Raw genomic sequence first — 54,203 nt, 5'->3', positions numbered from 1 at the left:
GTTGGGCGCGCGGCCGGCGCGCGCATAGCTCGGGATCACCACCATGCGCGGCAGGTGTGGCGGCAGTTCGAGCGTCGGCACGCGCTCGTTCAGTGCGCGCGCGAAGCCGGCCAGTTCGTCCGCCGACTCGTGCTTCCAGCGCAGGCTGGCCAGTACGGCGCCCAGCTCGAGCGCCGGAATGCGTCCGTCCAGCATGTCGGCGAACAGGCCGTGCGCCTCGGTTTCGGCGAGGTCACGCGCGTCGTCGCCGCGTCCGATCGCGGACAGCATTTCGGTCAGGCTCTGTGGGCTCAGCATCGCGTACGGTGCTCCATCCGGTTCAGTTTCTTGTCATGCCGCCTGCCGTCGGGCGTCGAGCATGCGTTTCAGTTCGGGTACGCAGGAGCCGCAGGAGGTGCCGCAACGCAGCGTCGCCTGCAGCGTGTCGAGGTCCGCTCCGCCTGCGATCGCTTCGACGATGTCAGGTTCCGCAACATCGAGGCAGTTGCAGACGATGCGGCCGCGGCTCTTCGCCGCGACCGGTGGCGTCGCCAGCGGTGCGAACAGCCAGCGGCGCAGTTCGGCGGTCGGCTGGCGTTCGACCATCACCTCGCGCAGCCAGGCGGCGGCCGCGGTTTCGCCGGTGAGGCGGATGCCGGTCAGCAGCCCGTCCTCGATCAGCGCGCGTTTGGTGATGTCGCGCCGCGCGTCGCGGTAGGCGAGGCAGGCCGGGTGGTCGAGGCCGCACAGGCGGTCGAGTTCGGCCAGCCAGTCTTCGGGGATCGGCTGGTCGTGCGCGATGCGCAGCACCAGCGCCGGGCGGTCGCGTCCGGCCATCGACAGCGAGGCGTAGGCGAAGCGGGCGAGCAGCGGGGCGAGCGCTTCCATCCGCGTCAGCGTGAGCTGCTGTGCTGCGTCGTCACTGGTTTCGGTGCGCAGCAGCAGCGCCTGGAAGGGCAGGTCGGCGCGGCTCATCTGCACCGCGGCGTGCTTCAGTTCGGGCTGTTTCGAATACGGGTCGACGCGACCTGCAGTGAGCGCATTGGCGCCGCTGTTCGACAGCGCGTTGCGACCCCAGTGCATGGCGACGAAGGTGCTGCCCGGTCGCTGGGCGTTGCTCGCGTGCGCACGCAGCACGATTTCGCCTCGGCGGCTCTTGATGCGCACCAGATCGCCGTCCTTCAGGCCGCGCCGTGCGAGGTCGTCGGCGTGCACCTCGACCCGCGGTTCGTCGACGTGGCTGTACAGGCGCGCCACCTGACCGGTGCGGCTCATGCAGTGCCACTGGTCGCGCAGACGGCCGGTGTTCAGGTGCAGCGGGTAGCGGGCATCGATCTTCTCCGCGGTGGTCGCGGCCGACGGCACGACGAAGCGTGCCTTGCCGTTCGCCGTGGCGAAGCGGCGGTCGGTGTAAAGAGTGGCGGTACCGCCTTCGGCGCCGGCCGGGAAGGGCCATTGCTGCGGGCCGAGGCGGTCGAGCACCGCGTAGGACAGGCCGGTGATGTCGAGGTCGCGACCACGCGTGCTTTCGACGTGTTCGGCAAACACCTGTTCGACCGTTTCGTAGGGGAAGAGCGCGTCTGCGTCGCGGCCCAGGCGGGCGCCGAGCGCGCGTGCGAAGTCGCGTGCGATCACCCAGTCGGCGCGCGCTTCGCCGGCCGCCGGCAGTGCGGCGCTGACGTGCGTGATGCGGCGCTCGGAATTGGTGACCGTGCCTTCCTTCTCGCCCCAGGTGGTGGCCGGCAGCAGCAGGTCGGCAAAGGCGGCGCTTTCAGTGCCGCGGTAGGCGTCCTGCACGACGACGAATTCGGCCGCCTGCAGCGCCTCGATGATGCGCGCTTGATCAGGCATCGAATGCGCCGGGTTGGTACAGGCGATCCACACCGCCTTCACCTTGCCGTCGCGCACCGCGTCGAACAGTTCGACCGCGGTCAGCCCGGGCTGCGACGGCACGTCCGGCAGACCCCACAGCGCGGCGACTTCGGCGCGGTGTTCGGCGTTGGCCATGTCGCGGTGGGCCGACAGCAGGTTGGCCATGCCGCCCACTTCGCGACCACCCATCGCGTTGGGCTGGCCGGTCAGCGAGAAGGGGCCGGCACCGGGTTGACCGATCTGACCGGTGGCCAGGTGCAGCGCGATCAGCGCCGTTCCGTTGTGCGTGCCGTGATGCGACTGGTTCAGGCCCTGGCACCACATCGACATCGCCGCTTTCGATTCGCCGAACCACTTGGCGGCGGTGACGATGTCCTCGGCGCGCAGGCCGCACACCTCGGCGGCGACTGCCGGCGTGATGTCGCGCACGTGCTTGCGCAGTTCGGCGAAGCCTTCGGTGTGCGCGGCGATGAACACGTCGTCGGCGTGCCCCTCCCACAGCAGCACGTGCAGCATCGCGTTGTACAGCCAGATGTCGGTGCCCGGCAGCAGCGGCAGGTGCAGGTCGGCGTCGGAGGCGGTGTCGGTGCGACGCGGGTCGACCACGATCATCTTCATCGCCGGATTGGCGCGGCGCGCGTCCTCGATGCGGCGATAGACGATGGGGTGAGCGTAGGCCGGGTTGCCGCCGGCGATCAGCAGGCAGTCGGTGTGGTCGATGTCCTCGTAGCTGCAGGGCGGGGCGTCGGCGCCCAGCGTCTGCTTGTAGGCGGACACCGCCGAGCTCATGCACAGACGTGAATTGGTATCGACGTTGTTGGTACCGATCAGCCCCTTGGCGAGCTTGTTGAAGACGTAGTAGTCCTCGGTCAGCAGCTGGCCGGAAATATAGAAGGCGACGGCGTCCGGACCGTGCTCGTCGATGATGGCGGCGAAGCGGTCAGCGGCGTGCGCCAGCGCGGTGTCCCAGCTCGTGCGGCTGCGCGGCAGGTCGCGCGCGGTGCGCAGTTCGGGGTGGAGCGCGCGCGTGTCCGGGCGGGCGCTCAGGTGCAGCGTGGCGCCCTTGGTGCACAGACGGCCGAAATTGGCCGGGTGGTCCGGGTCGCCCTTCACGCCGGTGATGCGGCTGCCGTCGTGTTCGATGATCACGCCGCACCCGACGCCGCAGTAGCAGCAGGTCGAGCGGGTTTCGTGTTGGCTCTGGGTCATGTTCTTTGTCTCCGCGAGACTTTTAGCAAGGGGTATGCCACGTCGCTCAAGGCCGATTTGCGTGCGAACGGCAGCGCTTCGGGATGCCAGCGCTCCGCGCCGGGGCGCAATGACCTGTGAATGCATGCGACTGGTGCGCGGCCGCAGTCGCGCGCCCTCAGCGCAGCAGCGCGCACAGCAGCAGGATGTTGAACAGCAGCGACACCACCAGCAGAACGCGCAGCAGGCGTACCGACATGCGCTCGACCAGCGGCGCGCGGCGCGGCAGCGCGAGCGGGCGGTGGGCGCCGCGCTCGAGTGCGAGCAGGAATTCCTCGGCGGTTTCGAAGCGCGCTTCCGGGGCCCGGCCGATGGCTTTCAGCAGCACCGCTTCGAGCCACTCGGGCACGTCCGGGCGGTAGCGCGTGGGCGGCACCGGCTCGCCGAAACGCGGGCGCTGGAAGGGTTCGATCTCGCCCCACGGGTAGTGGCGGGTCAGCAGCTGGTAGAGGGTGACGCCGAGCGCGAACAGGTCGCTCGATTCGCTGGCCGTCTGTCCGGAGAAGAGTTCCGGCGCCATATAGCTGGGCGTGCCCGGGTTGTTGATCTCCTTGAAGTCCTCGCCGTCGGACGCCGCCACGCCCAGATCGAGCACGCGCAGCGTGCCCTGGCTGTCCAGGTGCAGGTTGTCCGGCTTGATGTCGCGATGGACGATGCCCAGACGGTGCAGCGTGCCGAGTGCGCGCAGCACGCTGCAGCCCAGCTTGACCACCTGTTCGGTGCTGAAGTGGTGACCGGCATCGAGGCGCGCACGCAGGCTGGCGCCGTCGTGCCAGCTCATCAGGTAGTAGAGGCGGCTGCGCGGGTGTCCGATCACCTGCGGGAACTGCGGCGACACCACGCGGCGCGCCAGCCATTCCTCGTGCACCAGCGCGGCGATGGCATCCGGATCGGCGTCCTCGCGCAGCGTCTTCAGCACGCGCGCTTCGCCGCTGGCCAGGTCCGTGACGCGGTAGAGCAGGGTGACGCGCGACTCGTGCAGCACGGCTTCGACGCGCAGGCCGTCCAGTTCCTCGCCGATGGCCAGCCGGGGTGGCAGCGACAGACCGGCTGCTTCGGCCAGCCGGTCGCGCAGCGCCGCCTGCGGCAGCGCGTCGACCCGCGCGACCAGTGCGGTGCAGTTGTCGCTGGCGCCGCGCGCTTCGGCCTGCAGCACCAGCGTCGATGCCAGCGACTCGGCATCGCCGCCACGCGCCAGCAGGGCGGCAATGCCGTCGTCGTGCAGCGTGTTCCAGACGCCGTCGCTCATCAGCACGAAAATGTCGCCGACCTCCAGTTCGCCGTCGGCGTGATCGACTGCGAGACGGGCGTCGAGACCGACCGCACGATGCAGCACGTTGGACAGTTCCGGGTGGGCCCAGGTGTGGTCCTCGGTCAGCTGCGTCAGGCAGCCGTCGCGATAGAGGTAGATGCGCGAATCGCCGACGTGGGCGAGGTGCCAGCGGGTGCCGCGCAGCACCAGTGCCGACAGCGTGGTGGCCATGCCCGCCGATTCGCGGGTGCGCGCGGCGTGGGCGACCAGCCAGCGGTTCAGTGCGCCGAGCACCTGGTCGATCGCCTGTGCGATGCGCCAGGTGTCCGGTGTCGCGTAGTAGTCGTTGAGCAGACCGCGCACCGTGAACTCGGCCGCTTCGCGTCCCTTGGCGTGGCCGCCGACACCATCGGCCACCGCCAGCAGTACGCCCTTGGCGTCCAGCGTCTCGCCAACCGGCGTCACCGCACCGACGAAGTCCTCGTTGCGCGGGCGCGGCCCGGTGACCGAGCACTGGCCGATGGACACTGCGAGCGTCATGATGCCGCCCGGCTCAGATGCGGGCCGATGTCAGGTGCGCCGCACCCCAGGTGGTACGCCAGCGCGTCTTGACACGGGTCAGGCCGATCAGTGCGGCGACCGCCAGCAGCGCGAACACGACGAAACCGGTCTGGTAGCTGCCGGTGACTTCGCGCGAATAGCCGAGCGAGGACGCGAGGTAGAAGCCGCCGATGCCACCGGCCATGCCGACCAGACCGGTCATTACGCCGATCTCGCGACGGAAGCGCTGCGGCACCAGCTGGAACACTGCGCCGTTGCCCATGCCCAGCGCCAGCATTGCACCAACGAATACAACCACCGCCATCCACGCCTGCGGCAGGCCGAAGCTCACGCCGAACAGGAAGGCAGCGGCGATCACGTACATCATACTCAGCGTGCGGATGCCGCCGATGCGGTCAGCCAGATTGCCGCCGATCGGCCGCACCAGTGAACCGGCGAACACGCAGGCAGCGGTGAAATAGCCGGCCATCTTCGCGTCCAGCCCGAACTGGGTGTTGAAGTAGATGGTGAGCGACGATGCAAGACCGACGAAGCCGCCGAAGGTGACGCTGTAGAAGAACATGAACCACCAGGCATCGCGGTCCTTCAGCACCTTCAGGTATTCGGCCAGCGTCTTCGGCGGCGGGCATTCGGGCGCGTCTTTCGCCACCAGCAGGTAGAAGATGAAGACGGCCACCAGCGGAATCAGCGCCAGGCCGAATACGTTGACCCAGCCGAAGGCCGCGGCCAGACCCGGTGCAAACAGCGCGGCGAGTGCGGTGCCGGAGTTGCCGGCGCCGGCGATGCCCAGCGCCGTGCCCTGGTGTTCCGGCGGGTACCAGCGCGAGGCCAGCGGCAGCGCGACGGCGAAGGCGGCACCGGCGAAGCCGAGGAAGCAGCCGAGCAGCAGCGCCTGTTCATAGCTGTGGATGCCGAACTGCCAGGCGACGAACAGCGCCGCGATGACGATGACCTGACCGATGGCACCCGCCTTCTTCGGCTGCAGGTGATCGACCAGCACACCCATCAGCATGCGCAGCAGCGCGCCGGCCAGTACCGGCACGGCAACCATGAAACCCTTCTGCGCGTGCGTGAGCTGCAGGTCCTGGGCGATCTGCACGCCCAGCGGGCCGAGCAGCACCCACACCATGAAGGCGAGATCGAAGTAGAGAAAGGCGGCGAACAGCGTGGGCGTATGGCCGGCCTTGAGGAATGCTTTCTTGTCCATCGGTGGATGACCTCCCCGTCATCAATCCGGTCTGCGCGCATCCTTGCAGGCAGCCGTACTCGGGATAGTGGTGATTCGGATCGCCGCGACGGCGTTCGCCGTCGCAGGCGTTGCGGGCCGCAGCGGACCTCAGGCCTTGAGCAGGATCTGGCCGTTCTCGACCTTGACCTCGAAGCCGCGGGTGCAGCCGACGTCGGGCGCGACCGCCTCGCCCGATTCCAGCTTGATCTTCCAGCTGTGCAGCGGACAGGTGACCGTGTCGCCGTGGACGATGCCCTGCGACAGCGGGCCACCCTTGTGCGGGCACTTGTCATGTACCGCGAACACGCGGTCGCCGTCGGTGCGGAAGATGGCGATGTCGCCAGATTCGGCCGCGACGACGCGCGAGCCGAGCAGGGGGATGTCTTCGAGCGCGCAGACGTGCGCCCAGGTGGTGGTTTCGGTGCTCATGTGGGGTCCTGTATGGGTATCTGGAGGGGGCTGGGGCCAGGGGCTAGGAGCTAGGGGCCAGGGAACAGGCGCGGCTTTGCCGCGCGAGGTGGGCTTGTCGCTAGCCCCTGACCCCTAGCCCCTCATCCCTTGATCAAGCCTTCATCGCCTGCTTGATGGCGATGGTGCGGAACTCGCGACCGAGTTCGGATTTCGCATCGGCCTCGGCACGTTCCAGCCACGGGTCCTTGTAGTCCTGCAGCGCGAACAGCAGACGTTCGTACAGCGCCTTGCGGTTCTCGGCGTCATCGACCACCTTGCCCTTCACGTAGTCGAGACCGACGCGCTCGATGTAGTGCACCGTGCGTTCGAGGTACCAGCCCTCTTCGCGGTAGAGCTGCAGGAAGGCGCCGGAGTACTCCATCACTTCCTCGTCGCTGCTCACCTTGCAGAAGAACTGTGCGACCTCGGTCTTGATGCCGCCGTTGCCGGCGACATAGATTTCGTAGCCGGATTCGACGCCGATCACGCCGACGTCCTTGATGCCGGCTTCGGCGCAGTTGCGCGGGCAGCCGGACACCGCGAGCTTCACCTTGTGCGGGCTGTACATGCCGAACAGCATCTTTTCCAGCTTGACGCCCAGACCCATGGACAGCTGGGTGCCGAAGCGGCAGTGCTCGGCGCCGACGCAGGTCTTCACCGTGCGCAGGCTCTTGCCGTAGGCGTGGCCGGACACCATGCCGGCTTTGGCGAAATCGGCCCACATGGCCGGCAGGTCGTCCTTCTTCACGCCGAGCAGATCGATGCGCTGGCCGCCGGTCACCTTCACCGTCGGCACCTTGTACTTCTCGGCCGCGTCGGCGATGGCGCGCAGTTCGTTCGGCGTGGTCAGGCCGCCCCACATGCGCGGCACCACCGAGTAGGTGCCGTCCTTCTGGATGTTGGCGTGCGCGCGCTCGTTGATGAAGCGGCTCTGCGCGTCGTCCTTCGCTTCGTGCGGCCAGGTCGAGATCAGGTAGTAGTTCAGCGCCGGGCGGCAGGAGGCGCAGCCGTTCGGCGTCTTCCACTTCAGCTCGCGCATCACGGTCGGGATGTCGATCATGTGGCGGTCGCGGATCGCGGCGCGCACGTCGCCGTGGTTCATGTCGGTGCAGCCGCACATCGGCTTCGAGCTCGAATCGGCCGGCGTGTAGGCGCCACCGACGCAGGAGGCGAGGATCTGTTCGACCAGACCGGTGCAGGAGCCGCAGGAGCTGGAGGCCTTTGTGTGCTTGCGCACGTCGTCCAGCGAGAACAGCCCCTTCTCCTTGATCGCCTTGACGATGGTGCCCTTGCACACGCCGTTGCAGCCGCACACCTCGGCGCTGTCCGGCATCGAGGCGGCCTGGGTCTGGCCCTTGTGGCCGACGTCGCCCAGATGGTTCTGGCCGAACATCAGGTGGTCGCGCACGGCGTGGATGTCCTGGCCGTCCTTGATCAGCTGGAAGTACCAGCTGCCGTCCGCGGTGTCGCCGTACAGACAGGCACCGACCAGGCGCTCGCCTTCGAGCACCAGGCGCTTGTACACGCCGCCCGCCGGGTCGTGCAGCACGATGTCGTCGCAGCCCGGGCCGCCCATGAAATTGCCGGCCGAGAACACGTCGATGCCGGTCACCTTCAGCTTGGTCGAGGTGACGGAGCCCTTGTAGGTGCCGATGCCGTACTGGGCGAGGTGGTTGGCGCACACCTTGGCCTGCTCGAACAGCGGCGCGACCAGGCCGTAGGCGATGCCGCGGTGGTTCACGCATTCGCCGACCGCATAGATCTTCGGGTCGTAGGTCTGCAGCGTGTCGTTGACGACGATGCCGCGATTGCAGTGGATGCCCGCCGATTCGGCCAGCGTGGTGTTGGGACGGATGCCGGCAGCCATCACCACGAGGTCGGCCGGAATCGTCTCGCCGCTCTTGAAGCGCACCGCGGACACCCGGCCGTCGCTGCCTGCGATCAGCGATTCGGTCTGCTTCTCCAGCAGGAAGGCGAGGCCCTTCTTTTCCAGCGAGGCCTGCAGCATGTCAGCCGAGGGCTTGTCGAGCTGGCGTTCCATGATCCACGGCGCCAGATGCACCACGGTTACTTGCATGCCGCGCAGCGCCAGACCGTTGGCGGCTTCCAGGCCGAGCAGACCGGCGCCGATCACCACCGCGTGCTTGCGCGTGGCGGCGGCATCGATCATCGCGTCGGTATCGGCGATGTCACGGTAGGCGATCACGCCCGGCAGGTCCTTGCCCGGCACCGGCAGGATGAAGGGGTTGGAGCCGGTGGCCAGCAGCAGACGGTCGTATTCGGCCTCGGTGCCGTCGTCGGCGAACACCTTGCGCGCCTTGCGGTCGATCTTGACGATCTTCTTGCCGGTGTGCAGCGTGATGCTGTTGTCGCGGTACCAGTCCCAGTCGTTCAGGATGATGTCCTGCACCGTCATTTCACCGGCCAGCACCGGCGACAGCAGGATGCGGTTGTAATTCGGATGCGGCTCCGCACCGAACACGGTGATGTCGTACATCTCCGGTGCGATCTTGAGCAGCTCTTCCAGCGTGCGACAGCCCGCCATCCCGTTGCCGACCATGACCAGACGCTTCTTTTCCATGTCCCCGTTCCTTCTACCGATTGCTGCAATAACAGACCGCACCGGGTGCAGCCGACATTCCTTGCCCGGCTGTGCTGCCGCGGACCGGTATGGGGTTCGCAGGGACGAGCACAGACCTGCGCCTGCAGCATCGCTGGCGCCTGTAGGGCAAAACCTCTCGTGACCGGATCGTGCCGGTCGGCAAATGACGCTCTGGGTCGGTCGTGTCCCGCCATTGGGAGACGAAGCCGATAAAACCGGGCTGCGCGGCGCAGTCGATGCGTCCCGCAGCGTTGATGGCGGCCGCTCCGTCCTGGATGCGGCGCCGATGTGTCGCAGGCTCGCGCCTGCGTTGTGTATTGCGGCCTGCTTCAGTGATCGAGCAACCAGCCAGGGCACGACGCATCGTTGCGCCGTGTGTGCCCGGGCCTTTCTATCGAAGTCCGCCGCGCCGGCCGTGCCGGTGGTCGAACCTTGATGGTGCCGATGTGAACCAAGCCTGGTGTCGGAATGCCCGCACGTGCGGACAGACCTCTCACGGACAGAGATAAAGCAAAACTTTTGCCAGCTTTGTTCCGGCTGCGCCCGTCGCCGGGTGGGATGGTTCAACTCGCTGATTCATATGGCTTGTTGTCCGATCGTCGAGACGGCGTACGGCGGGCGGATGGACGCGGATCTCGTGTGCTCCGCACGGATGTGGTGCAGGCGCTCTTCACGCCGGTGCGCTCCAGTAAGTCGTGGCGAAGCCGTTAAATCACACATGAACGATCAAGGCCCGGAACACTCCAAGCGCCGCACCGAAGCAGGCCGCACGCGGCTCGCCTGGTGCCTGCTCGCATGCTGGCTCGTCGCCAGCAGTGGCGTGCTGCTGGCGCACATGAAGAACAACCCGGTCGGCGTGTGCCTCACCCGCAACTGACCGGGCAAGAACATTCTCTGGAGACCTTCACGATGAACGACCACGCGCTTCACGCCTACTACGTCAGCGCCGACCGGGTCATGCTGGGCACGGCGACCGTCCTGTCTGTCGTGTGCATCGCCTTCGCCGTCATTTCAGGCGGTCTGACCACCGCCCTTCTGGTCGGCGTGCCGGCCTGTCTGGTGCCTTACGCGCTGTTCCGGATGGCGCCGGGCTCGCTGGTGTCGCGCACCGGCTTCGCCAGTACCTTCATGGTGCTGGCCGCGCTGCTGATCCAGCTCACCGGTGGCTTGATCGAGGCGCACTTCAGCATTTTCGTGCTGCTCGCCTTCCTGCTCTATTACCGTGACTGGCGGCCCGTACTGGTGGCCGCCGGCCTGATCGCCGTGCATCACCTCGCCTTCAACTTCATGCAGGCGGCCGGTCTCGGCGTGTTCATCTTCAATGGCGGCGCCAACTTCAACATGGTGCTGGTGCATGCGGCCTTCGTCGTGGCCGAGGCCGGCCTGCTGTGTTACATGGCGCTGGGCCTGGCGCGCGAAGCGCTGCAGGCGGCGCGCGTCGGCGAGGCGGCCGAGCGCATCGGTGCCGGCGATCTCGCGTCGGCGATTCCGACGCAGGCCGGCATGCCGCTGCTCGCGACGATGGAGCAGATGCGCGCACGGCTGTCGCGCACCGTGAGCCTGCTGGTGACCGAATCCGCCAGCGCGCAGCGCGTGGCCGACACGATGGTGGCCAACGCGGAGCAGGTCACCGCATCGACCGGACAGCAGAGCGACGCGACCCAACGCATGGCGGCAGCGGTGCAGCAACTGACGGCGTCCATCCAGCAGATTGCGCAGAACGCCGAGGAGGCGAGTGAGCGCGTCCACCGCGGCGGACAGTCGGCCGATGCAGGGGTGGCCGTGATGCACACGCTGGCCGACGAGATCCGCGATACCGGCGCGTCCATCCATCAGGTCGAGAGCGGCATGCAGCGGATCGGCGCGCAGTTCGAAAGCGTGAAGTCCATCGTTGCGCTGATCAAGGACATTGCCGACCAGACCAATCTGCTGGCGCTGAACGCGGCGATCGAAGCGGCCCGTGCGGGCGAGCAGGGGCGCGGCTTTGCGGTGGTGGCGGACGAAGTGCGCAAGCTTGCCGAACGCACCCGCAACGCGACCGAAGACATCGCCCGCACCGTTGAGGCCATGCAGGCGAGCAAGGACGAGGCGCTGCACAGCGTCGCCAGCACGGTCGCCACCGCGCAGCGCGGCGTTGATCGCGTCGGCGAAGTCAGTCAGTCCATCACCGCGGTGTCGGCGGACATCAAGGCGATGATGGCCATCATCGTCGGCATCTCGGAATCGATGAAGGAACAGTCGCAGGCGGCAACCGAGATCGCCGCCGGGGTCGAGCAGGTCGCCGCGCTCGCCGACAGCACGGCCGCGATGGCGGCCGAAGACCGCGCGACGGCAGCGCAGCTGAATGCGATGGCGCAGTCGCTGGTCGACGCAGGCAGCCAGTTCAGAGTGAGCTGAAGCGGTCGACTTGTTGCCGCACCGCGCTCAGCTGCAGGCGAGCTGCCGGCAGGCGTCGAGGTGGGCGAGCAGCGGCGCGGGTACCGCGCTGCGTCCGTCCAGCATATCGCGTATCAGGCGGGCGTTCGCGTCCGCCTCGATGCCGGGCTCGGGCTGCGTCAGCGCGCTGCCTTCTTCCGCTTCGCACAGCACCGATTCGACGCCATCGACGAAGCCGGTGATCTGCGGTCGCCGCGCCGGGTTGGCGTAGGCCTCGCCTTCGGTGCCGCGCATCAGCATCGAGCGGCCACCGTCCAGACGCAGGAACTGCGTCATCTTCTCCATGTACTCGGGATGCGTGACCGGCACCACGCGCACGCTGCGCCCGGGCATCGGATCGATCATCTTGGTCATTGAGTGACCGGAATTGCGCACGCCCAGCTGCGGGCGCAGCGACAGCAGCGTATCGAGGCCGGGCAGCAGCTTGTCGACGCCGATGCAGGCGATCCGGCGCGTTGCCAGCAGCTCGCCCGCTTGCGCCGGACTGTCCGCCATCGGCAGATCGAGCGCGCGCAGCAGTGCGAACGGGTCGGCGCGGGTGTCGAAATCGAAGCGGCCGTGGATCAGCACCGGAATGCCCTCACGTACCAGCAGCATTGCCAGCAGCGGCATCAGGTTGGGGCGGCGACGGGCGCCGTTGTAGGTCGGCAGCACCACGGTGCGTGCGCCCGCTGGCGCGGCGACGTGGGCGATGCGCGCGTCGATCGCCGCCTTGAAGCCGAGCAGTTCGTCCAGCGACTCGCTCTTGATGCGCATCGCCAGCACGATGGCGCCCAGCTGCAGCGGCGGTACCTTCCCGTCGAGCATGTCGGCGAACAGCGCCTGCGCGTCGTCGCGCGACAGCGAGCGCGAGCCCTTGGCGCCGCGACCGATTTCCTTGATCTGTTTCGTGTAGTCCATGGGTACAGGATTATGCCCGCGCCAGAACCCCGTGCCGGCCTGCGTTATATTCGGATTCGTCAGGCCGGAACACCGGCGCCTGCCGCGGGGTCAGAGCCGCTCTGCGCACAGCGACGCATACATATAAGGAGACGGACATGAAAGTAGGTTTTATCGGACTCGGATTGATGGGCCGCCCGATGGCGGGGCATCTGGCCAAGGGCGGTCACAGCCTTCACCTGTGGGCGCGTCGCCCCGAATCGCTCGAACCCTTCCGCGACAGCGGCGCGACCTTCCACTCGACCATCGCCGACGTCGCGCGCGAAGCCGATGTGGTGTTCTCGATGGTGGCCGACGCGCCGGACGTCGAGCAGGTGGCACTCGGTCCGCAGGGCATCGCCGAAGGCGCGGCGGGGCGCACCGACCTCATCTTCGTCGACATGAGCACCATCGCGCCGGACTCGGCGCGCACCATCGCCGCCCGCCTGGCGGCGCGCGGCGTGTCGATGATCGACGCGCCGGTGTCCGGCGGTGAAGTCGGCGCCATCAACGCAGCACTCACCATCATGGCCGGTGGCACGCAGGAGGCCTTCGACCGCGTGCTGCCGCTGTTCCAGCTGATGGGCAAGAACGTCACCCGCGTCGGCGACAGCGGCGCCGGCCAGGTGGCCAAGGCCTGCAACCAGATCCTGACCGGCGTCGGCGTGCTGGCGCTGGCCGAGGCTTTCGCCTTCGCCGAGAAGAGCGGCGTCGATTCGGCGCGCGTACGCGAGGCGCTGCTCGGCGGCTTCGCCTACAGCCGCATCCTGGAGAACCACGGTCAGCGCATGCTGGACCGCAATTTCAAGCCGGGCTTCAAGTCGTGGATGCACCAGAAAGATCTGCGCATCGTCATGAACGAGGCGCACCGCATGGGGCTGGCACTGCCCTCGGCCGCCGCCGCTGCGCAGATGCTGAACGCGATGGTCGGCCAGGGCTTGGGCGAGGAAGATTCGATCGCCGTGCTGAAGGTGCTCGAAGGTCTGGGCGGCGTCGAGCGCTGAGGGGGTCGCGATGAAGATCGGCTTCATCGGTCTGGGCGCGATGGGCCGCGCGATGGCGGCCAATCTGCTGCGCGCCGGGCACGAGGTGACCGTGTGGGCGCGTCGCGCCGAGTCGATGCAGCCCTTGCTCGACCAGGGCGCACGACCGTCGGCGTCGCCGGCGGACTGCGCGCGCGGCATGGACGCCGTGTGCTGCATCGTCACCACCGGCACCGACGTGCGCGAGGTGGCGCTGGGCCCGCGTGGCGTCATTGAGGGCGCAGCGCCCGGTTGCGTCTTCATCGACCACAGCACCATTCCGCCGTCGGTGGCGCGCGACATCGCCACGGCGCTGAAGGCGCGCGGCATCGACATGCTGGATGCGCCGGTGTCGGGTGGCGAGCGCGGTGCCATCGACGCGACGCTGGCCATCATGGTTGGCGGCGAGGCGGCGGTGTTCGAGCGCATGAAGCCCTTGCTCGCTGCAGTCGGTCGTACCCAGGTGCATGTTGGCCCGAACGGCGCGGGGCAGGTGACCAAGGCGTGCAACCAGCTCATCCTGTGCGCCTTCATCGAGGCGGCAGCCGAGGCGGCGCGGCTGGCCGCGGCCAGCTGCGTCGATTTCGGCAAGGTGCGCGAAGCGATGCTGCACGGCTCGGCCGCCTCGCGCGCACTCGATCTGTTCGGCGGCAAGATGGCGACACGCGATTTTTCGGCCGGCGTGCAGTCGCGCCTGCATCACAAGGACATGGGCATCGTGCTCGGCGAAGCGGTGGAACTGGGGCTGGCGATGCCGCTGTCGGCTGCCGTGTGGCAGCAGCTCAATGCGCTGATGGCGCAGGGCGGCGGCACGCTGGATACCTCGGCCCTGCTTACCGTGCTGGAGGGGCCGGGCGCCGCCTGATCAGTGTCGGCGCCCGGTCAGGCAGGGGAAGTCGAAGGCCGGATCCTGACCGTCCATCAGTCTGGACAACAGCCTGGCCGACCCGCAGGCCAGGGTCCAGCCGAGGGAGCCGTGACCGGTGTTGTACCAGAGTCCGTTGATCCGGCTGCGGCCGATCAGCGGCACATTGCCGGGTGTGCAGGGACGCAGGCCGGCCCAGGCCTCGGCGGCGTCGAAGTCGCCAGCGTCCGGGCACAGCTCGCGCGCCAGCCGGGTCAGCAGCTGCACGCGCTCCGGTTCTATCGTCACCGTCAGTCCGCCCAGTTCGGCCATGCCGGCCACCCGCACGCGGTCGCCGAGGCGCGACAGCACGATGCGGTGCTCCTCGTCGGTCAGGCTGGTACGCGGCGCGTCCGGCCCGGCCGGGAAGGTGATCGAGTAGCCCTTGATCGGGTACAGCGCCGGTCGCGGGCCGTGCTGCTCGACCAGCTGACGGGTGTGCGTGCCGAGCGCGCACACCACCTGTTCGCCGCGCAGCAGGCCGCGCACGCCGCGCGCGTCGCGCACGGCGACGCCGCGTACCGTGTTCTCGTGGATGTCCAGCGCCTCGACCGTGATTTCGTAATGGAAGGTGACACCGGCGTCGGCGCAGGCAGCGGCCAGCGCCCGCGTGAAGCGGTGTGCGTCGCCGGTTTCGTCGTTCGGCGCGTGCAGGCCGCCGGCCAGCGTGCGCTGACTGCCCGCCAGCGCGGGTTCGATCTCGATGCAGCGCGCGGCGTCACAGCTGTCGATGCGGATACCGTGCGGTGCCAGCCACTCGGCGCGCGCACGGGCGCGCTCGAATTCACGGCGTTCGGAAAACACATGCAGGATGCCGCTCGCCGACTGGTCGTATTCCAGCTTCAGTGCATGGCGCAGCGCCAGCAGTTCGGCCTGACTGCTCACGGCAAGTCGTGCCAGCGCATCGGTGTTGCGACGCATGCGGCCGGGCAGGCACTCGTACAGGAAAGCGCCCATCCAGCGCCATTGCCGGTGGTTGGCGGTCGGAGAAAAGCGCACCGGGGCATTCGAATCGAGCAGTCCGCGCAGCCCTATCATCGGCGCCTGCGGCGAGGCCCAGGGCGCGGCGTGGCTGACCGAGATCTGGCCGCCGTTGGCGAAACTGGTTTCCATTGCGGGATCAGCCTGCCGGTCGATGACCGACACGGTGTGACCGGCCTGGCGCAGATACCAGGCGGTAGTGATGCCGACGACGCCGGCACCCAGAACAAGGATGTGCATGCGGTTCTAGTTATGGACGACGCTGTGGATGACCGGGGGCGACCGCTGCCGGTTCCGTGCGCAGGGCGCGCTGCCGGCGTTCAAATCGGTCGGACGTGAAATCGTGCGACCCGGATCATGGTGCTGTGCACGATAATGCATTTCCTGCCATTCCGGAGTCGCGACACATGTCCCGCATCACCCTGAGCCAGTTCCTGATCCAGCAACAGCGCGACGGCGAGCGCATCTGCGCCGAGCTGCGCTTCCTGGTCGAAGTCGTCGCCCGCGCCGTCAAGGCGATCGGCAACGCCGTCGGCAAGGGTGGTCTGACCAATTCGCTCGGTGAAGCAGGCGGCGAGAACGTACAGGGCGAGGTGCAGAAGAAGCTGGACGTGATCGCCAACGAAATCCTGCTTGAAGCGAACGAGTGGGGCGGTCATTTGGCCGCGATGGCGTCGGAGGAGATGGACCTGCCGCACCAGATCCCTAACCGTTACCCGAAGGGCGAATTCCTGCTGCTGTTCGACCCGCTGGACGGCTCATCCAACATCGACGTGAACATTTCGGTCGGCACCATCTTTTCGGTGCTGCGCTGCCCGGAGCTGAATGGCAGCGTCGAGCCGGTCGACGAAAAGGCCTTCCTGCAGCCCGGCACCCAGCAGCTGGTGGCCGGCTATGCGGTGTATGGCGCGGCCACCCAGCTGGTGCTGACGGTCGGCAACGGCGTCCATGCGTTCACGCTGGACCGCGAGACCGGCAGCTTCGTGATGACCACCGAAAACATGCGCGTGCCGGAAGACACCAAGGAGTACGCGATCAACGCGTCGAACGCGCGCTGGTGGGAAGCGCCGGTCAAGCGCTACATCGACGAGCTGATCGCCGGCAAGAGCGGTCCGCGCGGCAAGGATTTCAACATGCGCTGGGTCGGCTCGATGGTGGCCGACGTGCACCGCATCCTGACCCGCGGCGGCATCTTCATGTATCCGAAGGACACCAAGGACCCGACCAAGCCGGGCAAGCTGCGACTGATGTACGAAGCCAATCCGATGGCGATGCTGATCGAGCAGGCGGGCGGCGCGGCGACCACCGGCTATCAGCGCATTCTCGACGTGCAGCCGGAAAAGCTGCACCAGCGCGTGCCGGTGATTCTGGGGTCGAAGAACGAAGTGGAGCGCGTGACCGGCTATCACGCCGTCTGAAGGAAGCGCGCGATGCCGGCGGCCGCGACGCGGCCGCTGGCCATGCTGGCGGTGAGCAGGTAGCCGCCGGTCGGCGCTTCCCAGTCCAGCATTTCGCCGGCGCAGAACACGCCGGGCAACGCCTTCAGCATCAGCCCGTCGTCCAGCGCTTCCAGCCGCACGCCGCCCGCCGTGCTGATGGCCTCGGCCACCGGTCGGGTGCGCAGCAGGCGCAGCGGCAGTGCCTTCAGCGTTGCCGCTAGGCGTGACGGGTCCGCCATCGCCGCCTTGTCCAGCACCTCGTGCACCAGCCCCAGTTTGACGCCGGCCAGACCGAGCCGGCTGGCGAGATGCGAACTGAGCGAGCGCGAGCCGCGTGGGCGACGGATTTCGTCGAGCACGCGCGACGCGTCGTGCGCCGGCAACAGGTCGAGCGCGATGTCGCAGTGGCCGTCGCGTTCGATGCGTTCACGCAGCGCCGCCGACAGCGCATAGATCAGACTGCCTTCCAGGCCGTGCGCACTGACCAGGCACTCGCCGCGCCTTTCCATGCGCGTCCCGTCGATGGCGTCGAAGCGGATGCACACATTCTTCAGCGGTGCGCCGGCGTGGCGCTCGGCGAAGTGCGTGCTCCAGTCGAGGTCGAAACCGCAGTTGGCGGCACGCAGCGGTGCGAGTGCGACGCCGCGCGCGTCGAGCATCTGCGTCCATGCTCCGTCCGAGCCGAGCTGCGGCCAGCTGGCGCCGCCGAGCGCGAGCAGTGTGGCGCGCGCGTCAACCTGCCGCTCGCCGTCTGGCGTGTCGAAGGTCAGTGCGCCGGCGTCGTTCCATCCGGTCCAGCGCTGGCGCATGTGAAAGCGCACGCCTGCCGCGCGCAGCCGCGCCAGCCACGCGCGCAGCAGCGGGGCCGCCTTCATGTCGGTCGGAAACACCCGCCCTGAACTGCCGACGAAAGTGTCGATGCCGAGGCCGGTGCACCAGTCACGCAGCGCGGCCGCATCAAATTCGGTCAGCCAGGTGCTGACTTCGGCGCTGCGTTCGCGGTAGCGGGTGACGAACAGATCGGCGGCTTCGCCGTGCGTCAGATTGAGGCCGCCCTTGCCGGCGAGCAGGAACTTGCGGCCGACCGAGGCCTTGGCGTCGTACAGATCGACCGCGATGCCGCGCGCCGACAGCACTTCGGCCGCCATCAGCCCGGCCGGTCCGCCGCCGACAATGGCGACCTGAACGGCGCTGGAAGGTGCGGGCATCAGTCCGGTGTCTGCACCAGCCGCAGCGCACTGTCGTCGCTGCGCAGGCGGTAGGGGCTCGGTGGAAGGGGCGGCTCGGGTACTTCGGCCTGCTTCTTCAGCGCCTCGTAGCGGCCGGCCACCTTGGGCACGTAGGCGCGGGTTTCCGCATAGGGCGGCACACCGCCGTACTTCCTGACCGCGCCGGCGCCGGCGTTGTAGGCGGACAGCACCAGTTCGATGTCGCCGAAATCGTCCATCAGGTCGCGCAGATGACGCGCGCTGGCGCGCAGATTGTCGGCGGGCTTCAGCGCGTCGGACACGCCGTACATGCGGGCGGTGGACGGCATCAGCTGGGCCAGACCGAGCGCACCCTTGGGCGACACCGCGCGCGGGTTGTAGGCCGACTCGGCGTGGACGACGGCGTGCAGCAGTTCGGGTTCGATGCCGCCCGCCTCAGCCGCCGCCTCGATCTGCGCCGAGAACGGCAGCTTGCCCAGCGCTTCGCGGCGTGCCTGCTTGCGTTCGGCCTCGGAAATGCGCGGCGATTCGGGTTGATGGAGACGATAGTCGGCGCTGCCCTGCAGCCGCAGCCGGTAGTCCGCGACGTCGCCGGCGTGGGCCACAGGTAACAGCAGAGTCGCGAGCAGTGTGACGGCGGTGCGCATCAACCTTCCTTGGAAGTCAGTCGGGTGGCGAACCAGACCGCCAGCGCGATGCCGACGGTGTTGGCGAGCAGATCGTAAAGATCGGCTTCGCGCCCCGGCAACATGAGCTGCCGCCACTCATCGTAACAAGCCAGTGCCAGCGCCAGGCCGGCGCACGCATACAGCCAGCGCCGGCCGGTCGCCAGCCACAGCGACAGCGCGATCACGCCGAAGGTGCCGGCGTGGGCGAGCTTGTCCCAGGGAGAGGGAATCAGACCGACCGCCAGCGAGGTTTCGCCGAGGCGGATCAGGCTGGCGATCATCGTTAGCGCGAACAGGCCTGCCGCCCACTGCAGACAGGCCTGCAGACGCACAGCCTCAGTACGCATTGCGGTCGCTGAACACGACGGCAACCGTCTTGACGATGATCCAGAGGTCCAGCCCGAGCGACCAGGTACGCAGATATTCGAGGTCGTACTCGATGCGCTTCTGCATCTTGTCCACGGTTTCGGTTTCGCCACGGTAGCCATTCACCTGCGCCCAGCCGGTGATCCCCGGCTTGACCTTGTGGCGGACCATATAACCCTTGATCAGCTTGCGGTAAGTCTCGTTGTGCGACACCGCGTGCGGCCGCGGGCCGACGATGCTCATGCGCCCCTGCAGTACGTTGATGAACTGCGGCAGTTCGTCGAGCGAGGTGCGACGCAGGAAGCCGCCGAAGCGGGTGATGCGCTGATCGTTGCGGGTGGCCTGTTTCACCACGCCGCCGTCTTCCTGGACGGTCATCGAGCGGAACTTGTAGACGACGATTTCCTTGCCGTCGAGGCCGTAGCGGCGCTGACGGAACAGGGCGGGGCCGGGGGAGCTCATCTTGACGCCGATGGCGATGGCCAGCAGCAGCGGCGATATCAGCAACAGGATGATGATGGACAGCACGATGTCGCTCGCGCGCTTGACCAGACCGTTGATGCCGGTGAAGGGCGTGTCGCAGACGGCCACCACCGGGACGCCCGCAACGTAGTCCATGCGCCCCTGGATCAGGTCGGTCAGGAAAATGTCCGGTGCGAAGAAGATGCTGACCGTCGTATCTTTCAGGTCGTCGAGCAGCGACAGGATGCGCGGCTGGCTGGCCATCGGCAGCGCCAGGTAGATCTGGTCGATGCGGTTCGCCTTCACGTAGGCGGCGAGATCGCGCAGGCGACCGAGCAGCGGCAGGCCGTTGAGCTGGGTGATGCGCTCGGGTGCGCGGTCGTCGAAGTAGCCGACACAGCGCACGCCCAGGTAAGGATTGGTTTCGAACTGCTCGGCCAGAGACACACCGATATCGTTGCAGCCGACGATGATGACGCGGGTCTGGTTCGCTTCCTGCGCGGCGGCCCGCTGCAGATAGCCGCGGGCAACGAAGTGGGCGACCAGCTGGGTCAGCGGCGCCGCGACCAGCCAGGACACCACGACCTCGTAGGGGAAGTTCTCGATGTACTGACTGGCGTAGCCGAAGAACAGCAGGATGAAGGCGATCAGCAGCCAACTGATCACGGTCTGCCGGATCACCCGACGCGGCCGCATGCTGAGCAGCGACGAGCCGGGGAATGACAAGGAAAAGACGACGAGCGACAGCACGACATAGCGTGCGTCGACGGTATCGCCGTAATAGAGCGCGCAGGCGATCAGCGAAAGGATGAGCGACAGCGGGTCGAGGAACATTTCGACCATGCCGGAAAGGCTCAGCGGTGCCCGCAATACGGAAGTGTTACGCTCAAACTTGGCGAGCATCGGGAATGAAACCGGTGAATTCAATGGATCTGGAGACCTGCAGACGACGTGCCGGCTAGAATACCGGAAGCGTTTTTGCGTATTTTCACGATTTGCGCGCCGGAAAGAAAAGCGTCACGGCCCGCATTCATACTCTCTTCGATGAACAATAACATTTCAAAATGTTTGACCGGTGTGCTGCTCTGCGCATCCGTGGTCCCAGGGGCGGCGAGCGCAGATGAAGACGATGTGTTCAGCCTGACTACGTCGGCGAACTGGCAGTACGTGGACAATGTGTTCTATCTGCCGGATGGCAACGAACCGACGTCCTTCGGTCCGAATACGCCGCGTGGGGACCACAGCACGACGCTCAGTGCCGGTATCGTCGGCGAGAAACGTCTGGGCCGGCAGGTGCTGACCGCGAACACCACGTTCAACCGCACCCGCTACAACGACATCAGCCTGCTCGACAACGACGGTTACAACCTCGCTGCTGGCTGGCTCTGGACTGTCGGCAGCGATCTGAGCGGCAATCTGAGCTACAGCAAGCGCCGTTACATGCTTGGTTTCGGTGATTTTCGGCAGGTGGACCTGACCAAGAATCTGGTCGATGCTGAAACCTGGCGCTTCGACGGAACCTACAAGCTTGACGCTTATTGGGCACTGTTTGGCAGCCTGAACCGAGATACTCAACGCAACGATGCGGTGGTACGTCGTCCGAGTGATTACGACATCGATCGGCTCGAGGCCGGGGCACGCTACACGACGCGAGGTGGTACCTCATTCGAGCTGCTGGGACGCGAAAGCCGAGGCGACTTTCCAAACCGCGCTGCCAGCGTTCTTCGCGACAATGCTTACAAGCAGAAGGACGCCGAATTCCGGGTGCGGTGGCAGCCGGTCGGGCATTCGAAACTGTCGGCCTCGGTCGGGGTGTCTAAACGCGAGCACGAGCGAGCGCGGACGCGCAATTACGACGACGTTTACGGGAGGTTATCGTGGGAATGGCGACCGACCGGCCATCTGGGCCTGACCTTCGACGCGCAGCGTCAGATCAGCGGGCTCGACGACAACTTCACCACCTATTTCGAGACCGAAACCTACAGCCTGACCCCGGTCTGGTATGTCACCGGAAAGCTGCGGGTCGATGGTCTCTTGCAGTATCGTGCTAGAGATGGGCAGGGCCGTGGTAACAGCGATTTCATCGATCCGGCGGTGTTGGCACTGTTGGGTGATCGAGCGGCTCAGCGCACCGAGGACCTCTACACTTACAGCGTGGGCGCAACGTGGTCGATCCAGCGCAACCTGAGCGCCAGCGCGCAATGGCGGCACGACCGTCGCGATTCCAACATCAACTTCTACCAGTACCGCACCGACAGCGTCTCGATGTCGCTGCAGTACCTGTTCTAAGTCAGTACTGCAGCAGCGCGTGGCTGTGCCAGCCGCGCGCGGCGAGCAGGGCGGAGCCGCCGAGCGTCGGCAGGTCGATCAGGAAGCGGAAGCCGATGAGCTGCCCACCGGCGCGTTCGACCAGTTCGCCGCAGGCCATGGCGGTGCCGCCGGTGGCGATCAGATCGTCCAGCACCAGCACCCGCGCGCCGGGGGCGAAAGCGCCTGTGTGCATTTCCAGCCGGTCGCAGCCGTACTCGAGCGCGTAATCGACGCCCAGCGTCGGGCCCGGCAGCTTGCCGGGCTTGCGTACCGGCACCAGACCGGCGCCGAGTCGCTGCGCCAGCGCGCCGGCGAACAGGAAGCCGCGCGCCTCGATGGCGGCGACGATGTCGATGCTGCCCGGTTCGATGCTGTGTTCGAGTGCGTCCAGTGCCTGCGTCAGGCCGCGTGCGTCGGCCAGCAGCGGTGTGATGTCCCGGAACTGGATGCCCGGCTCCGGAAAGTCGGGAATGGTGCGGATCAGCGAGCGCAGCGGCGCGAGGTCGGACGAATGTGTCATGGCGTTTCCTGGAAGGCGGGCAGGCCGAGCCGGGCGCGTCGCTCGTCGCGCGGCAGTGCGGCCAGCTCGCGCATGGTCGCCCATACGGCGGGCATGTCGGGTGAGGCGGCTATCAGCCGCGTGAAGGCCGGTCTGGCTGCAGTGTAGAGGCCGATCGAAGCCAGCGTCGCGTTGTTGATGTCCTGTGCGAACCAGCGATCGTAGCCGCGGAAGCCGGCCCAGCGCGTGTCGCGCAGAGCGCGATAATCCGTGCCCAGTTCTTCGAGCAGACGCACCTTGCCGGCGTGTTTTTCGGATTCCGCCAAATCGCTGCCGTAGAGCGCATCCAGTGCGTCGCGGTAGCGGGTCACCAGCGCAGCGAAATCGGCGCGCAGCATCTGCGCCCGCTCGAATCCTTCGCGCAGACCTTCCTTGCCGGGGCGTGCCAGCCAGCGGCGCACGCCTTCTTCTTCCACCGCGCTGGCGAAGGACTCATTGAATTCGGTGTCGTCGCGCACATAGACGATCTGGTGCGCCAGCTCATGCACGATGAGACGCACCAGTTCCGTTTCCGGGTAGTGGATGAAGGTGTTCAGCAGCGGGTCGTCGAACCAGCCCAGTGTCGAGTAGGCCGGCACGCCGCTCACGTGCACGTCCAGCCCCTCGTGCGCCAGTGCGTCGGCGTGGCGGCGTGCGTCGGCTTCGGCGAAGAAGCCGCGATAGCTGACGCAGCCGGCGATGGGGAAGCAGGACTGGCGCGGCTTGACCGACAGCGGCTCGGTGGCGAAGACGTTCCAGACGACGAAAGGTCGCCCGAGGTCGGCGTAGCGGCGATAGCTGCCGTTGTCGGGCAGGGCCATCTCGCGGCTGGCCCAGTCGCGGATCTCTGCCGCCAGTGCGAGCTTGTCGCGCAGCGACTGCGTGCTCGTGCGGTCGGCATCGACCTCGGCCAGCGGGCGCGCCAGTCGCCACAGCTCGAACTGGCCATGCGCCGCCTGCCAGTAGTAGCGCGGCGAGAAGCTGCCGTTGCAGCCGCCGAGCAGCAGCGCCAGACCGACGACGAGGCCGCGACGCCGGATGCGCTCAGCCAGCGTCGCGGTGTCCGGCATAGGGATCGGCGTAGGCGGGCACGATGGCGGGGGCCGTGTCCAGCGGCGCGTTGTCGATCGTGACCGGTATCCAGCCGCGCACGCTGTTGATGAACCAGACGCCTTGGGCGCGGCCGAGGTCATCGCAGGTGAGCACGCGTTCCAGCAGTTCGCCACGCTCCACCAGTTCGCGCCGCAGCGTGCCGTCAAGCAGGCCGCTCGATACCGGCGGCGTGTACCGGCAGCCGTCGATGTCGAGCACCAGGTTGCCGCGCGTGAATTCGGTCAGCTCGCCAGCGTCGTTCCACAGCAGCACGTCGAAGGCGCTGCCGGCGACCTGCGACAGGTGGGCGTCGTAGAGGCCCCGGCGCGTGGTCTTGTGGTAGAGCAGCGGCTCGGCGCGGGACACCGGCGCCGAAGCCAGCCTGACTTTGCGCGGGCTGTTGTCGGGCTCGCCAGCGGCGGCGCTCTCGATGCGCATGCCACCGTCTGCGGCGCACAACAGGCGCACGCGCAGGCGGCCCTGCGGATATGCCTCGGCATGCGCTGCCAGCACGGCGGCCGGGTCCTGCGGTGCGGCGAAGCCGAAATGGCGTGCCGATGCGTTGAGCCTGGCGAGGTGGCGGTCGAGCAGTTCGTAGCGGCCATCGACCAGCAACAGCGTCTCGAACAGTTCGAAGCCATTGCCGGCGCGGGTCAGGAAACGGCTCTTGGTCTGCACTTCGGCGTACTCGTCGGTGGCGACCGAATCCCAGGTGATGCCGCCGCCCAGCCCGCATTCCATCCTCTCTTTCGCCACGTCCAGCGTGACCGTACGGATGGCGACGTTGAAGCGCGCCGCACCGCCCGGTGCCACGTGGCCGATGGCACCGCAGTAGACCGCGCGTGGCGATTTCTCGAGCTCAGCGATGATGTCCATCGACTTCAGCTTGGGCGCACCGGTGATCGAGCCACAGGGGAAGAGGGCGGCGAACACGTCGTCCAGCGTCACCTCGGGGCGGGTGCGCGCGGTGATGGTCGAGGTCATCTGCAGCAGGGTCGGGTAGTTCTCGATCGAGAACAGGTGAGGCACCTGCACGCCACCCGGCATCGACAGCCGCGACAGGTCATTGCGCAGCAGGTCGACGATCATCAGGTTCTCGGCGCGGTTCTTTTCCGAATCGCGCAGCCAGCGCGCGAGTTCGGCGTCCTCTTCCGGCAGTTGGCCACGCCGTGCGGTGCCCTTCATCGGTCGTGTCGTCAGCACGCCGTCCTGCCACGAGAAGAACAGTTCCGGCGACGCCGATAGGATGCGGTGGGTGCCGATGTCGGCGTAGGCGCAGAACTCGGCTTGCTGCGCCTGTCGCAATTGCTCGTAGTAGGACTGCGCGTCGCCGGAAAAGCGCGCGTGGGCGCGCACCGTGTAGTTCATCTGGTAGGCGTCGCCGCGACGGATGGCGGCGTGGATCGCGTCGATCGCCTGCCCGTATTCGTCGCGCCCGGTGTCCAGTTCCCATGCCGGCACCTCGAACGGGGCCGGCGCGTCGGGGCCGCAATCGACCGGCGCGTGGTGCAGGCCGAACCAGACCAGCGGCACGCCGCATCCGCTGCGCACGCGCGCCGCGCGATCGAAGGCGGGCGCGGCCTCGTAGGCGACGTAGCCGACCGCGTGCAGTCCGCCCTGCGTGGCTTCGGCGACGCGACGCAGGGCAGGGCGCACGGCGTCCACGCTGTCGGCGCGCACCACTTCGAGCGGTTCGCCGAACACGAGGCGGCGTGGCAGTCTGTCCGGGGTCGAGAAGTCGAGTATGAATTTCATGATGTTGCCGGCCGCCGGCCGGTCAGGCGTGAGCAGTGTTCAGACGACGTGCGGCGCGATGTAGAGCGCGATCACGCGTCGGCCGAGCAGCGTGACAGAGCCGTGGCGCCGGTTGTTCCCGGTATCGCTGTACTCGAAGGCATAGGTCCGTTTGATGCGCATCTGACCGCCCTCGTCGCGGGCGAGCGAGGTCGAACGGATGGCTACGGTATCATCGAGCAGCTGGGTGCCTTCGGCGTTGCAGGCGGCACGACTGGCTTCCATGCCCGCTTCGCGGGCATTCAGGCTGTCGAGCCAGAACCAGATCAGGCCGCCGATCAGCAGCAGCGACACGAGTTCGAAGGTTGGCATGTCAGTGCTCCGGTTGCGCCATCGGCTGGCGCGCGACGTAGCGCGCCAGCTTGCCGTCGATGCGCTCGGCCAACTGGGACGCCAGCTGTGCAGGGGTGCGTTCCGGATACAGGCGGGACAGCACAAGCAGCAGGCACAGCAACACGTCGGCGGCTTCATCGATCGACGCGTCGGCGGGCAGCGTCTTGTGCGGTTTGTAGCCGCGCTGGACCAGCACGGCCTCGGCCAGTTCGCCCGATTCTTCGGTCAGTTTGCACAGCAGCATCAGCGGATCCATCCGCTCGTGGGCCGCAAATACGGACAAGGCCTCGGCAAAGGCGTCGGTAGAGAAAGACATATGTAAGGCGATATGAACCGGGAAGCGTGCCCGATTCTATCGTGTGCAAGAAGGTTGGTCGGCGCGGCCCGCTTTGTGTGCCGCCGGCCGCGGAGCAAGGCGCGGCAAGCTGCCATCGCCGCGTGGCGGGCATGCTGCATTACGGAAACATTTCACGCAACGGCGCTGTAACACGCGCCCGATACTGTTCAGCCTTGGTCAGTTGGGCTATCTTGGCCGACGGCCTCATGTCACAAATCAGCAATAATCATTCGGGGAAAACATGCCACATCACGCACGCCGTTCCATCGCCTTGACCGTCATCGCTGCAGCCATCCTGACTGCCTGCGGCGGCGAGGGCGGCGAAAAGAAGACGGCGACTCAGGTTGCCGCAAAGGTTAACGGCGGTGAAGTTTCGGTGCATCAGATCAATCAGGTCATGCAGCGTACCAATGTGGCGAATCCCGAGCAGGCCAAGGCGGCCAGCCGCCAGGTTCTCGAGCGCCTGATCGATCAGGAGCTGTTGGTGCAGCAGGCGGTCGAGAAGAAGCTGGACCGCGATCCGAAGACGCTGCAGGCGATCGAGGCTGCGCGCCGCGAAGTGCTGGCCCGTGCCTACCTCGAGCAGGTGTCCAGCGCGGCGGTCAAGCCGACCGACAGCGAAATCAAGGATTACTACAGCCAGCACCCGGAGCTGTTCTCCGAGCGCCGCATCTTCAATCTGCGCGAGCTGGCCATCGCTGCCGGCCCGGACTTTACGCCCAAGCTCGAACAGTTCATGTCGCAGCCGCGCAATCTGCAGCAGATCGCCGAGTGGCTGCGCAGTGAGAACGTGCGCTTCACCGCCAATGCGGTGACCAAGCCCGCCGAGCAGCTGCCGCTCGAAATGGTGAAGCGGGTGCATCAGATCAAGGACGGCCAGATCGGCGTGCTCGGCACCCCGAGCGGCATTCTGGTGATCGAGGTGGCCGCGTCGCGCAGCGTGCCGGTCGACGAGAACGCCGCACGACCGGTGATCGAACAGTTCCTGCTGAACCAGCGCAAGGGTGAGCTGGCGCAGTCGGAAGTGAAGAAGCTGCGTGAAAGCGGCAAGATCGAGTACATGGGCGAATTCACCGCGCCTGCGCCGACTGCTGCTGCACCGGCCGCTGCACCTGCCGCACCGGCCGCTGCGCCGGCCGCCGGTACCGAATCGGCGGTGGACAAGGGACTTTCGGGGCTCAAGTAAGCCTCTCTCGGGACGGCGCTGCGCCAATGCAGGGCGCCGTCCTTTCGGACTGATCAACTGGAAACCCCTCGATATGACGAAGTTCGTACGTCTGCTGCTAGGCCTTTGTTTCGGGATGCTGCTGCTGCCGGCCGCCAGTGCCGCCGATGCGCGTGAATACGTGCTCGGTTCGGGCGACATCATTCGCGTCACCGTGTTCCAGAATCCGGACCTGACGGTCGAGACGCGGGTGACCGAGAACGGCAGCATCACCTATCCGCTGATCGGTGGCGTGACGGTCGGCGGTCTGACGCTGCCGGCGACCGAGAAGCTGATCGCCGACAAGTTGCGCGACGGCGGTTTCGTGCTGAAGCCGCAGGTGAACGTGCTGCTGCTGCAGATCCGCGGCAACCAGGTTTCGGTCCTGGGCATGGTGAATCGCCCCGGCCGCTATCCGATCGAGATCGCCAACACCCGCGTCACCGACATGCTGGCAACTGCGGGCGGTGCGTCGGTCAGCGGCGCCGACATCGTGACGCTGGTCGGTACCCGCAACGACAAGCCCTTCCGCGCCGAGATCGACATTCCGGCCCTGTTCCAGCCGGAGGGGATCAATGCGGACATCCCTGTCATGGGGGGCGACATCCTCTACATCCACCGCGCGCCGGTGTTCTACATCTACGGTGAAGTGAATCGTCCGGGTTCCTATCGCCTCGAGCGCGGCATGACCGTGATGCAGGCGCTCGCCCAGGGCGGTGGCATCACGCTGCGCGGCACCGACAAGCGCCTCAAGCTGCATCGCCGCAATGCGGCCGGTGCGGTCGAGGCGATCGAGCCCGACATGTCGATGACGCTGCAGAGCGACGATGTCGTCTACGTGCGCGAAAGCCTTTTCTGATCGGATGATTCCATGACGTTTCAGCAATTCCTGCTCATTCTGCGCGCGCGCTGGCTGGTCGGCCTGGCGGTGCTTCTGGTTGTCGTCGCCACCACGGTCGCGGTCAGTCTGGTGCTGCCCAAGCAATACACCTCGGCCACCTCGGTGCTGATCGACGTGAAGTCGCCCGATCCCATCCTTGGCGTCACGCTGCCGGCACTGGTGACGCCGGGTTATATGGCGACCCAGGTGGACATCGTCACGTCGGACCGCGTCGCCCAGCGCGTCGTGCGCATGCTCGGTTTCGAGAAGAGCGCCCAGGCGGTCGAGCAGTGGCGCGAAGCGACCGACGGTCAGGGCTCGATGGACGCCTATTTCGCCGACCTGCTGAAGAAGAAGCTCGACGTCAAACCGTCGCGCGATTCCAACGTATTGTCGATCGAATTCAGCGGCCAGGATCCGGCCTTTTCCGCGGCCGTCGCGAATGCCTTCGCGCAGGCTTACATCGACACCAACCTCGAACTGAAGATCGAACCGGCCAAGCAGTACGCGAACTGGTTCGCCAGCCAGTCCAAGGCGCTGCGAGAAAATCTCGAGCAGGCGCAAAGCAAGCTGTCCGCCTTCCAGCAGGAAACCGGCATCGTCAACACCGATGAGCGCCTCGACATCGAGAGCGCGCGTCTTGCCGAGCTGTCCAGCCAGTACACCGCGATCCAGGCGCAGCGCAGCGACAGTTCGTCGCGCCAGGCGCAGGTCAGTCAGTCGCAGATCGAAACGCTGCCCGAAGTGCAGCAGAATTCGCTGATCATCGGTCTGAAGTCGGAACTGGCGCGCGGTGAGTCGAGGCTGAACGAAATGAGCCAGCGCTTCGGTCGCAACCATCCGGAGTACCAGCGCGCCCAGGGCGAGGTCGATACCCTGCGCAGCAAGCTCGACGCCGAAATGAAGAAGGTGGCCAGCACGCTCAGCACCAGCAACCGCGTGAACGTGCAGCGCGAAGCTGAAGTGCGTGCAGCACTGGCGGCGCAGAAGAACCGCGTGCTCGAACTGAAGAAGCAGCGCGACGACCTGGCCGTGCTGCAGCGCGAGGTCGAGAGCGCGCAGCGCGCCTACGACGCGGTCGCCCAGCGCTTCACCCAGACCAGCCTCGAAAGCCAGACCACGCAGACCAATATCGTCGTGCTGACGCCGGCGATCGCGCCGATCGAACATTCCAGTCCCAACCTGCTGCTGAACACGCTGGTCGCCATCTTCCTCGGCGTGCTGCTGGCGGTCGGTACCGTGCTGCTGCTCGAACTGCTGGATCAGCGCGTGCGCGGTGACGACGATCTGCAGCAGCTGCTCGGTGTGCCGGTGCTCGGCCTGATCTCGACCGTCAAGTTCAACAAGGGCGCAAAACGCGCCCGCGCGGCCACCGCCTGAAGGACATCACCATGAACGCACCCACTTCTATCGATACCGGGTCCGGGCGGGCCATCGGCGCCATCCTGATCGACGCCGGCCGGCTGAGCCCGGATGGTGCCGAGCGCATCCTGCGCGCGCAGCGCGAACGCGGTCTGCGCTTCGGCGACGCGGCGATCTCGCTCGGTCTGCTGAAGGAATCAGACATCCAGTTCGCGCTGTCGCGCCAGTTCGACTACCCATTCCTGCAGGCCGGCGAAAGCGCGGTCAGCGACGAGGTGATCGCGGCCTATCGTCCCTTCACCCATCAGGTGGAAGAGCTGCGCGCATTGCGCAGCCAGCTCATGCTGCGCTGGTTCGACGCCGAGGCCGAGCGCAAGACGCTGGCCATCGTCAGCCCGGAGCGCGGCGAGGGACGCAGCTTCATCGCTGCCAACCTGGCGGTTGTGTTCTCCCAACTGGGCGAGCGCACGCTGCTGATCGACGCCGACATGCGCAATCCGCGTCAGCACACACTGTTCTCGGTCAGCAACCGGGTCGGCCTGTCGGAAACGCTGGCCGGTCGGGGTGGCCCGGACGCAGTGCAGCGCGTGCCGGCACTGCTCGACCTGTGCGTGATGCCGGCCGGTGCGGTGCCGCCGAACCCGCAGGAACTGCTGTCGCGACCGGTGTTCAGCCAGTTGCTGGGGCAGTTGTCGAAGGATTTCGACGTCATCCTGATCGACACGCCGGCCGGTGCCGAGTACGCCGACGCGCAGACCATCGCAGTGCGCGCGAGCGGCGCGCTGATGGTGGCGCGCAAGAACGTGAGCCGTGCTTCGCGTCTGCGTCGCCTGGCCGACGAACTGATCACCGCCAGCGCCACGGTCGTCGGCTCGGTGATGAACGAGCCCTGAACGGGCTGGTCAGAGCAGAAACGATCATCCGGTGAGCGCTTCCAGCATGTCTTCTCCGCACTCCATGCGCCTCGGCGCCCATGCACTGTCCTTCGACTGGGCGCCGTTCTGGATCGTGCTGGCCGGTATGGCCGCGATGTACGGCCCCAGCTTCCATGACCTGTTCAACGGCATCTGGAGCACCGACGAGAACGCGCACGGCCCCATCGTGCTCGCCGTTGCGTTGTGGCTGCTCTACACGAAGTGGAACGACATCGCCGACCGGATCGAACCGGCGCCGGCGCCCATTCTGGGCTGGCCGTTGGTGGTTGCATCGCTGCTGTTCTACATCCTCGGCCGTTCGCAGGACATCCTGATCTTCGAGATCGGCTCGCTGATCCCGATGCTGGCGGGTCTGATACTGGTGTTCTTCGGTCGTGCGACCCTGTTGCGTCTGTGGTTCCCGCTGTTCTTCATGCTGTTCATGATTCCGCTGCCCGGCATCCTGGTCGACGCAGTGACGCAGCCGATGAAGATGGGTGTGTCGTGGGCGGCCGAGCATCTGCTGTACGCGTTGGGCTATCCGATCGCACGCACTGGCGTCATCCTGGTCATCGGCCAGTACCAGTTGCTGGTGGCAGATGCCTGCGCCGGCCTGCACTCACTGTTCACGCTCGAGGCGCTGGGCCTGCTCTACCTGAATCTGGTCCGTCATGACTCGTTTGCGCGCAACGTGACGCTGGCCATTCTGATCGTGCCGATTTCCTTCTGCGCCAACGTGATCCGCGTCATCGTGCTGACGCTGATCACCTACCACTTCGGCGACGAAGCGGGGCAGGGCTTCCTGCATGGCTTCGCCGGTATGGTGCTGTTCATCAGTGCGCTCATCCTCATTATCGGTGTCGATTCGATGCTGCGCTTTGGCGTGCGCAAGGCCGATGCAGCGGCCTGAGAGCCGGTCGTGAGCGGCGATACCGATCTGCTCTTCATGAACGAGGCGCTGGCGCTCGCCCGTGAGGCGGGATCGCTCGGCGAGGTGCCGGTCGGCGCCGTCGTGGTCTGCGACGGCGAGATTGTCGGCCGCGGCTTCAATCGCCCGATCATGGCCAACGACCCGACCGCCCATGCCGAGGTAATGGCCTTGCGCGCGGCGGGACAGGCCTTGGCGAACTACCGCATGCCCGGCTGCACGCTCTACGTGACGCTGGAGCCGTGCGCGATGTGCAGCGGTGCGATCCAGCATGCGCGCATCGCGCGTGTCGTGTTCGGCGCGCGCGATCCGAAGACCGGCTGCTGCGGCAGCGTGACCGACCTGTTCGCCGAGCCCAGGCTCAACCACCATGCCGAAGTCGAGTCCGGCGTGCTGGCGGAGGAGTGCGGTCGCCTGCTGAGCGACTTCTTCGCTGCCCGCCGCCGGCGCATCGAAACCGCCTGATGCATATCGACATCGACATCCGTTCACAGTGGCTGCGCCTTCATGACGATGCCGGCGTGCTGATCCGCCGCTATCGGGTGTCGACGGCGAAGAACGGCGCCGGCGAGCAGCGCGGCAGCTTCCGCACGCCGCGCGGGCGACACGTGATCCGCGCCCGCATCGGCGCTGGCGCGCCGGCGAACACGGTGTTCGTGCGCCGGCGCCCGACCGGTGAACTGTGGTCGCCCGAACTGGCGGCCGCACATCCGGGCCGCGACTGGATACTGACGCGCATCCTCTGGCTGTCGGGCTGCGAGCCGGGCGTGAACCGGCTGGGTGAGGTCGATACGATGCGTCGCTACATCTATCTGCATGGCAGCCCGGATACGGCGGAAATGGGCGTGCCCGGCTCGATCGGCTGCGTGCGCATGCGCAATCGCGACATCATCGAACTTTTCGACCTTGTTCCGGCGGGCACCCCGGTCCGCATCACGGACTGAGCGTGCTGCGCGTCGATCTGGGTGACTGGGTGTCGTTGGCGCCAGCGCTCGAAGCGATACGCCGCGAAGTATTCATCGTCGAACAGCAGGTTCCGGAAGAGATGGAGTGGGACGCCGACGACGCCACCAGCGTGCATGCGCTGGCCCTGCTCGACGGTCACCCGGTCGGCTGCGGGCGCCTGTTGCCCGACGGTCACATCGGCCGCATGGCCGTGCGCGCGCCGTTCCGTTCGTCAGGGGTGGGCCGGGCGCTGCTGCAGGCTCTGCTCGCCGAGGCGCGGCGGCGTGGGATGCGCGACGTGGTGCTGCATGCGCAGACGCATGCGCTGCGCTTCTACGAGGCGCAGGGTTTCGTTGCCGAAGGGCCGGAATTCGACGAGGCCGGCATCCCTCACCGCCGGATGTCGCAGGCCTTGGTCAGCTGAGACAGGAAGTCGTCCCCGAGCGGCTTGACGATGAAGTCGGTCACGCGCGGGAAGGTGAAGGCGCGGACGCGGTCGGCTTCCAGCGGTGACGAACTGAGCATGCAGACGCGGGCATCCGCCTGATGCACTGACGGCAACTGGTGGAACTGTTCGAGAAACTCGAAGCCATTCATGCGCGGCATGTTGATGTCGAGCAGGATGAGATCAACCGCGTGCCCCGGGTGCGTCTGAAACCACTCCAGCGCCTTTTCCGCCCACTCGAATACCAGCAGCTCCGTCGCCAGACCCGAGCGCTCGATCATCATGCCGTGAAAGAAGTTGTCGGCGTCGTTGTCGTCGATCAGCATCACGGTGCGCAGCGGTGCGGTCATTATCGAGAGGCCCCGGGTTGATCGGCGCGTTGCGCGCAAGGTCGATGTGCGTGCGCCGGGTCGATGGTGAGCGGGCGGGCGCGGCTCATGCGATTTCCGTCCGCTGCATGGCGTGCGACGCGATGCCGATGCGGCAGCTCGCGGGCAACGCCAGCACGAAACGGCTGCCGGCGTCGGGCTGCGATTCGACGAAGATGCGGCCATGGTGCATGTCGGCGATGCGGCGGCTCAGCGCAAGTCCGAGGCCGGTGCCCTCGTACTCCGCATGCGCGTGCAGACGCTGGAAAGCCTCGAAGATGCGCTCCTGGAATTCCGGCGCGATGCCTATGCCCTTGTCGCGTACCGAAACGTGCAGCTCGTCGCCGACCACATCGCAATCGATATCGACTTCCGGCGGCTTGCCGGGTGCGTGAAACTTCAGCGCGTTGTCGATCACGTTCTGCAGCAGCAGGCCCAGCAGACTGCGGTCGCCACGAATGACCGGCAGCGGCGTGACGCGGATCGTCGCGCCACTGCGACCGATGGCGGCTGCCAGCGACTGACGCGTTTCTTCCACCAGTTCCGCCAGATTTACGGCGTCCGCCCGCGCCTCGGTCGCGTCGAGGCGGACGAAGGCAAGCAGATCGTCCACCAGCGCGCGCAGCCGCTCGCCGCCACGCACGATGAAGTCCACGTAGCGCTCGCGTCGCATGGCATCCGCCTCGTGGGCGTCGCGCCGGAGCAGCTTGGCGAAATTCAGGATGGAGTTGATCGGCTCGCGCAGGTCGTGCGAGGCGACGTGCACGAACTGTTGCAGCGCGATATTGCTGCGTTCGAGTTCGGAGAGCGTGCGCTGCAGATGTTCCTCGGCTTCCAGTCGGGCCGTGATGTCCTCGCCGACCCCGAGCAGGCCGGTGGTCGCGCCCTGTTCGTCGTGCAGCCGCGTGGTGTGCCAGGACACGACGCGCAACTGACCGTCGGCCGTCATTACGTGGCCGCGGAAGCGCCGTGCCGCGTCGCGTTCGCCGCTGACCAGCTGAGCGAAGAAGGCGCGCGCATCGGCACGCTCGTCTTCTGGAAAGCACAGCTCGAACCAGTCGCGTCCGGGCAGGCTGCTGCCGGGGCGGCCAAGCACCTCGGCCGCCATCCGGTTGGCGCGCACGATGCGACCGCCGTTGTCCGCGACCACCATCATGTTGCCGGCGATGTCGAAATACAGCTCGGCACGGTCCCGCTCCGCCTTCAGTTCGGCGGTGCGATGGGCGACCAGGGCCTTCATTTCGGCGTTGAAACGCTGCAACTGCTGTTCGAACAGGTTCTGCCGCGCGTGTGCGGCCTGCAGCTCGCTCACGTGCAGGCGCAGTTCGATCTGCGCGACCACTTGCCGCGCCAGCGCGACCAGCGCTTCGCGCTGGGCCTCGGTCAGCTCGTGCACAACGGTATCGATGACGCACAGCGTGCCGATGCGATGGCCGCCTGCGACCTCCAGCGGCGCGCCCGCGTAGAAGCGGATACCCGGCCCGCCGGTGACCAGCGGATTGTCGCGGAAGCGCACGTCCATCGTGGCATCCGGCACAACCAGCACCTCGTTCCGCAGGATGGCGTGTGCGCAGAAGGCCTGCTCGCGCGGCGTTTCGCTTGCGTCCAGACCGATGCGCGACTTGAACCACTGCCGATCCTCGTCGACCAGGCTGACCAGCGCGATCGGAGTGCCACAGAGCTGCGAGGCGATGCGCGCCAGATCGTCGAACGCCGGCTCGGGCGGCGTGTCGAGCAGCCCGCTGGCGTGCAGTGCGCGCAGGCGTTCGTTTTCGTCGGGCGGCAGTGGGGCTGCGATCGTGGATGTCATGCTGCACGTGTCCGTAGCGGAGTGCTGCCGGCGGTCATTCCATCCGCCGGCCGCCGCAGGGCGGACGAGGGTGGTGACGACGGCGGGCATTGTCGGCCTGTTGTCGGCATTCTGCCTTCAAACTTGATTGACTGACCGCCGACGCACGCGCGCGTTCAGCGATCGATGGCGATGCGGCGCCTGCCGTCGGCGCGTCCGCCCGGCCCGTAGCAACGCTCCTCGACGTCGATGCGGCTCTGGCACACCGTCAGCACCGTGCTCGAACGGGTGCCGTAGTCCTCGCCGGCAATGAAGACCGGCGACAGGCGCCGCTCCCATTCGAGGCCGACCCCGGTGTCCGGCAGATCGGCGTCGGCCGCCGGCGTGTCGTCACGCAGGGTGTCGAACAGCGCTTCCTGGCGCGCTTCGGCGTCGGTTCGGACAAGCGCCCGCGCAAAGCCGTCGCGGGCGCGCAGCAGCTTTGGCCAGGGCGTGCCCGGGAGGTGGTTGGACAGTGCATGGATGCCGCTGTCGAGCACGCGCCACCGCGCTTCGTCGCCGTGACGGTGACCAACCCACACCAGTGTTTCGCCGTCGCACAGCAGCAGATTGAAGCCGTTGTAGGCGGCCGCCTCGCGACAGGTCTGCCGGGCGTGATCCTCGGCGCTCATGTGACCCGTCAGGAAGCCGGCGACCAGTTCGCCGCGCGAGCGGGCGCTCGCGCGTTGTGCGAGTGGGTCGCGGTAGTTGGTCAGTGCGGCGAAGCGGCCCATGCGGCTGACGCCCATCCAGCTGCCGCCCGACTGCAGGTCACGCCCGGCCAGCACCTGCGGCGCGTCCGCCCAGAAGTCGAGCGCGGCGGTCGGACGGCGGTGGAACTCGTCGCGGTTGGCCGCGACGACCAGCGGGCAGTCCGGCTGCTGCTTCCAGCCCAGCACGATGAGACACATCGGCGGCGTCCGTCAGGCGGCGCGGAAGCGCTCGAGGTGGCGCACGCTCTCCGGCGCCAGGAAGTCGTACAAGCCGTGGCTCTGCACGTGGCAGCCCAGTTCCAGTTCGAACAGCCGCTGATTGTTCACGCCCTCATACACTTCCATCCAGGTCTGCGGGTCGTCCAGCCGCCTGCGTACGCGGCCGGCGACGCCGGTGGCCGCCTGCAGCGAGGCCTGCATGGCGCTCAGTGCGGCCAGCAGCGCCGCTTCGCGGGTGGTGTCGATGCGGTAGTAGATGTAGTAGTCGATGCGCACCGTCATTCGCCGAGCGCGTAGGGCAGGGCGGTGAAGCGCAGCACCGGCCCGTCCAGCCCGCCGATGCGCACCTCGCCCGCTTCGGTGCTCGACATCTGCACCACGGCGAGCAGGTCGCAGCCGCCATCGGGCAGCGCGACCGCGTCGACCACCAGGCCGCACGCCTGACCGTTCGTGTCCACGCCGTGTACCGGCGTGCCGGCCGGCGGCGGCGGGCAGTCTGCGCTGGCACGGTACATGCGGCGCTTCAGTTTGCCGAGGTATTGCGTGCGGGCGACGATCTCCTGTCCGGGGTAGCAGCCCTTCTTGAAGCTGACGCCGCCGGTCAGTTCGAAATTGACCATCTGCGGCACGAATTCCTCTTGCGTGCCCGGCCATACGCTGACCAGACCGTCGCGGATGTCGAACCAGCGCCAGGCGGGCGTGCCGGCCGGCGTCGCACGGCTGCTCAGTGCGCTCCAGACTGCTTCGAGTCGGTCGGCCGGCAGCACGATCTCGAAGCGGTCGTTCGCCAGCCGCAGCACACGCACGCCATCGGCCGCCGCCTGCGTCATCGGTGCTGCCGGCACCGGCAGCCCGGCCGCCTGCAGCGCGGCTTCGGCATCGCGGCCGGCCAGTCCGAGTGCCGGCATGGCGGCGGTGGCGTCGGTCAGCGTGGCCTTGGCGCGCAGGATGTACATCGACAGCTTCTTGCGCATCGCCTCGGCCAGCGCACGGGGCAACTGCAGAACCGTGGCGTCGCCATCGCGCCACATCGTGAAGGTGGCGAGCAGGCGCCCCTTGGCCGTGCAGAAACCGGCACTGCGTACGCCGTCGGCCGGCAGGCCCTTGACGTCGTTCGTCATCAGGTTGTGCAGGAAGGTGGCGGCGTCCTCGCCGTCGGCGCGCAGCCGGGCAAGATGAGTCAGCGGTACCAGCACCGTGCCCTCGCGGGCGGCGCGCATTTCGGCGGCGGCGTCCTGCATGGCGGGGAACTGGCTGTCGTCGGCTGCGGTGCCGGAGGGTATGAAATCGTCGAGCATCATGATGTTGCGAAATCCGTAGGCAGGAGAGGTTGCCGAAAAGGTTAACATACGGGGCCGCGCGTGCTGCCTGCGCGTTCCCGCCTCTTTCGCATGACCCGTCTGCTTGTCCGTCTGTTCCTTCTTCTGGCTGTATTCGCCGCGCTGATCGGTGCCGCGCTGGTCTGGTATGCGCAGCGCCCGTTGCAGTGGAGCGGCGACGTCGTCGAATACACCTTGCGCCCGGGCACCGCGCTGCGCCAGGCGGCGCGCCAGATCGAAGCGGCAGGTGTTCCGGTCGATGGTCGGCTGCTCGGTCTGATTGGCCGCGTCGCGGTCGATGGCACACGGCTGCAGGCCGGCAGCTATGCCTTCAACAGCGGCGTCACGCCACTCGAACTGCTGGGCATGATGACGCGCGGCGACGTGAGCTTGCGCGAGGTGCGCTTCATCGAGGGATGGACGCTGAAACAGATCCGCGCCGCGCTGGCCGCCAGCCCGGACCTGAAGCAGGAGGCCGCGGCGCTGTCCGACGCCGAACTGCTGGTCAGGCTCGGCAGCGACGCCACCTTCGTCGAAGGCTGGTTCTTTCCGGACACCTATCTGTTTGCCGCCGGCGACAGCGACCTGTCGATACTGAAGCGCGCCCACCATGCAATGCGCGCGCAACTGGAACAGGCGTGGGCGGCGCGCGCGCCCGATCTGCCCTACGCCTCGCTGCAGGACGCGCTGATCATGGCGTCCATCGTCGAGAAGGAAACCGGCGCCGCCGCCGATCGCGACAAGGTGGCTTCGGTATTCGTGAACCGGCTGCGTGCCGGCATGCCGCTGCAGACCGACCCCACCGTGATCTACGGGCTGGGTGAGCGCTTCGACGGCAATCTGACCCGCGCCCACCTGCAGACCGACGGCCCGTACAACACCTATCTGCGGCGCGGCCTGCCGCCGACGGCGATTGCCGCGCCCGGACGCGCATCGATCGAAGCGGCGCTGAACCCGGCACCCACCCGTTACTATTACTTCGTCGCGCGCGGCGACGGCAGCAGCGTGTTCTCGAAGACGCTGGCCGAGCACAACAGTGCGGTCGACCGTTACCAGCGGCGACCGGCGCGCGCCGCACGCAACTGACACTACCCTGCACCCGGATATCGATGCACAACACCCGCTTCATCACTTTCGAAGGCATGGACGGTGCCGGCAAGAGCACGCAGATCGCCCGCACCGCCGACTGGTTGCGCGCGCGCGGACATGTCGTGCTGCTGACCCGCGAACCGGGCGGCACGCCGCTGGGCGAGTCATTGCGCGCATTGCTGCTGCATGAGCCCATGCATCCCGATACCGAAGCCTTGCTGATGTTTGCCGCCCGGCGCGAACACCTGGCGCAGGTGATCGAGCCGGCGCTGGCACGCGGCGAGTGGGTGCTGTGCGACCGCTTTACCGACGCCAGCTTCGCCTACCAGGGCGGCGGCCGGGGCCTCGATGTTGCCCGGCTCGAAACGCTCGAAGCCTGGGTGCAGCGCGGATTGCAGCCCGGGCTCACGCTGCTGTTCGACCTGCCCTGCGAGGTGGCGGCGCAAAGACTGGCGGCCAGCGGCGGCGACCCGGACCGCTTCGAGCGCGAACAGTCGGATTTCTTCAACCGCGTGCGTGCCGCCTACCTTGCGCGTGCCAAGGCCGACCCGCGGCGCATGCAGGTGCTCGACGCCGCACGGACCCCGGAAGAAGTTTCCATTCAACTTGAAGAAATTCTTTCAAGGTACTGTTCCTGAATGATTTACGACTGGTGCAAACCGCAGTGGTCGCAGTTGATGGCGCTGGCCGACCGGATGCCGCACGCGCTGCTGCTGGCCGGGCCGGCCGGCCTGGGCAAGCGCGAATTCGCCGAGGCGCTGGCGGCGCGCATGTTGTGCGAACGGGCAAGCGGTGAGCAGGTAGCGTGCGGCGAATGCGCCTCGTGCCGGCTGATCGCCACCGACAACCATCCGGACTGGCTGGTTGTGCGTCCGGAGGCGCTGGACGACGAGGCTGACGAGGGCGACGAGACGGCGTCCGACGACGGTGACGGCAAGGCGAAGTCGAAGCTGATCCGCATCGCCCAGGTGAGGGCGGTAAGCGACCGTCTGGGCGTCGGTTCGCATCAAGGCGGCTACCGTGTCGTGCTCTTGTATCCGGCCGAGGCGATGAATGTCGATGCCGCGAACGCTCTTCTCAAGTCACTTGAAGAACCACCACCCAAGACATTGTTTTTACTGATAACGGACCATCCGCGAAAATTGCTGCCCACGATACGCAGCCGAACCCGCGTACTGTCCTTCCAACAGCCGCCGATCGAGCAGTCGCTGGCCTGGCTGGCGGCGCAGGGCGTGCGTGACGCCGGCGATGCGCTTGCGCTGTGTGCCGGCTCGCCGCTGCACGCGCGTGACCTCGCCAGTTCGAAGGACGCTCAAATCCAGGCCCAGTTTGTCGATGATGTATCGAAGCACGCGCTGAGCGCGCCGCTGGAGGTCGCCGCCCGCTGGGACGGCTGGCTCAAGGGCCGCAAGAAGGGCGAAGCCGGCCTGACCGACCTGCCGACGCTGGTCACCTGGCTGCAGCGCTGGCTGGCCGACCTCGTGCTGCTGGCACAGGCCGGCGAGCCGCGGGTATTCGTCGGCCGACGCGCCCAGCTCGGGCAGCTGGCGGAACGCAGCGACGTGGGCACTGTCCTGCGTGGGTACAATGAATTGCTGAAGGTGCGGGCGCTGGCGCATCACCCGCTGAATGCGCGCCTGTTCCTCGAAGACATGCTCATCCGCTACGCCCGTCTGTTCCGGACGCAACGCTGAGCACACGAAAAGGGAGGCTGTCATGAGCGATCCGCATATCCAGCCGGGCAACCGGCGCAGCGTGCTGTCGCTGGCGGTGACGTCGAAATCGGTGCTCTATGCGGCCTACATGCCTTTCCTGAAGGGCGGTGGCATCTTCCTGCCGACCAACCGCAGCTACCGGCTGGGCGACGAGGTCTTCCTGCTGCTGCAGCTGATGGAAGATCCGGCCAAGCTGCCCATCCAGGGCACGGTGGCGTGGGTGACGCCGGCCGACGCGCAGGGCGGCAAGCAGCAGGGCATCGGCCTTCGCTTCGGCGAGGACGAAAGCAGCAAGTCCGCCCGCGCGAAGATCGAACAGGTGGTCGGCGGCTACCTCGGTTCGTCGCGACAGACCCATACGCTCTGATCCAGTACTGATCCACAACGGTTTTTCATGTTCATCGACTCACACTGCCACATCGATTTCCCCGACCTCGCCGCGCGCGAGGACGAAGTGCTCGCCAATATGCAAGCCCAGCAGGTCAGCCACGCGCTGTGCGTGTCGGTCAATATCGAACAGTGGCCGCGCGTCACCGGCATGGCCGAGCGGCACGCCAATGTGTTCGCCTCGCTCGGCGTGCATCCCGATTACGAGGACGTGACCGAGCCGGACGTGGCGCAGCTGGTCGACATGTCGGCCCACCCGCGCGTGGTGGCCATCGGCGAAACCGGGCTCGACTACTTCCGCCTGACCGGTGACCTCGAGTGGCAGCGCAAGCGCTTCCGCACGCACATCCGCGCCGCGCGCGAGTGCGGCAAGCCGCTCATCATCCACACCCGCTCGTCGGCCGAGGACACGCTGACCATCATGCGCGAGGAGCGTGCGCACGAGGTGGGCGGTGTCATGCACTGCTTCACCGAAACGCTGGAGGTGGCCGAGGCGGCGATCGACATGGGTTTCTGCATCTCCTTTTCCGGCATCGTCACCTTCAAGAATGCGCAGCAGTTGCGCGACGTGGCGAAAGCCATTCCGCTGGCGTCGATGCTGATCGAGACCGATTCGCCCTATCTGGCACCCGTGCCGTACCGCGGCAAGATGAACGAGCCGGCCTACGTGCCGCACGTCGCCGCCGAACTGGCCAAGGTGCGCGGCCTGACGGTGGAGGAGGTGGGGCGCGTCACCACCGACAACTTCTTCCGCCTGTTCCACGATGCCGCCCGACTGGCCGGCCGCGAGGAGGTCGCCGCATGAAGGCGCTGCGCATCGCACTGCTTGGCTTCATCCTCGGTCTGGCCGGCGCCAGTGGCGTGTCGGCCGCCGCGTACGACGACCTGATCAACGCCGCCAATCTCGGAGACGCCGGCAAGGTGGCCAGTTTCATCGACCGCGGCCTGGACGTGAATTCGGTCGATCCGCGCGGCGAAACGCTGCTCATCATCGCCGCCCGCAACGGCTACACCGATCTCGTGAAGGCCTTGCTGGCGCGCCGCGCCAAGGTCGAGGCCGTCAATGCGGTCGGCGAGACCGCGCTGGCGGTGGCCGCCTTCAACGGCCACGTGGCGGTGGTCGACCAGCTGCTGGCGGCCGGTGCCAATCCGGTCAATACCCAGGGCTGGTCGGCGCTGCACTACGCGGCGATGCAGGGCCACACGGCGGTACTGAAGGCGCTGATCGCGCGCGGTGCGCCGGTCGACGCGCCGGCGCCCAATGGCGCCACCGCATTGATGCTGGCCGCCAAGGCCAATATCGAATCGGTGCAGGTGTTGCTGGCCGCCCGTGCCGACGCGCGCATCCGCGGCCGCGACGGCGAGACCGCACTCGATTGGGCGATGAAGGCGGGCAATACCGACGCGGCCGCACTGATCCGCAAGGCGATGGGGCAGTGATGACACACCCGGCGACCGGATCCGGCCTCGGCCACGCGACCGACTACCCCGACAGCTACGACGCCGGCTTGCTGTTCCCGATGCCGCGCGAGGCGTCGCGGGCGGCGCTGGGCATCGCCGCGCATGCGCTGCCCTTCGGCGGCGTCGATCGCTGGCACGCCTGGGAGATTTCCTGGCTCAACCCGCAGGGCAAACCTGAAGTCGCCATCGGTCGCTTCGACATTCCGGCCGACAGCAGCCACATGGTCGAGTCGAAGTCGCTCAAGCTCTACCTGAACGGCTACAACAACGAACGCATGAGTTCGCTGGAGGCGGTGCGCGCGCTGATCGAAACCGATCTGTCGGCCGCCTGCCAGTCCGGCGTGACGGTGCAGATGTACACGCCGGACGGCGTGCCGCCGGTGCAGACGCAGATGGCGGGCGAACTGATAGACGGCCTGGACATCGTCTGCGACCGCTACCAGCCGGACGCCGCGCTGCTGTCCGCCAGCGGCGACACGGTCGAGGAAACGCTGCGCTCCGACCTGCTGAAGTCCAACTGCCCGGTCACGCTGCAGCCGGACTGGGCGTCGCTGCAACTGCGCTACCGCGGGCCGAAGATCGACCGCGCCGGGCTGTTGCGCTACATCGTGTCCTTCCGCAATCACGCCGATTTCCACGAGCACTGCGTCGAACGCATCTACATGGACGTGATGGCGCGCTGCCAGCCCGAACTGCTCGCCGTATGCGCCTGTTACACCCGTCGCGGCGGGTTGGACATCAACCCCTGGCGCAGCAATTTCGAGTCGCCGCCGGACAGTTTCGTCAAGCTGATCAGGCAGTAAGCCGCGCGCGCAGGTCGGCCACCGCGGCGCGGAACTCCGGCGCGCCGCCGTAGCTCGGATGCCGCGCTGGCAGCGCATCGATGCCCATGTCGGCCAGGCTGTGCTGACAGATGCGGCCGATGGCCAGTCGCGGCACGCCGGGGAAGAGGGCGAGGAACTGTTCCAGCAGCGGCCGCAGCGCGCGCCGTTCGCTCACGCTGGGCGCACGGTTGGTCAGCGGCCGACCGGTCTCGTGCGGGTGGTAGGCGACCGCGTTCCACAGCACGAAATCGGTCGGTGCCCAGCCATTGCCGGCCATCGCGGCCCAGACGATGCTGGCGGTGCGCTCCAGCATGCCGTCGGTGTTCTTCAGCTGCGGCAGCACGCGGCTGGTGCGCTGGAAGCCGCCGTCGAAATAATCGCTGCCGCGGCCGGCGGCATGGGCTGCCAGCACATCGCGCTCGCTGGTCATCGCCATGCCGGAGAACTTGGCGCCGCTGTAGCTCGGCGCCTCGGCGATCAGCAGCACGCGGGCACGCCCGAGCCGGGCGGCCAGATAGCGCTGCAGGTGGTCGGAGCGGATGCGCGGCGCGTCCGGCCCGGTATCGTGCAGCGGGTCGTGATCACCCCACGGGTTGAACATCGTGGCGGGGTCGGGAATCAATGCACCGGCCGCGACGGCGGAAACAAAACTGTCGAGATCGTTTTTCGACATCGGGTGTCCATACGGGCTGAAACGCAAGGCGCGCATTGTGCCCGACCTGGCTGTCGTACCGGGAGCGATCGACAGACGCCGGACAAGACAAGAAAGAGAATGAAGCGATGACCTCCGATCTGATTCTGGCCGCACGCATGGCGCTGCGCGATTTCCGTGCCGGTGAGCTGCGCGTGCTCGGCCTGGCGCTGCTGCTTGCGGTGGCCGCACTGACCTCGGTGTCCTTCTTCACCGACCGCGTGTCGCGCTCGGTGGTCAGCGAGGCGAACCAGCTCCTCGGTGGCGACCTGCGGGTGGCCGGCGACAACCCGCTGCCCGACGCCTACGTCGACGAAGCGCAGTCGCGCGGACTGCGTGCGATCCGCACCTGGAGCTTCACCAGCATGGCGTCAGCCGCCGACGGCGCCCAGCTGGTCGGCGTCAAGGCGGTGTCCGACGGCTACCCGCTGCGCGGCAAGCTGCGCATCGCGCCCGAACTGAATGCGCCGGACGCCGACACGCGGGCGATACCCGAGCCCGGCACCGTGTGGCTGGACGAGCGCGCGACCAGCGCACTGCGCGTGCGCAGCGGCGATACGATCAGCGTCGGTCAGCTCAAGCTGCGTGTGGCCGCGGTGCTCACCTTCGAATCGGATCGCGGCGCCAGCTTCTTCGCCATCGTGCCGCGGCTGATGCTGAATGCGGCCGATCTGCCGGCCAGCGGGCTGATACAGGAAGGCAGCCGCATCAGCTACCGGCTGCACGTGGCCGGTGAGGACGCCGCGGTACGTGCCTACGCCGCCTGGCTGAAGCCGCAGCTGGCGCGCGGCCAGCGCGTCGAGAACGTCGAAGAGGCGCAGCCCGAGGTGCGCGGCGCGCTCGACCGCGCGCAGAAATTCCTGCGCCTGGCGGCCATGCTGGCCGTGGTGTTCGCCGCGGTGGCGGTCGGGCTGGCGGCGCGCCGCTACATGCAGCGCCATCTCGACGGCTGCGCCGTGATGCGCTGCCTCGGCGCCACGCAGGCGCGGCTTACGCGGCTCTTCCTGATCGAATTCGTGCTGGTTGGCCTGCTCGCCTGCGCGCTCGGCTGCGTCGTCGGCTACCTCACGCAGTTCGGCGTCGAGGCGCTGCTGGCCGGTCTGTTCGCGACCACCTTGCCGCAGCCGGGACTGACGCCGGTGCTGTACGGCTTTGCCGTCGGCATGACGCTGATGCTGGGTTTCGTGTGGCCGCAGCTGCTGCGCCTGCGCCGGGTGTCGACGCTGCGCGTGCTGCGACGCGAATGGGATGATGCCGACGTCGTGTCCTGGGGCGCCTACGCTTTCGGTCTGGCCTGCCTGTCGGCGCTGATCGTGCTGATGGCGGGCGACCTGACGCTGGGGGCGGTCGTGGTCGGCGGCTTCGTCGCTGCCTGCGGCCTGTACGCCGCGGTCGCCTGGGGCGCGCTGGCACTGGTGGCGCGGCTGCGCGGCGGCACCGCCGGCGGCTGGCGCTACGGTCTGGCCAGCCTGACCCGCCGGCGCGTTGCGTCAACGGTGCAGATCGCCGCCCTCGGCCTGGGTCTGACCGCGGTGCTGCTGCTGGTCATCGTGCGCGGCGACCTGCTCGACGCCTGGCGCAACCGGCTGCCGGCCGATGCGCCCAACCGCTTCGTGCTGAACATCCAGCCCGACCAGCTCGACGCGGTGCGCGCGCAGTTCGCCGACGCCGGACTGGCACCGCCGCAACTGCTGCCGATGTCGCGCGCCCGCCTGGTCGCCCTGAACGGCCGCGCGGTATCGCCCGACGATTACGAGGACGCGCGCGCCAAACGGCTGGTCGAGCGCGAGTTCAACCTGTCCTGGGACGAGCACGTGCAGGTCGGCAACCGCATCGTCGCCGGCAACTGGGACGCGACGAAGCCCGCCTTCTCGGTCGAGGCCGGCTTGGCGAACACGCTGGGCATCGCGCCCGGCGATACGTTGCGCTTCGACATCGCCGGCCGTCAGGTCGAGGCGGTGGTCGGCAGCCTGCGCGAGCTCGAATGGGATTCGATGAACGTCAATTTCTTCGTCGTTGCGACACCTGGCGTGCTCGAGGATTTTCCGGCCAGCTACATCACCTCCTTCCACCTGCCGGCAACGGCCGTGGGCTTCACCAACGAACTGGTGGCGCGCTTTCCCAACCTGACCGCGGTCGACGTCGATGCGGTGGTGCGCCAGTTCCGCGCGCTGATGGACCAGCTGTCGGCTGCGGTCAGCGTGGTGTTCGGATTCGCGCTGCTGGCCGGCGTGGTCGTGCTGCTGGCGGCCATCGAGTCGACGCACGACGAGCGCCGTTTCGAACTGGCGGTGCTGCGCACGCTCGGCGCACGCGACCGGCAACTGCGTGCCTCGCTGGCCGCGGAATTTGCGATACTCGGGGCTCTCGCTGGCGTGCTCGCCGCATTCGGTGCTCTCGTGCTGACCATGCTGCTGGCCCGCCAGGCCTTCCAGCTCCCGTATCTGCCCTCCGCCGGCCTGCCGCTGGCGGGCGTCGCCTTCAGCGTGCTGGCCGTGCTTGCCGCCGGCATGCTGGGCCTGCGTGGAGCGCTGAAGGCACCCGCGCTGGCCAGCCTGCGCGCGCTCTGATTTTTCCGTGAAGCGGGTGTGATGCGGCGCTGCCGCAGCGCTCCCGTTTTGTCTGTCGGTTTCAAACGAGAACAAAAAATGGTCATCCGATGCAATTGCCGCTGATCGCCCTCGTCGCGCTGCCCTTCATCGGCAGCCTGATCGCGGCGCTGCTGCCGACGAATGCACGCAACGCCGAATCGACGCTGGCCGGCGTCATCGCTCTGGTCTGTGCGGTACAGGTGGCGCTGCTGTTTCCGGAGATCGCGGCCGGGCAGGTGATCCGTCAGGAAATCACCTGGCTGCCGTCGCTCGGCCTGAACTTCGTGCTGCGCATGGACGGCTTCGCCTGGATGTTCTCGATGCTGGTGCTGGGCATCGGCGCGCTGGTGGTGCTGTATGCGCGCTACTACATGTCGCCGGCCGACCCGGTGCCGCGCTTCTTTGCCTTCCTGCTCGCCTTCATGGGTGCGATGAGCGGCGTCGTGCTGTCCGGCAATCTGTTCCAGATGGTGCTGTTCTGGGAGCTGACCAGCCTGTTCTCCTTCCTGCTGATCGGCTACTGGCACCACCGCAAGGACGCGCGCCGCGGTGCGCGCATGGCGCTCACGGTGACCGGCGCCGGCGGCCTCTGTCTGCTGGCCGGCGTGGTGCTGCTCGGCCACATCGCCGGCAGCTACGACCTCGACGCGGTGCTGGCCGCTGGCGACACGGTGCGCGCTCATCCGCTGTACCGGCCGATGCTGGTGCTGGTGCTGCTCGGCGCCTTCACCAAGAGCGCGCAGTTCCCCTTCCAGTTCTGGCTGCCGAACGCGATGGCTGCGCCGACGCCGGTGTCGGCCTACCTGCATTCCGCCACCATGGTGAAGGCCGGCGTCTTCCTGCTGGCGCGGCTGTGGCCGGTGCTGGCCGGCACCGACGAGTGGTTCTGGCTGGTCACCGGCGCCGGTCTGGCGACGCTGCTGGTCGGCGGCTTTGCCGCCATCTTCCAGAACGACCTGAAGGGGCTGCTCGCCTATTCGACCATTTCCCATCTCGGCCTGATCACCACGCTGCTCGGTCTGAACAGCCCGCTGGCGGCGGTGGCGGCGGTGTTCCACATCATCAACCACGCCACCTTCAAGGCCTCGCTGTTCATGGCGGTGGGCGTCATCGACCACGAGACCGGTACGCGCGACATCCGCCGCCTGAGCGGTCTGGCGCGCTACATGCCGATCACCGCGACGCTGGCGATGGTGGCGGCGGCGGCGATGGCCGGCGTGCCGCTGCTCAACGGCTTCATCTCGAAGGAAATGTTCTTCAGCGAAGCGGTGTTCCTTGCCGCCTCGCCCGGTATCGATCGCGCGCTGCCGGCGGTCGCGGTGCTTGCCGGCATGTTCAGCGTCGCCTATTCGCTGCGCTTCACGGTGGACGTGTTCCTCGGCCGCGACAAATGCGGCGCGCTGCCGCGTCAGCCGCACGAGCCGCCGCAGTGGATGCGTGCGCCGATCTCGGTGCTGGTGCTGGCCTGTCTGGTGGTCGGCACGCTGCCGCAGTGGTCCATCCAGCGCATCCTCGAAACCGCGGCACAGCCCGTGGTCGGCACGTTGCCGGCCTTCGACCTCGCGGTGTGGCACGGCTTCAACCTGCCGCTGTGGATGAGCCTGCTGTCGCTAGTCGGCGGCATTGCGTTGTTCTTCTTGCTGCGCGGTCCGATGCGCCGCGGTCACCTCGTGAAGGCGCCGCTGATCGGCCGGATCAACGGCAAGCGCGTGTTCCGTTCTCTGCTGGCCCGGCTCACGCTGGCCGGCCGCCACACCCGGCGGCTGTTCGGTACGCGCCGCCTGCAGATGCAGCTGATGCTGCTGGTGCTGGTGACCTTGGTGGCTGCCGCCGTGCCGCTGCGCAAGCTCGGCAGCGAGGCGCTGCTGGCCGGCGGCGACCGCGCCATGCTCGAGTTCTCGCCGATGTTCGCGCTGATGTGGCTGGTTGGCGCGGGCGCGGCGATCGGCGCCGTATGGCAGGCGAAATACCACCGGCTGACCGCGCTGGCGCTGATGAGCGTGTCCGGGCTGGTCACCGTCATCACCTTCGCCTGGTTCTCGGCGCCCGATCTCGCGCTGACCCAGCTGTCGGTGGAGGCGGTCACCACCGTGCTCATCATGCTCGGGTTGCGCTGGCTGCCGAAGCGGCTGGAAGACGTCGGACGCAATCAGTCGCTGCTCGTCCGCGCGCGGGCGCGCGCGCGGCGCGCGCGCGACCTGGCGATCGCGCTGGCTGCCGGCGGCGGGCTGGCACTGCTTTCCTGGGCCATTATGACGCGCAGCTTCCCGCAGAGCATTTCGCCCTTCTTCCTCGAACGGGCGCTGCCCGAGGGCGGCGGCAGCAATGTGGTGAACGTGATGCTGGTCGATTTCCGCGGCTTCGACACGCTGGGCGAGATCACCGTGCTCGGCGTGGTGGCGCTGACCGTCTATGCGCTGCTGCGCCGCTTCCGTCCGGCGCCGGAAAGTGCGGAACTGCCGGCGCAGCAGCAGGCGCTGCCGGCCGATCTGGTGACCGATCTGGTCGATGCCCAGACGGCCGAAGACACCGCTCGCGGTTACCTGATGGTGCCGGCGGTGCTGGTGCGGCTGGTGCTGCCGCTGGCGGCGGTGATCGCGGTCTATCTGTTCATGCGCGGCCACAACGAACCGGGTGGCGGCTTCGTCGCCGGGCTGGTGCTGTCGACCGCCTTCATCGTGCAGTACATCGTGTCCGGCACGCAGTGGGTCGAAGCGCACATGGACCTGCGGCCGCAGCGCTGGATCGCCTTCGGCCTGCTGACGGCGACGGCCACCGGACTCGGGTCCTTCGCGCTGGGCTATCCCTTCCTGACCACGCACACCGCCCACCTCAGCCTGCCGCTGATCGGCGACATCCACGTCGCCAGCGCGCTGTTCTACGACATAGGCGTGTTCCTGCTGGTGGTCGGGGCGACGCTGCTGATACTGACCGCACTGGGCCACCAGTCGGTGCGTGGACGCCGTGTCCGCGACAACGAAGAAGACGAACGGAAGGAAGGAGCGCTCTGATGGAAATCGTCCTCGCCTGCGCGATCGGCGTGCTTACCGCTTGCGGCGTGTGGCTGCTGCTGCGGCCGCGTACCTATCAGGTCATCATGGGGCTGTCGCTGCTCGGCTACGGCGTGAACCTGTTCATCTTCAGCATGGGCCGGCTGGCGCTGGACAGCGAGCCGGTGCTGGCGCCCGGCGTGCCGACCGACCTTGCGCACTACACTGACCCGATGCCGCAGGCGCTGGTGCTGACCGCCATCGTGATCGGCTTCGCCATGACTGCGCTTTTCCTGGTGGTGCTGCTGGCGCAGCGGGGCTTTTTCGGCAATGACCACGTCGATGGGCGGGAGGACGCCGAATGAAGGCGCTCGCCCAGGCGCTGATGCCGCATCTGACCATTGCGCCCATCCTGCTGCCGCTGCTGACCGCCTGCCTGCTGCTGTTGCTGGACGGGCGGCGCCACCGCATCCGCGGCATGATCGGTCTGGCGGCCGCGCTGGCCAATCTGGCGGTGGCGCTGCTGCTGCTCTTCTGGGTCGGCAGCGACCGGCCCGCCGCGTACGGCGTCTATCTGCCGTCGAACTGGGACGTGCCCTTCGGCATCGTGCTGGTCGCCGACCGCCTGTCGGTGCTGCTGCTGATCACCGCCGCCGTCGTCGCGCTGATGGCGCTGCTGTTCGCGGTGGCGCGCTGGCACAAGGCCGGCGCGCATTTCCATCCGCTGTTCCAGATCCAGATCATGGGTCTGAACGGCGCCTTCCTGACCGGCGACCTGTTCAACCTGTTCGTGTTCTTCGAAGTGATGCTGGCGGCGTCCTACGGTCTGCTGCTGCACGGCTCGGGTCCGTCGCGGGTGCGCACCGGGCTGCATTACGTGGCGATCAACCTGCTTGCGTCCTCGCTGTTCCTGATCGGCGCCGCGCTGATCTACGGCGTCACCGGCACGCTGAACATGGCCGACATCGCCGCCCGTATTCCGCAGGTGGCCACCGGCGATCGCGCGCTGCTGCACGCGGGCTTCGCCGTGCTCGGTGTCGCTTTCCTCGCCAAGGCGGCGATGTGGCCGCTCAACTTCTGGCTGGTACCGGCCTACGCCGCCGCCAGTGCGCCGGCGGCGGCGGTGTTCGCGCTGCTGACCAAGGTCGGCGTCTACGTGCTGCTGCGCTTCAGCACGCTGATGTTCTCGGACCAGGCGGGCGCTTCCGCCGGCTTCGGCAGCGACTGGCTGCTATGGGGCGGCACGGCGACGCTGGCCGCCGGCGCCTTCGGCATGTTCTCGACGCAGCGGCCGGGCCGGCTGGCCGGCTTCGCGGTCATCGTGTCCTCGGGCACGCTGCTGGCCGTGCTCGGTCTGGCCCGGCCGGAACTGACCGCCGGCGCGCTGTACTACCTGCCCAGTTCGACGCTCGGCGTGGCCGCCTTCTTCCTGCTGGCCGAGCTGATGGAGCGCTCGCGCAGTGCCGACGTCGCTGGTGCGCGCGCGCCGGAGGACGAGGAGGATTACCTGCCGTTCCCGCTGGCCGAGCTGGAACTGGACAAGGACGTCAATCTCGACGAGGACGAGGAAATGCTGATCGGCCACGCCATTCCGGCCGCCACCGCGCTGCTCGGCCTGGCCTTCATCTGCTGCACGCTGCTGGTCGCCGGACTGCCGCCGCTGTCCGGCTTCATCGGCAAGTTCGTGCTGCTGTCGGCGCTGGTGCCGGGGCTGGGTGTCGACACCGCGAGTACCGACGCGCTGCTGACCTGGGTGCTGCCGGTACTTATCGTGCTGTCCGGGCTGTGCGCGCTGGTGGCGCTATCGCGCGTCGGTATCCGCTTCTTCTGGACGCCGGTCGATCGCGAAGCACCGCTGCTGCGGGTGGTCGAATTCGTGCCGATCGCGGTGCTGGTGGGCGTGTGCGTGTTCATTTCGGTGCGTGCCGAGCCGGTCATGCGCTACGCGGCGGCGACCGCCGAGGCCTTGTACAGCCCGGCCGGCTATATCGACGCGGTGCTGTCGGCGCGGCCGCGACCGACACCGACGAATGCCGAACGCCTCAGCCTGCAAGGGCCGGAGTCCGCGCCATGATGCGCCGCCTGTTTCCCGCTCCGCTGCTGTCGCTGGCGCTGCTCGCGCTGTGGCTGCTGCTCAACAACGCATCACTGGGCCTTGGGCAGGTGCTGCTCGGTACGATTCTCGGCGTGCTGGTGCCGCTGCTGACACACACGCTGCGGCCGACGCCGGTGCGCTTCCGCCGTCCCTGGGTAGCGCTGCGGCTGTTCATGCAGGTCGGTTACGACGTGATCGTGTGGAACTGGCGCGTGCTGCGCGGCACGCTGGCGTCGGGCGAACGCATGCCGCGTGGCGGTTTCGTCGTCGTGCCGCTGGACATGCGCGACCCGAACGGGCTGGCGGTGCTGGCGGCCATCATGTGCGTCATCCCTGGCACCATCTGGTCGGAGCTGGCGCTGGACCGCAGCGCGCTGCTCGTCCACATGTTCGACATGGACGACGTCGCGGCCGAGATCGAACTGATCAAGCGCCGTTACGAGCGCCCGCTGATGGAGATATTCGAATGAGCCCGCTGCTGTTTTCCGCCATCGTGTTCGCGATGGGCTGCTACATCTCGGCGATGGCGCTGGCGCTGCTGCGCCTGGTCCGCGGTCCGTCCGCGCAGGACCGCGTGCTGGCGATGGATCTGATCTGCACCATCGCGATGCTGATACTGATGGTGCTGGCGATACGCTATCGCAGCGCGATGTACTTCGAGGCGGCGCTGCTCATTTCCATCTTCGGCTTCGTCAGTTCGGCCGCCATGGCGAAATTCCTGTTGCGCGGCGAGGTGATCGAATGAGCGCCCGCTTTGTGCCAGGGAGGCGGCAATGATTCCGCCGATACCGCTGTGGGTCGAAATTCCGGTGGCGCTGCTGCTGGCGCTGAGCGGCGTGTTCACGCTGGTGGCGGCGATCGGCGTGGTGCGCTTCCGCAGCTTCTTCCAGCGCATGCATCCGCCGGCGCTGGCCTTCAGCTTTTCCGCCTGGTGCGTGACGCTGGCCAGCATCCTGTACTTCTCGGTGCAGGATGGCGCGCTGTCGCTGCACGCCTGGCTCATCATCATCTTCCTGTCGCTGACCGTGCCAGTGACCACCATTCTGCTGTCGCGCACCGAGCTGTTCCGCCGGCGCAACAGCGGCGACCAGGACATGCCGCCGCCGCTGAGCGCCTGCGTGTCGCCGTCGGCGGACGCGGACGAGTCCTCGCCCGCGTCGCGCTGAGCCGGTGCCGCGGCTAGGTCAGAGCAGCATAGGCGCGACGAAGGCGAAGAAGCCGCCGATCAGGAACAGCAGGACCGACAGGCCATACACCACCGCCGATGTCCGCCGGGCACGTGCGCAGACCCGCGCCGCGGCCGGGTCGGCCGGGCAGGGCAGCGAACGGGCGCGCCATTGCGCCGCACCCGCCAGCGCCAGCATCGCGGCGGCGACGCCGAACACCGCCGCCTTGTGCTCGGACAGCCAGATCAGCTGCGGCAGCCGGCTGGTCAGCGTCACCAGTGTGGCGCCGGCGCCGAGTGCGACCAGCAGCGCCGGCAGCGCACAGCACACCAGGGTCGAGCCGCTCGCCAGCAGCGACAGGCCGCTGGCACCCAGCGTCGCGCGCAGACCGGTTTCGGGCGCCGCCATCTCAGCGGCCCTTGAGCGCGGCACGCAGGCTGTCCAGCGTGTCGGTTACGCGTTCGATCTTCTTTACCTGATAGCCGGCGTCGGTGATCTGCGTGCGCAGCGTGTCGTCGGCGATGTCCTGGCCGTCCTTCAGGCTCAGCGCGACGATCTTGTGTTCGAGGCTAACCAGCACGTCGGCGGTGGCGGCGTTGCTGCGCAGCTTCTTCTCGATCGCCGAACCGCAGAAGGCGCATACCAGACCGTCGACCTGCATCTTGATCGTGCTGGCAGCCAGCACCGGCATCGCGGTCAGAGAAAGCGCGATGGTCATGATGTAAAACTTCATCTTATTCATTGCATTACCTTTCAATTTAAAACAAAAACATGAGGTTCACGAAGGCGTCGCCACGGTGCTCGCGATTGACGCTGACGCCGACATCGACCCACCAGCGGCGCTGGAACAGGCGCAGCAGCGGCGTGATCTGGGTGGCGTCGGTCAGGCCGCTGCGGCGCTCTGCCTGCAGGCCGATCCAGGTGGCGATGTCCTCGTAGTCGGCGGCGTAGGGCGCCCACAGCCCCTGCGCTGTCGTGACCACCTGGGTGTGTCCGGCCGCGTGATAGGCGTGCGTGGACAGCCGGGCGTAGATGCGCCGCGTTTCGTGGTCGGCCCAGAATCCACCATGCACGCCGCTGTGGGTGCCGGCGAATTCGCTGCCGCGGGCGGCCAGCGGTCCGCCATATATATATGCATTGGTGATGCCGTCGCTGCCATAGGCTCGATGCACCAGCCAGTTCGCCTGCAAGGTGGTGTAGCGGCGTTCGGTCAGGCCGTCGTCCGACACGTAGCGCGACTGCCCGGCGGCGACCGACAGATTGGCGCGCAGGCCGTGCGCCACTTCAGCCATCTGGCTGTCGGGCGAGGCGGTGAACATGAACATGGTGATGTCGCGCGGAATGAAGAATCCGGCGACGGCCTGGGTCGACAGCGCGGCCAGCGGCAGCGCCGCGAGCCAGCCGCGCGGCACGGCACAGCGCCTGCCGCGAGCGGGCGGCAGCGTGAAACGGAACATGACGGACTCCTGAACGATGCGGGGGCGGAACAGTGCGAGGTTCAGGACGGTCTGGGTGGTTTCTCCAGCGGGGCGGGGATGTGCGAACGCTCGGCCGCGTCGTGCTGCAGCGGCAGGACCGCCGAGCCAGCGGCTGCGGCTGGCGGGGGGGACTGCGTGATGGCGATCGCCTGTGCGGCTGCACACAGTGCCGCTTGCGCGCCCTGGTCCTCGCAGCTGCCGCAGTCGTGGCCGGGCATGTCGATGTCCATCATCGCGCCGGCCAGTGCACAGTGCGTGCTGCAGTGAAGCGCGTAGGCGTGCAGCGGCAACGCGCACAGCATCAGCAGTGCGATCAGACGGCGCAGAGTGAGGTGACGGGCAGCGTGCATCGGACTAGCGTGACAGCGATCCGTCACGCAGACAAGTGCGCCGCCGTCGAGTTCAGACCACCTGCGGCCAGTGCAGGTCACCGCACAGCACGCGCAACTGGTCGTCCCAGCCGCGGTAGGCGATGGACACGGTCACGCACAGCAGGCCGGACGAGATGGACAGATAGGGGCGCGTCACCTGCACCTTGCCGACGTGCTCGATGGCGCGACGGAAGTAGGGGCGGCGTGACCAGCGTGCGTG

General features: G+C 67.4%; 56 protein-coding genes (2 of these 56 cut by a window edge). 28 read left to right on the top strand and 28 right to left on the bottom strand.

The window, feature by feature from the left end; genetic code table 11:
- The 6 genes from ybiB (METFAM1_RS0104895) to nirB all read right to left on the bottom strand — a co-directional run.
- Positions 1-297, bottom strand: the 5' end (the start) of a protein-coding gene (ybiB, locus tag METFAM1_RS0104895; RefSeq protein ID WP_019918480.1) for a DNA-binding protein YbiB. The gene continues 693 nt to the left of window position 1, outside the view; only the first 297 of its 990 coding nucleotides appear in the window; it begins with the start codon at positions 295-297; its stop codon lies beyond the left edge, outside the window.
- A 33-nt stretch (positions 298-330) separates the two neighbouring features.
- Positions 331-3,060, bottom strand: coding sequence for a nitrate reductase (locus tag METFAM1_RS0104890; protein ID WP_019918479.1), 2,730 nt, complete (start codon positions 3,058-3,060; stop codon positions 331-333).
- A gap of 157 nt (positions 3,061-3,217) precedes the next feature.
- Positions 3,218-4,891: a bifunctional protein-serine/threonine kinase/phosphatase gene (locus METFAM1_RS0104885; RefSeq protein ID WP_019918478.1), complete on the bottom strand. Its 1,674-nt coding sequence runs from the start codon at positions 4,889-4,891 to the stop codon at positions 3,218-3,220.
- 13 nt (positions 4,892-4,904) lie between these two features.
- Positions 4,905-6,119 (bottom strand): nitrate/nitrite transporter, encoded by a 1,215-nt coding sequence (locus METFAM1_RS0104880; RefSeq protein ID WP_019918477.1) that lies wholly within the window; start codon positions 6,117-6,119, stop codon positions 4,905-4,907.
- A 129-nt stretch (positions 6,120-6,248) separates the two neighbouring features.
- A complete protein-coding gene (gene nirD, locus METFAM1_RS0104875) occupies positions 6,249-6,569 on the bottom strand; it encodes a nitrite reductase small subunit NirD (RefSeq protein WP_019918476.1) in 321 nt (106 codons plus the stop codon).
- Between the two features lie 133 nt (positions 6,570-6,702).
- The gene (gene nirB / locus METFAM1_RS0104870) at positions 6,703-9,171 is read right to left on the bottom strand and encodes a nitrite reductase large subunit NirB (RefSeq protein WP_019918475.1); all 2,469 of its coding nucleotides are present in this window, start codon (positions 9,169-9,171) and stop codon (positions 6,703-6,705) included.
- A 739-nt stretch (positions 9,172-9,910) separates the two neighbouring features.
- Here nirB and METFAM1_RS20775 point away from each other — a divergent pair.
- Positions 9,911-10,069, top strand: coding sequence for a hypothetical protein (locus METFAM1_RS20775; RefSeq protein WP_019918474.1), 159 nt, complete (start codon positions 9,911-9,913; stop codon positions 10,067-10,069).
- A gap of 32 nt (positions 10,070-10,101) precedes the next feature.
- Positions 10,102-11,589, top strand: coding sequence for a methyl-accepting chemotaxis protein (locus METFAM1_RS0104860; RefSeq protein WP_019918473.1), 1,488 nt, complete (start codon positions 10,102-10,104; stop codon positions 11,587-11,589).
- 27 nt (positions 11,590-11,616) lie between these two features.
- On the opposite strand, the gene ybiB (METFAM1_RS0104855) is transcribed toward METFAM1_RS0104860, so the two are convergent.
- Positions 11,617-12,528: a DNA-binding protein YbiB gene (gene ybiB, locus METFAM1_RS0104855; RefSeq protein WP_019918472.1), complete on the bottom strand. Its 912-nt coding sequence runs from the start codon at positions 12,526-12,528 to the stop codon at positions 11,617-11,619.
- Positions 12,529-12,665: 137 nt separating this feature from the next.
- Here ybiB (METFAM1_RS0104855) and METFAM1_RS0104850 point away from each other — a divergent pair, with 137 nt between their 5' ends.
- Together METFAM1_RS0104850 and METFAM1_RS0104845 are read left to right on the top strand one after the other, a co-directional pair.
- Positions 12,666-13,550 (top strand): NAD(P)-dependent oxidoreductase, encoded by an 885-nt coding sequence (locus METFAM1_RS0104850; protein WP_024300470.1) that lies wholly within the window; start codon positions 12,666-12,668, stop codon positions 13,548-13,550.
- Positions 13,551-13,560: 10 nt separating this feature from the next.
- On the top strand, positions 13,561-14,433 hold the full coding sequence (locus METFAM1_RS0104845) for an NAD(P)-dependent oxidoreductase (RefSeq protein ID WP_019918470.1): 873 nt from the start codon (positions 13,561-13,563) through the stop codon (positions 14,431-14,433).
- Here the strand turns inward: METFAM1_RS0104845 and METFAM1_RS0104840 are convergent, their stop codons facing one another.
- Entirely contained in the window at positions 14,434-15,693 is a 1,260-nt protein-coding gene (locus METFAM1_RS0104840; RefSeq protein ID WP_019918469.1) for a D-amino acid dehydrogenase, read from the bottom strand.
- A 167-nt stretch (positions 15,694-15,860) separates the two neighbouring features.
- Here METFAM1_RS0104840 and METFAM1_RS0104835 point away from each other — a divergent pair, with 167 nt between their 5' ends.
- A complete protein-coding gene (locus METFAM1_RS0104835; RefSeq protein WP_019918468.1) occupies positions 15,861-16,871 on the top strand; it encodes a class 1 fructose-bisphosphatase in 1,011 nt (336 codons plus the stop codon).
- Here the strand turns inward: METFAM1_RS0104835 and METFAM1_RS0104830 are convergent.
- The 4 genes from METFAM1_RS0104830 to METFAM1_RS0104815 are packed head-to-tail and all read right to left on the bottom strand — an operon-like array spanning position 16,859 to position 20,439.
- On the bottom strand, positions 16,859-18,100 hold the full coding sequence (locus tag METFAM1_RS0104830) for a TIGR03862 family flavoprotein (protein ID WP_019918467.1): 1,242 nt from the start codon (positions 18,098-18,100) through the stop codon (positions 16,859-16,861). The genes METFAM1_RS0104835 and METFAM1_RS0104830 overlap by 13 nt on opposite strands.
- Positions 18,100-18,747 (bottom strand): lytic transglycosylase domain-containing protein, encoded by a 648-nt coding sequence (locus METFAM1_RS0104825; protein ID WP_019918466.1) that lies wholly within the window; start codon positions 18,745-18,747, stop codon positions 18,100-18,102. Before METFAM1_RS0104825 ends, METFAM1_RS0104830 begins: the two co-directional genes overlap by 1 nt.
- Positions 18,747-19,115, bottom strand: coding sequence for a VanZ family protein (locus METFAM1_RS0104820; RefSeq protein ID WP_019918465.1), 369 nt, complete (start codon positions 19,113-19,115; stop codon positions 18,747-18,749). The genes METFAM1_RS0104825 and METFAM1_RS0104820 overlap by 1 nt, the downstream gene beginning before the upstream one ends.
- The gene (locus METFAM1_RS0104815; RefSeq protein WP_019918464.1) at positions 19,105-20,439 is read right to left on the bottom strand and encodes an undecaprenyl-phosphate glucose phosphotransferase; all 1,335 of its coding nucleotides are present in this window, start codon (positions 20,437-20,439) and stop codon (positions 19,105-19,107) included. Before METFAM1_RS0104815 ends, METFAM1_RS0104820 begins: the two co-directional genes overlap by 11 nt.
- Before the next feature lie 201 nt (positions 20,440-20,640).
- On the opposite strand from METFAM1_RS0104815, the gene epsL reads away from it, so the two are divergent.
- Positions 20,641-21,885 carry an XrtB/PEP-CTERM-associated polysaccharide biosynthesis outer membrane protein EpsL gene (gene epsL / locus METFAM1_RS0104810; protein WP_051102774.1) on the top strand — a complete coding sequence of 415 codons (1,245 nt, stop codon included), beginning with the start codon at positions 20,641-20,643 and terminating at the stop codon, positions 21,883-21,885.
- A 1-nt stretch (position 21,886) separates the two neighbouring features.
- On the opposite strand, the gene METFAM1_RS0104805 is transcribed toward epsL, so the two are convergent.
- Genes METFAM1_RS0104805 through METFAM1_RS0104785 form a run of 5 tightly spaced genes read right to left on the bottom strand, consistent with a single transcriptional unit; the run spans position 21,887 to position 25,919 of the window.
- Positions 21,887-22,426 carry an adenine phosphoribosyltransferase gene (locus tag METFAM1_RS0104805; protein ID WP_019918462.1) on the bottom strand — a complete coding sequence of 180 codons (540 nt, stop codon included), beginning with the start codon at positions 22,424-22,426 and terminating at the stop codon, positions 21,887-21,889.
- On the bottom strand, positions 22,423-23,514 hold the full coding sequence (locus tag METFAM1_RS0104800) for an aminopeptidase (RefSeq protein ID WP_019918461.1): 1,092 nt from the start codon (positions 23,512-23,514) through the stop codon (positions 22,423-22,425). Before METFAM1_RS0104800 ends, METFAM1_RS0104805 begins: the two co-directional genes overlap by 4 nt.
- Positions 23,489-25,291, bottom strand: coding sequence for an aminodeoxychorismate synthase component I (gene pabB / locus METFAM1_RS0104795; protein ID WP_019918460.1), 1,803 nt, complete (start codon positions 25,289-25,291; stop codon positions 23,489-23,491). The genes METFAM1_RS0104800 and pabB overlap by 26 nt, the downstream gene beginning before the upstream one ends.
- Before the next feature lie 39 nt (positions 25,292-25,330).
- The gene (locus tag METFAM1_RS0104790) at positions 25,331-25,642 is read right to left on the bottom strand and encodes a DUF3301 domain-containing protein (protein ID WP_019918459.1); all 312 of its coding nucleotides are present in this window, start codon (positions 25,640-25,642) and stop codon (positions 25,331-25,333) included.
- A gap of 1 nt (position 25,643) precedes the next feature.
- Positions 25,644-25,919 carry a hypothetical protein gene (locus METFAM1_RS0104785; RefSeq protein WP_019918458.1) on the bottom strand — a complete coding sequence of 92 codons (276 nt, stop codon included), beginning with the start codon at positions 25,917-25,919 and terminating at the stop codon, positions 25,644-25,646.
- 322 nt (positions 25,920-26,241) lie between these two features.
- On the opposite strand from METFAM1_RS0104785, the gene METFAM1_RS0104780 reads away from it, so the two are divergent.
- The 8 genes from METFAM1_RS0104780 (at position 26,242) to METFAM1_RS0104745 (ending at position 32,657) form a co-directional block, all read left to right on the top strand.
- Positions 26,242-27,186, top strand: coding sequence for an EpsD family peptidyl-prolyl cis-trans isomerase (locus METFAM1_RS0104780; protein WP_019918457.1), 945 nt, complete (start codon positions 26,242-26,244; stop codon positions 27,184-27,186).
- A gap of 73 nt (positions 27,187-27,259) precedes the next feature.
- Complete coding sequence (epsE, locus tag METFAM1_RS0104775; protein ID WP_024300468.1) at positions 27,260-28,063, top strand: polysaccharide export protein EpsE; 804 nt, start codon at positions 27,260-27,262, stop codon at positions 28,061-28,063.
- Between the two features lie 12 nt (positions 28,064-28,075).
- Entirely contained in the window at positions 28,076-29,464 is a 1,389-nt protein-coding gene (epsF, locus tag METFAM1_RS0104770; RefSeq protein ID WP_019918455.1) for a chain length determinant protein EpsF, read from the top strand.
- A gap of 11 nt (positions 29,465-29,475) precedes the next feature.
- Complete coding sequence (epsG, locus tag METFAM1_RS0104765; RefSeq protein ID WP_019918454.1) at positions 29,476-30,339, top strand: chain length determinant protein tyrosine kinase EpsG; 864 nt, start codon at positions 29,476-29,478, stop codon at positions 30,337-30,339.
- A 64-nt stretch (positions 30,340-30,403) separates the two neighbouring features.
- Positions 30,404-31,270, top strand: coding sequence for an exosortase B (xrtB, locus tag METFAM1_RS0104760; RefSeq protein WP_019918453.1), 867 nt, complete (start codon positions 30,404-30,406; stop codon positions 31,268-31,270).
- A gap of 9 nt (positions 31,271-31,279) precedes the next feature.
- Complete coding sequence (gene tadA, locus METFAM1_RS0104755) at positions 31,280-31,753, top strand: tRNA adenosine(34) deaminase TadA (protein ID WP_019918452.1); 474 nt, start codon at positions 31,280-31,282, stop codon at positions 31,751-31,753.
- Positions 31,753-32,232, top strand: a complete 480-nt coding sequence (locus METFAM1_RS0104750) for a L,D-transpeptidase (protein ID WP_019918451.1) — start codon at positions 31,753-31,755, stop codon at positions 32,230-32,232. Before tadA ends, METFAM1_RS0104750 begins: the two co-directional genes overlap by 1 nt.
- Positions 32,233-32,234: 2 nt before the next feature.
- Positions 32,235-32,657, top strand: a complete 423-nt coding sequence (locus tag METFAM1_RS0104745; protein ID WP_019918450.1) for a GNAT family N-acetyltransferase — start codon at positions 32,235-32,237, stop codon at positions 32,655-32,657.
- Here the strand turns inward: METFAM1_RS0104745 and METFAM1_RS0104740 are convergent.
- From METFAM1_RS0104740 to ygfZ, 5 genes are all read right to left on the bottom strand, one after another.
- Positions 32,624-33,028 carry a response regulator gene (locus tag METFAM1_RS0104740; protein WP_019918449.1) on the bottom strand — a complete coding sequence of 135 codons (405 nt, stop codon included), beginning with the start codon at positions 33,026-33,028 and terminating at the stop codon, positions 32,624-32,626. The two genes, METFAM1_RS0104745 and METFAM1_RS0104740, sit on opposite strands and share 34 nt — an antisense overlap.
- 85 nt (positions 33,029-33,113) lie before the next feature.
- A complete protein-coding gene (locus METFAM1_RS0104735) occupies positions 33,114-34,856 on the bottom strand; it encodes a sensor histidine kinase (RefSeq protein WP_019918448.1) in 1,743 nt (580 codons plus the stop codon).
- A gap of 155 nt (positions 34,857-35,011) precedes the next feature.
- Positions 35,012-35,785: an NRDE family protein gene (locus tag METFAM1_RS0104730; RefSeq protein ID WP_019918447.1), complete on the bottom strand. Its 774-nt coding sequence runs from the start codon at positions 35,783-35,785 to the stop codon at positions 35,012-35,014.
- 12 nt (positions 35,786-35,797) lie between these two features.
- A complete protein-coding gene (locus METFAM1_RS0104725) occupies positions 35,798-36,088 on the bottom strand; it encodes a DUF4936 family protein (protein ID WP_019918446.1) in 291 nt (96 codons plus the stop codon).
- Positions 36,085-37,107, bottom strand: a complete 1,023-nt coding sequence (gene ygfZ / locus METFAM1_RS0104720; protein WP_019918445.1) for a CAF17-like 4Fe-4S cluster assembly/insertion protein YgfZ — start codon at positions 37,105-37,107, stop codon at positions 36,085-36,087. Before ygfZ ends, METFAM1_RS0104725 begins: the two co-directional genes overlap by 4 nt.
- Positions 37,108-37,197: 90 nt before the next feature.
- Here ygfZ and mltG point away from each other — a divergent pair, with 90 nt between their 5' ends.
- The 7 genes from mltG to queF are packed head-to-tail and all read left to right on the top strand — an operon-like array spanning position 37,198 to position 42,580.
- On the top strand, positions 37,198-38,211 hold the full coding sequence (gene mltG / locus METFAM1_RS0104715) for an endolytic transglycosylase MltG (protein ID WP_019918444.1): 1,014 nt from the start codon (positions 37,198-37,200) through the stop codon (positions 38,209-38,211).
- A gap of 23 nt (positions 38,212-38,234) precedes the next feature.
- On the top strand, positions 38,235-38,852 hold the full coding sequence (tmk, locus tag METFAM1_RS0104710; RefSeq protein ID WP_019918443.1) for a dTMP kinase: 618 nt from the start codon (positions 38,235-38,237) through the stop codon (positions 38,850-38,852).
- The gene (gene holB / locus METFAM1_RS0104705; RefSeq protein ID WP_019918442.1) at positions 38,853-39,908 is read left to right on the top strand and encodes a DNA polymerase III subunit delta'; all 1,056 of its coding nucleotides are present in this window, start codon (positions 38,853-38,855) and stop codon (positions 39,906-39,908) included.
- Between the two features lie 22 nt (positions 39,909-39,930).
- Complete coding sequence (locus METFAM1_RS0104700) at positions 39,931-40,296, top strand: PilZ domain-containing protein (RefSeq protein WP_019918441.1); 366 nt, start codon at positions 39,931-39,933, stop codon at positions 40,294-40,296.
- A gap of 27 nt (positions 40,297-40,323) precedes the next feature.
- Complete coding sequence (locus tag METFAM1_RS0104695) at positions 40,324-41,121, top strand: TatD family hydrolase (RefSeq protein ID WP_019918440.1); 798 nt, start codon at positions 40,324-40,326, stop codon at positions 41,119-41,121.
- Positions 41,118-41,756 (top strand): ankyrin repeat domain-containing protein, encoded by a 639-nt coding sequence (locus METFAM1_RS0104690; protein WP_019918439.1) that lies wholly within the window; start codon positions 41,118-41,120, stop codon positions 41,754-41,756. The genes METFAM1_RS0104695 and METFAM1_RS0104690 overlap by 4 nt, the downstream gene beginning before the upstream one ends.
- Entirely contained in the window at positions 41,756-42,580 is an 825-nt protein-coding gene (queF, locus tag METFAM1_RS0104685; protein WP_019918438.1) for an NADPH-dependent 7-cyano-7-deazaguanine reductase QueF, read from the top strand. The genes METFAM1_RS0104690 and queF overlap by 1 nt, the downstream gene beginning before the upstream one ends.
- Here queF and METFAM1_RS0104680 read toward each other — a convergent pair.
- On the bottom strand, positions 42,570-43,274 hold the full coding sequence (locus METFAM1_RS0104680) for a uracil-DNA glycosylase (protein WP_019918437.1): 705 nt from the start codon (positions 43,272-43,274) through the stop codon (positions 42,570-42,572). The two genes, queF and METFAM1_RS0104680, sit on opposite strands and share 11 nt — an antisense overlap.
- A 107-nt stretch (positions 43,275-43,381) precedes the next feature.
- Here METFAM1_RS0104680 and METFAM1_RS0104675 point away from each other — a divergent pair, with 107 nt between their 5' ends.
- The 7 genes from METFAM1_RS0104675 to METFAM1_RS0104645 all read left to right on the top strand — a co-directional run bounded on the left by METFAM1_RS0104675 (position 43,382) and on the right by METFAM1_RS0104645 (position 52,134).
- The gene (locus METFAM1_RS0104675) at positions 43,382-45,862 is read left to right on the top strand and encodes an ABC transporter permease (protein ID WP_019918436.1); all 2,481 of its coding nucleotides are present in this window, start codon (positions 43,382-43,384) and stop codon (positions 45,860-45,862) included.
- A gap of 89 nt (positions 45,863-45,951) precedes the next feature.
- Positions 45,952-48,894 (top strand): monovalent cation/H+ antiporter subunit A, encoded by a 2,943-nt coding sequence (locus tag METFAM1_RS0104670; protein ID WP_019918434.1) that lies wholly within the window; start codon positions 45,952-45,954, stop codon positions 48,892-48,894.
- Positions 48,894-49,238: a Na+/H+ antiporter subunit C gene (locus METFAM1_RS0104665; protein WP_008059261.1), complete on the top strand. Its 345-nt coding sequence runs from the start codon at positions 48,894-48,896 to the stop codon at positions 49,236-49,238. Before METFAM1_RS0104670 ends, METFAM1_RS0104665 begins: the two co-directional genes overlap by 1 nt.
- Positions 49,235-50,947, top strand: coding sequence for a monovalent cation/H+ antiporter subunit D (locus METFAM1_RS0104660; protein ID WP_019918433.1), 1,713 nt, complete (start codon positions 49,235-49,237; stop codon positions 50,945-50,947). Before METFAM1_RS0104665 ends, METFAM1_RS0104660 begins: the two co-directional genes overlap by 4 nt.
- Positions 50,944-51,438: a Na+/H+ antiporter subunit E gene (locus METFAM1_RS0104655; protein ID WP_019918432.1), complete on the top strand. Its 495-nt coding sequence runs from the start codon at positions 50,944-50,946 to the stop codon at positions 51,436-51,438. Before METFAM1_RS0104660 ends, METFAM1_RS0104655 begins: the two co-directional genes overlap by 4 nt.
- Complete coding sequence (locus METFAM1_RS0104650; RefSeq protein WP_019918431.1) at positions 51,435-51,713, top strand: K+/H+ antiporter subunit F; 279 nt, start codon at positions 51,435-51,437, stop codon at positions 51,711-51,713. The genes METFAM1_RS0104655 and METFAM1_RS0104650 overlap by 4 nt, the downstream gene beginning before the upstream one ends.
- Before the next feature lie 28 nt (positions 51,714-51,741).
- On the top strand, positions 51,742-52,134 hold the full coding sequence (locus tag METFAM1_RS0104645) for a Na+/H+ antiporter subunit G (RefSeq protein ID WP_019918430.1): 393 nt from the start codon (positions 51,742-51,744) through the stop codon (positions 52,132-52,134).
- 18 nt (positions 52,135-52,152) lie between these two features.
- Here the strand turns inward: METFAM1_RS0104645 and METFAM1_RS0104640 are convergent, their stop codons facing one another.
- The 5 genes in view from METFAM1_RS0104640 to METFAM1_RS0104620 are tightly spaced (at most 52 nt apart) and all read right to left on the bottom strand, a layout consistent with a single transcriptional unit that may run on beyond the window.
- Positions 52,153-52,542 (bottom strand): hypothetical protein, encoded by a 390-nt coding sequence (locus tag METFAM1_RS0104640; RefSeq protein WP_019918429.1) that lies wholly within the window; start codon positions 52,540-52,542, stop codon positions 52,153-52,155.
- A 1-nt stretch (position 52,543) separates the two neighbouring features.
- Complete coding sequence (locus tag METFAM1_RS0104635) at positions 52,544-52,876, bottom strand: heavy-metal-associated domain-containing protein (protein WP_019918427.1); 333 nt, start codon at positions 52,874-52,876, stop codon at positions 52,544-52,546.
- Between the two features lie 16 nt (positions 52,877-52,892).
- Positions 52,893-53,591, bottom strand: coding sequence for a hypothetical protein (locus tag METFAM1_RS0104630; protein WP_019918426.1), 699 nt, complete (start codon positions 53,589-53,591; stop codon positions 52,893-52,895).
- A gap of 41 nt (positions 53,592-53,632) precedes the next feature.
- Positions 53,633-53,962, bottom strand: a complete 330-nt coding sequence (locus METFAM1_RS0104625; protein ID WP_019918425.1) for a hypothetical protein — start codon at positions 53,960-53,962, stop codon at positions 53,633-53,635.
- A gap of 52 nt (positions 53,963-54,014) precedes the next feature.
- Positions 54,015-54,203 carry the final stretch of a sensor domain-containing phosphodiesterase gene (locus METFAM1_RS0104620; RefSeq protein WP_019918423.1) on the bottom strand. 1,095 nt of this gene lie beyond the right edge of the window, so 189 of the gene's 1,284 nt are visible here — the last part of the coding sequence; its start codon lies off the right edge, out of view; the stop codon is at positions 54,015-54,017.

Origin of the sequence: Methyloversatilis discipulorum, from assembly GCF_000527135.1 — a bacterium.
Lineage (GTDB): Bacteria > Pseudomonadota > Gammaproteobacteria > Burkholderiales > Rhodocyclaceae > Methyloversatilis > Methyloversatilis discipulorum.
Note: the sequence above shows the minus strand (reverse complement) of the source record. Positions and strands in the feature narration are given on the sequence as shown.

Excerpts from the sequence above, each read along its gene's own strand:
- METFAM1_RS0104890 (WP_019918479.1), bottom strand. The coding sequence starts at position 3,060 with ATGACCCAGAGCCAACACGAAACCCGCTCGACCTGCTGCTACTGCGGC.
- METFAM1_RS0104885 (WP_019918478.1), bottom strand. The coding sequence starts at position 4,891 with ATGACGCTCGCAGTGTCCATCGGCCAGTGCTCGGTCACCGGGCCGCGC.
- METFAM1_RS0104880 (WP_019918477.1), bottom strand. The coding sequence starts at position 6,119 with ATGGACAAGAAAGCATTCCTCAAGGCCGGCCATACGCCCACGCTGTTC.
- nirD (WP_019918476.1), bottom strand. The coding sequence starts at position 6,569 with ATGAGCACCGAAACCACCACCTGGGCGCACGTCTGCGCGCTCGAAGAC.
- nirB (WP_019918475.1), bottom strand. The coding sequence starts at position 9,171 with ATGGAAAAGAAGCGTCTGGTCATGGTCGGCAACGGGATGGCGGGCTGT.
- METFAM1_RS20775 (WP_019918474.1), top strand. The coding sequence starts at position 9,911 with ATGAACGATCAAGGCCCGGAACACTCCAAGCGCCGCACCGAAGCAGGC.
- METFAM1_RS0104860 (WP_019918473.1), top strand. The coding sequence starts at position 10,102 with ATGAACGACCACGCGCTTCACGCCTACTACGTCAGCGCCGACCGGGTC.
- ybiB (WP_019918472.1), bottom strand. The coding sequence starts at position 12,528 with ATGGACTACACGAAACAGATCAAGGAAATCGGTCGCGGCGCCAAGGGC.
- METFAM1_RS0104850 (WP_024300470.1), top strand. The coding sequence starts at position 12,666 with ATGAAAGTAGGTTTTATCGGACTCGGATTGATGGGCCGCCCGATGGCG.
- METFAM1_RS0104845 (WP_019918470.1), top strand. The coding sequence starts at position 13,561 with ATGAAGATCGGCTTCATCGGTCTGGGCGCGATGGGCCGCGCGATGGCG.
- METFAM1_RS0104840 (WP_019918469.1), bottom strand. The coding sequence starts at position 15,693 with ATGCACATCCTTGTTCTGGGTGCCGGCGTCGTCGGCATCACTACCGCC.
- METFAM1_RS0104835 (WP_019918468.1), top strand. The coding sequence starts at position 15,861 with ATGTCCCGCATCACCCTGAGCCAGTTCCTGATCCAGCAACAGCGCGAC.
- METFAM1_RS0104830 (WP_019918467.1), bottom strand. The coding sequence starts at position 18,100 with ATGCCCGCACCTTCCAGCGCCGTTCAGGTCGCCATTGTCGGCGGCGGA.
- METFAM1_RS0104825 (WP_019918466.1), bottom strand. The coding sequence starts at position 18,747 with ATGCGCACCGCCGTCACACTGCTCGCGACTCTGCTGTTACCTGTGGCC.
- METFAM1_RS0104820 (WP_019918465.1), bottom strand. The coding sequence starts at position 19,115 with ATGCGTACTGAGGCTGTGCGTCTGCAGGCCTGTCTGCAGTGGGCGGCA.
- METFAM1_RS0104815 (WP_019918464.1), bottom strand. The coding sequence starts at position 20,439 with ATGGTCGAAATGTTCCTCGACCCGCTGTCGCTCATCCTTTCGCTGATC.
- epsL (WP_051102774.1), top strand. The coding sequence starts at position 20,641 with ATGAACAATAACATTTCAAAATGTTTGACCGGTGTGCTGCTCTGCGCA.
- METFAM1_RS0104805 (WP_019918462.1), bottom strand. The coding sequence starts at position 22,426 with ATGACACATTCGTCCGACCTCGCGCCGCTGCGCTCGCTGATCCGCACC.
- METFAM1_RS0104800 (WP_019918461.1), bottom strand. The coding sequence starts at position 23,514 with ATGCCGGACACCGCGACGCTGGCTGAGCGCATCCGGCGTCGCGGCCTC.
- pabB (WP_019918460.1), bottom strand. The coding sequence starts at position 25,291 with ATGAAATTCATACTCGACTTCTCGACCCCGGACAGACTGCCACGCCGC.
- METFAM1_RS0104790 (WP_019918459.1), bottom strand. The coding sequence starts at position 25,642 with ATGCCAACCTTCGAACTCGTGTCGCTGCTGCTGATCGGCGGCCTGATC.
- METFAM1_RS0104785 (WP_019918458.1), bottom strand. The coding sequence starts at position 25,919 with ATGGATCCGCTGATGCTGCTGTGCAAACTGACCGAAGAATCGGGCGAA.
- METFAM1_RS0104780 (WP_019918457.1), top strand. The coding sequence starts at position 26,242 with ATGCCACATCACGCACGCCGTTCCATCGCCTTGACCGTCATCGCTGCA.
- epsE (WP_024300468.1), top strand. The coding sequence starts at position 27,260 with ATGACGAAGTTCGTACGTCTGCTGCTAGGCCTTTGTTTCGGGATGCTG.
- epsF (WP_019918455.1), top strand. The coding sequence starts at position 28,076 with ATGACGTTTCAGCAATTCCTGCTCATTCTGCGCGCGCGCTGGCTGGTC.
- epsG (WP_019918454.1), top strand. The coding sequence starts at position 29,476 with ATGAACGCACCCACTTCTATCGATACCGGGTCCGGGCGGGCCATCGGC.
- xrtB (WP_019918453.1), top strand. The coding sequence starts at position 30,404 with ATGCGCCTCGGCGCCCATGCACTGTCCTTCGACTGGGCGCCGTTCTGG.
- METFAM1_RS0104750 (WP_019918451.1), top strand. The coding sequence starts at position 31,753 with ATGCATATCGACATCGACATCCGTTCACAGTGGCTGCGCCTTCATGAC.
- METFAM1_RS0104740 (WP_019918449.1), bottom strand. The coding sequence starts at position 33,028 with ATGACCGCACCGCTGCGCACCGTGATGCTGATCGACGACAACGACGCC.
- METFAM1_RS0104735 (WP_019918448.1), bottom strand. The coding sequence starts at position 34,856 with ATGACATCCACGATCGCAGCCCCACTGCCGCCCGACGAAAACGAACGC.
- METFAM1_RS0104730 (WP_019918447.1), bottom strand. The coding sequence starts at position 35,785 with ATGTGTCTCATCGTGCTGGGCTGGAAGCAGCAGCCGGACTGCCCGCTG.
- METFAM1_RS0104725 (WP_019918446.1), bottom strand. The coding sequence starts at position 36,088 with ATGACGGTGCGCATCGACTACTACATCTACTACCGCATCGACACCACC.
- ygfZ (WP_019918445.1), bottom strand. The coding sequence starts at position 37,107 with ATGATGCTCGACGATTTCATACCCTCCGGCACCGCAGCCGACGACAGC.
- mltG (WP_019918444.1), top strand. The coding sequence starts at position 37,198 with ATGACCCGTCTGCTTGTCCGTCTGTTCCTTCTTCTGGCTGTATTCGCC.
- tmk (WP_019918443.1), top strand. The coding sequence starts at position 38,235 with ATGCACAACACCCGCTTCATCACTTTCGAAGGCATGGACGGTGCCGGC.
- holB (WP_019918442.1), top strand. The coding sequence starts at position 38,853 with ATGATTTACGACTGGTGCAAACCGCAGTGGTCGCAGTTGATGGCGCTG.
- METFAM1_RS0104700 (WP_019918441.1), top strand. The coding sequence starts at position 39,931 with ATGAGCGATCCGCATATCCAGCCGGGCAACCGGCGCAGCGTGCTGTCG.
- METFAM1_RS0104695 (WP_019918440.1), top strand. The coding sequence starts at position 40,324 with ATGTTCATCGACTCACACTGCCACATCGATTTCCCCGACCTCGCCGCG.
- METFAM1_RS0104690 (WP_019918439.1), top strand. The coding sequence starts at position 41,118 with ATGAAGGCGCTGCGCATCGCACTGCTTGGCTTCATCCTCGGTCTGGCC.
- queF (WP_019918438.1), top strand. The coding sequence starts at position 41,756 with ATGACACACCCGGCGACCGGATCCGGCCTCGGCCACGCGACCGACTAC.
- METFAM1_RS0104680 (WP_019918437.1), bottom strand. The coding sequence starts at position 43,274 with ATGTCGAAAAACGATCTCGACAGTTTTGTTTCCGCCGTCGCGGCCGGT.
- METFAM1_RS0104675 (WP_019918436.1), top strand. The coding sequence starts at position 43,382 with ATGACCTCCGATCTGATTCTGGCCGCACGCATGGCGCTGCGCGATTTC.
- METFAM1_RS0104670 (WP_019918434.1), top strand. The coding sequence starts at position 45,952 with ATGCAATTGCCGCTGATCGCCCTCGTCGCGCTGCCCTTCATCGGCAGC.
- METFAM1_RS0104665 (WP_008059261.1), top strand. The coding sequence starts at position 48,894 with ATGGAAATCGTCCTCGCCTGCGCGATCGGCGTGCTTACCGCTTGCGGC.
- METFAM1_RS0104660 (WP_019918433.1), top strand. The coding sequence starts at position 49,235 with ATGAAGGCGCTCGCCCAGGCGCTGATGCCGCATCTGACCATTGCGCCC.
- METFAM1_RS0104655 (WP_019918432.1), top strand. The coding sequence starts at position 50,944 with ATGATGCGCCGCCTGTTTCCCGCTCCGCTGCTGTCGCTGGCGCTGCTC.
- METFAM1_RS0104650 (WP_019918431.1), top strand. The coding sequence starts at position 51,435 with ATGAGCCCGCTGCTGTTTTCCGCCATCGTGTTCGCGATGGGCTGCTAC.
- METFAM1_RS0104645 (WP_019918430.1), top strand. The coding sequence starts at position 51,742 with ATGATTCCGCCGATACCGCTGTGGGTCGAAATTCCGGTGGCGCTGCTG.
- METFAM1_RS0104640 (WP_019918429.1), bottom strand. The coding sequence starts at position 52,542 with ATGGCGGCGCCCGAAACCGGTCTGCGCGCGACGCTGGGTGCCAGCGGC.
- METFAM1_RS0104635 (WP_019918427.1), bottom strand. The coding sequence starts at position 52,876 with ATGAATAAGATGAAGTTTTACATCATGACCATCGCGCTTTCTCTGACC.
- METFAM1_RS0104630 (WP_019918426.1), bottom strand. The coding sequence starts at position 53,591 with ATGTTCCGTTTCACGCTGCCGCCCGCTCGCGGCAGGCGCTGTGCCGTG.
- METFAM1_RS0104625 (WP_019918425.1), bottom strand. The coding sequence starts at position 53,962 with ATGCACGCTGCCCGTCACCTCACTCTGCGCCGTCTGATCGCACTGCTG.